This window comes from Hymenobacter sp. 5317J-9 (assembly GCF_022921075.1).
Taxonomy (GTDB): domain Bacteria; phylum Bacteroidota; class Bacteroidia; order Cytophagales; family Hymenobacteraceae; genus Hymenobacter.
Window position 1 is genome coordinate 1 of the sequence record NZ_CP095051.1, and the last position, 55,801, is coordinate 55,801.

At 60.4% G+C, this 55,801-nt stretch carries 61 protein-coding genes (1 of these 61 cut by a window edge); 37 read left to right on the forward strand and 24 right to left on the reverse strand.

Annotation, left to right across the window (positions count from 1 at the left end; genetic code table 11):
- Window positions 1–160: 160 nt before the first annotated feature.
- Window positions 161–343: a hypothetical protein gene (locus tag MUN81_RS22060; protein ID WP_044518383.1), complete on the forward strand. Its 183-nt coding sequence runs from the start codon at window positions 161–163 to the stop codon at window positions 341–343.
- Window positions 344–569: 226 nt separating this feature from the next.
- The gene (locus MUN81_RS22065) at window positions 570–1,295 is read left to right on the forward strand and encodes a hypothetical protein (RefSeq protein ID WP_245117523.1); all 726 of its coding nucleotides are present in this window, start codon (window positions 570–572) and stop codon (window positions 1,293–1,295) included.
- Window positions 1,296–1,382: 87 nt separating this feature from the next.
- On the opposite strand, the gene MUN81_RS22070 is transcribed toward MUN81_RS22065, so the two are convergent.
- The 10 genes from MUN81_RS22070 to MUN81_RS22115 form a co-directional block, all read right to left on the reverse strand.
- Window positions 1,383–2,579, reverse strand: a complete 1,197-nt coding sequence (locus MUN81_RS22070) for a restriction endonuclease (RefSeq protein ID WP_245117525.1) — start codon at window positions 2,577–2,579, stop codon at window positions 1,383–1,385.
- Between the two features lie 48 nt (window positions 2,580–2,627).
- Complete coding sequence (locus MUN81_RS22075; RefSeq protein ID WP_245117527.1) at window positions 2,628–3,875, reverse strand: hypothetical protein; 1,248 nt, start codon at window positions 3,873–3,875, stop codon at window positions 2,628–2,630.
- Window positions 3,876–3,973: 98 nt separating this feature from the next.
- Entirely contained in the window at window positions 3,974–4,942 is a 969-nt protein-coding gene (locus tag MUN81_RS22080; RefSeq protein ID WP_245117528.1) for a DUF4396 domain-containing protein, read from the reverse strand.
- 78 nt (window positions 4,943–5,020) lie between these two features.
- Entirely contained in the window at window positions 5,021–5,653 is a 633-nt protein-coding gene (locus tag MUN81_RS22085) for a DUF305 domain-containing protein (protein ID WP_245117530.1), read from the reverse strand.
- 195 nt (window positions 5,654–5,848) lie between these two features.
- A complete protein-coding gene (locus MUN81_RS22090; RefSeq protein ID WP_245117532.1) occupies window positions 5,849–6,457 on the reverse strand; it encodes a DUF305 domain-containing protein in 609 nt (202 codons plus the stop codon).
- Between the two features lie 97 nt (window positions 6,458–6,554).
- A complete protein-coding gene (locus MUN81_RS22095; RefSeq protein ID WP_245117534.1) occupies window positions 6,555–8,030 on the reverse strand; it encodes a hypothetical protein in 1,476 nt (491 codons plus the stop codon).
- Window positions 8,031–8,437: 407 nt separating this feature from the next.
- Window positions 8,438–9,061 carry an AraC family transcriptional regulator gene (locus MUN81_RS22100; RefSeq protein ID WP_245117535.1) on the reverse strand — a complete coding sequence of 208 codons (624 nt, stop codon included), beginning with the start codon at window positions 9,059–9,061 and terminating at the stop codon, window positions 8,438–8,440.
- Between the two features lie 11 nt (window positions 9,062–9,072).
- Window positions 9,073–9,450, reverse strand: a complete 378-nt coding sequence (locus MUN81_RS22105) for a cupredoxin domain-containing protein (protein ID WP_245117537.1) — start codon at window positions 9,448–9,450, stop codon at window positions 9,073–9,075.
- Window positions 9,451–9,462: 12 nt separating this feature from the next.
- Window positions 9,463–11,730, reverse strand: a complete 2,268-nt coding sequence (locus tag MUN81_RS22110) for a heavy metal translocating P-type ATPase (RefSeq protein WP_245117539.1) — start codon at window positions 11,728–11,730, stop codon at window positions 9,463–9,465.
- 133 nt (window positions 11,731–11,863) lie between these two features.
- Window positions 11,864–12,865 (reverse strand): serine protease, encoded by a 1,002-nt coding sequence (locus tag MUN81_RS22115; RefSeq protein WP_245117541.1) that lies wholly within the window; start codon window positions 12,863–12,865, stop codon window positions 11,864–11,866.
- 297 nt (window positions 12,866–13,162) lie between these two features.
- Here MUN81_RS22115 and MUN81_RS22120 point away from each other — a divergent pair, with 297 nt between their 5' ends.
- The 18 genes from MUN81_RS22120 (at window position 13,163) to MUN81_RS22195 (ending at window position 30,289) form a co-directional block, all read left to right on the forward strand.
- On the forward strand, window positions 13,163–13,636 hold the full coding sequence (locus MUN81_RS22120; protein ID WP_245117542.1) for a hypothetical protein: 474 nt from the start codon (window positions 13,163–13,165) through the stop codon (window positions 13,634–13,636).
- Window positions 13,637–13,765: 129 nt separating this feature from the next.
- Window positions 13,766–13,897: a hypothetical protein gene (locus tag MUN81_RS22775; protein ID WP_280638286.1), complete on the forward strand. Its 132-nt coding sequence runs from the start codon at window positions 13,766–13,768 to the stop codon at window positions 13,895–13,897.
- 46 nt (window positions 13,898–13,943) lie between these two features.
- On the forward strand, window positions 13,944–14,891 hold the full coding sequence (locus tag MUN81_RS22125; RefSeq protein WP_245117544.1) for a heavy metal-binding domain-containing protein: 948 nt from the start codon (window positions 13,944–13,946) through the stop codon (window positions 14,889–14,891).
- Between the two features lie 49 nt (window positions 14,892–14,940).
- Complete coding sequence (locus tag MUN81_RS22130; RefSeq protein WP_245117546.1) at window positions 14,941–15,759, forward strand: DUF305 domain-containing protein; 819 nt, start codon at window positions 14,941–14,943, stop codon at window positions 15,757–15,759.
- A 38-nt stretch (window positions 15,760–15,797) separates the two neighbouring features.
- Window positions 15,798–16,319 (forward strand): heavy metal-binding domain-containing protein, encoded by a 522-nt coding sequence (locus MUN81_RS22135; RefSeq protein WP_245117548.1) that lies wholly within the window; start codon window positions 15,798–15,800, stop codon window positions 16,317–16,319.
- A 92-nt stretch (window positions 16,320–16,411) separates the two neighbouring features.
- Entirely contained in the window at window positions 16,412–17,650 is a 1,239-nt protein-coding gene (locus MUN81_RS22140; protein ID WP_245117549.1) for a TolC family protein, read from the forward strand.
- Window positions 17,650–18,261, forward strand: coding sequence for a hypothetical protein (locus MUN81_RS22145; protein ID WP_245117551.1), 612 nt, complete (start codon window positions 17,650–17,652; stop codon window positions 18,259–18,261). The genes MUN81_RS22140 and MUN81_RS22145 overlap by 1 nt, the downstream gene beginning before the upstream one ends.
- Entirely contained in the window at window positions 18,245–19,393 is a 1,149-nt protein-coding gene (locus tag MUN81_RS22150) for an efflux RND transporter periplasmic adaptor subunit (protein WP_245117552.1), read from the forward strand. The genes MUN81_RS22145 and MUN81_RS22150 overlap by 17 nt, the downstream gene beginning before the upstream one ends.
- A 7-nt stretch (window positions 19,394–19,400) precedes the next feature.
- The gene (locus tag MUN81_RS22155; RefSeq protein ID WP_245117554.1) at window positions 19,401–20,099 is read left to right on the forward strand and encodes a hypothetical protein; all 699 of its coding nucleotides are present in this window, start codon (window positions 19,401–19,403) and stop codon (window positions 20,097–20,099) included.
- Window positions 20,100–20,105: 6 nt separating this feature from the next.
- A complete protein-coding gene (locus MUN81_RS22850; RefSeq protein WP_348533181.1) occupies window positions 20,106–20,246 on the forward strand; it encodes a hypothetical protein in 141 nt (46 codons plus the stop codon).
- Window positions 20,247–20,283: 37 nt separating this feature from the next.
- Window positions 20,284–23,325: an efflux RND transporter permease subunit gene (locus tag MUN81_RS22160; RefSeq protein WP_348533182.1), complete on the forward strand. Its 3,042-nt coding sequence runs from the start codon at window positions 20,284–20,286 to the stop codon at window positions 23,323–23,325.
- Window positions 23,326–23,335: 10 nt separating this feature from the next.
- On the forward strand, window positions 23,336–23,932 hold the full coding sequence (locus MUN81_RS22165; protein WP_245117555.1) for a helix-turn-helix transcriptional regulator: 597 nt from the start codon (window positions 23,336–23,338) through the stop codon (window positions 23,930–23,932).
- A gap of 107 nt (window positions 23,933–24,039) precedes the next feature.
- Window positions 24,040–25,104: an HNH endonuclease gene (locus MUN81_RS22170; protein WP_245117556.1), complete on the forward strand. Its 1,065-nt coding sequence runs from the start codon at window positions 24,040–24,042 to the stop codon at window positions 25,102–25,104.
- Between the two features lie 63 nt (window positions 25,105–25,167).
- Complete coding sequence (locus MUN81_RS22175; RefSeq protein WP_245117557.1) at window positions 25,168–25,509, forward strand: four-helix bundle copper-binding protein; 342 nt, start codon at window positions 25,168–25,170, stop codon at window positions 25,507–25,509.
- A 143-nt stretch (window positions 25,510–25,652) separates the two neighbouring features.
- Window positions 25,653–25,862, forward strand: coding sequence for a heavy-metal-associated domain-containing protein (locus MUN81_RS22180; protein ID WP_245117559.1), 210 nt, complete (start codon window positions 25,653–25,655; stop codon window positions 25,860–25,862).
- Window positions 25,863–26,017: 155 nt separating this feature from the next.
- Window positions 26,018–27,040 (forward strand): hypothetical protein, encoded by a 1,023-nt coding sequence (locus MUN81_RS22185; protein WP_245117561.1) that lies wholly within the window; start codon window positions 26,018–26,020, stop codon window positions 27,038–27,040.
- Between the two features lie 4 nt (window positions 27,041–27,044).
- On the forward strand, window positions 27,045–29,495 hold the full coding sequence (locus MUN81_RS22190) for a multicopper oxidase domain-containing protein (RefSeq protein ID WP_245117562.1): 2,451 nt from the start codon (window positions 27,045–27,047) through the stop codon (window positions 29,493–29,495).
- Between the two features lie 230 nt (window positions 29,496–29,725).
- Window positions 29,726–30,289 (forward strand): DUF6122 family protein, encoded by a 564-nt coding sequence (locus tag MUN81_RS22195; protein WP_245117564.1) that lies wholly within the window; start codon window positions 29,726–29,728, stop codon window positions 30,287–30,289.
- A gap of 1 nt (window position 30,290) precedes the next feature.
- On the opposite strand, the gene MUN81_RS22200 is transcribed toward MUN81_RS22195, so the two are convergent.
- The 4 genes from MUN81_RS22200 to MUN81_RS22215 all read right to left on the reverse strand — a co-directional run bounded on the left by MUN81_RS22200 (window position 30,291) and on the right by MUN81_RS22215 (window position 35,236).
- A complete protein-coding gene (locus MUN81_RS22200; RefSeq protein WP_245117566.1) occupies window positions 30,291–31,109 on the reverse strand; it encodes a hypothetical protein in 819 nt (272 codons plus the stop codon).
- 334 nt (window positions 31,110–31,443) lie between these two features.
- Window positions 31,444–33,405 (reverse strand): AAA family ATPase, encoded by a 1,962-nt coding sequence (locus tag MUN81_RS22205; RefSeq protein WP_245117568.1) that lies wholly within the window; start codon window positions 33,403–33,405, stop codon window positions 31,444–31,446.
- On the reverse strand, window positions 33,402–33,956 hold the full coding sequence (locus MUN81_RS22210; protein ID WP_245117569.1) for a hypothetical protein: 555 nt from the start codon (window positions 33,954–33,956) through the stop codon (window positions 33,402–33,404). Before MUN81_RS22210 ends, MUN81_RS22205 begins: the two co-directional genes overlap by 4 nt.
- Window positions 33,953–35,236, reverse strand: a complete 1,284-nt coding sequence (locus MUN81_RS22215) for a dsDNA nuclease domain-containing protein (protein ID WP_245117571.1) — start codon at window positions 35,234–35,236, stop codon at window positions 33,953–33,955. The genes MUN81_RS22210 and MUN81_RS22215 overlap by 4 nt, the downstream gene beginning before the upstream one ends.
- 209 nt (window positions 35,237–35,445) lie before the next feature.
- Between MUN81_RS22215 and MUN81_RS22220 the strand changes: the two genes are divergently transcribed.
- From MUN81_RS22220 to MUN81_RS22230, 3 genes are all read left to right on the forward strand, one after another.
- Window positions 35,446–36,405, forward strand: coding sequence for a tyrosine-type recombinase/integrase (locus MUN81_RS22220; RefSeq protein WP_245117572.1), 960 nt, complete (start codon window positions 35,446–35,448; stop codon window positions 36,403–36,405).
- A 257-nt stretch (window positions 36,406–36,662) separates the two neighbouring features.
- A complete protein-coding gene (locus tag MUN81_RS22225) occupies window positions 36,663–37,730 on the forward strand; it encodes a hypothetical protein (RefSeq protein WP_245117573.1) in 1,068 nt (355 codons plus the stop codon).
- 9 nt (window positions 37,731–37,739) lie between these two features.
- A complete protein-coding gene (locus MUN81_RS22230) occupies window positions 37,740–38,465 on the forward strand; it encodes a hypothetical protein (protein ID WP_245117575.1) in 726 nt (241 codons plus the stop codon).
- A 230-nt stretch (window positions 38,466–38,695) separates the two neighbouring features.
- On the opposite strand, the gene MUN81_RS22235 is transcribed toward MUN81_RS22230, so the two are convergent.
- Window positions 38,696–39,010: a hypothetical protein gene (locus tag MUN81_RS22235; protein WP_245117576.1), complete on the reverse strand. Its 315-nt coding sequence runs from the start codon at window positions 39,008–39,010 to the stop codon at window positions 38,696–38,698.
- A 136-nt stretch (window positions 39,011–39,146) separates the two neighbouring features.
- Between MUN81_RS22235 and MUN81_RS22240 the strand changes: the two genes are divergently transcribed.
- The 10 genes from MUN81_RS22240 (at window position 39,147) to MUN81_RS22285 (ending at window position 46,391) form a co-directional block, all read left to right on the forward strand.
- Entirely contained in the window at window positions 39,147–39,704 is a 558-nt protein-coding gene (locus MUN81_RS22240; protein ID WP_245117577.1) for a hypothetical protein, read from the forward strand.
- A 51-nt stretch (window positions 39,705–39,755) separates the two neighbouring features.
- Entirely contained in the window at window positions 39,756–40,169 is a 414-nt protein-coding gene (locus tag MUN81_RS22245) for a hypothetical protein (RefSeq protein WP_245117578.1), read from the forward strand.
- A 34-nt stretch (window positions 40,170–40,203) separates the two neighbouring features.
- Window positions 40,204–41,364, forward strand: a complete 1,161-nt coding sequence (locus MUN81_RS22250; RefSeq protein ID WP_245117579.1) for a hypothetical protein — start codon at window positions 40,204–40,206, stop codon at window positions 41,362–41,364.
- A gap of 214 nt (window positions 41,365–41,578) precedes the next feature.
- Window positions 41,579–42,247 (forward strand): DUF4113 domain-containing protein, encoded by a 669-nt coding sequence (locus MUN81_RS22255; protein ID WP_245117472.1) that lies wholly within the window; start codon window positions 41,579–41,581, stop codon window positions 42,245–42,247.
- Between the two features lie 17 nt (window positions 42,248–42,264).
- Window positions 42,265–42,441 carry a hypothetical protein gene (locus MUN81_RS22260; RefSeq protein ID WP_245117474.1) on the forward strand — a complete coding sequence of 59 codons (177 nt, stop codon included), beginning with the start codon at window positions 42,265–42,267 and terminating at the stop codon, window positions 42,439–42,441.
- 434 nt (window positions 42,442–42,875) lie between these two features.
- A complete protein-coding gene (locus tag MUN81_RS22265; RefSeq protein WP_179225616.1) occupies window positions 42,876–43,016 on the forward strand; it encodes a hypothetical protein in 141 nt (46 codons plus the stop codon).
- A gap of 88 nt (window positions 43,017–43,104) precedes the next feature.
- On the forward strand, window positions 43,105–44,016 hold the full coding sequence (locus MUN81_RS22270) for a LysR substrate-binding domain-containing protein (RefSeq protein WP_073285409.1): 912 nt from the start codon (window positions 43,105–43,107) through the stop codon (window positions 44,014–44,016).
- A 283-nt stretch (window positions 44,017–44,299) separates the two neighbouring features.
- Window positions 44,300–45,370 carry a putative sulfate exporter family transporter gene (locus MUN81_RS22275; RefSeq protein ID WP_230687945.1) on the forward strand — a complete coding sequence of 357 codons (1,071 nt, stop codon included), beginning with the start codon at window positions 44,300–44,302 and terminating at the stop codon, window positions 45,368–45,370.
- A gap of 62 nt (window positions 45,371–45,432) precedes the next feature.
- A complete protein-coding gene (locus MUN81_RS22280) occupies window positions 45,433–46,095 on the forward strand; it encodes an MBL fold metallo-hydrolase (protein WP_089334419.1) in 663 nt (220 codons plus the stop codon).
- Between the two features lie 11 nt (window positions 46,096–46,106).
- Window positions 46,107–46,391 (forward strand): DUF202 domain-containing protein, encoded by a 285-nt coding sequence (locus MUN81_RS22285; protein WP_245117476.1) that lies wholly within the window; start codon window positions 46,107–46,109, stop codon window positions 46,389–46,391.
- 102 nt (window positions 46,392–46,493) lie between these two features.
- On the opposite strand, the gene MUN81_RS22290 is transcribed toward MUN81_RS22285, so the two are convergent.
- The 9 genes from MUN81_RS22290 to MUN81_RS22330 all read right to left on the reverse strand — a co-directional run bounded on the left by MUN81_RS22290 (window position 46,494) and on the right by MUN81_RS22330 (window position 53,251).
- Window positions 46,494–47,966, reverse strand: a complete 1,473-nt coding sequence (locus tag MUN81_RS22290; protein ID WP_089334421.1) for a hypothetical protein — start codon at window positions 47,964–47,966, stop codon at window positions 46,494–46,496.
- 42 nt (window positions 47,967–48,008) lie between these two features.
- The gene (locus MUN81_RS22295) at window positions 48,009–48,521 is read right to left on the reverse strand and encodes a hypothetical protein (protein WP_245117478.1); all 513 of its coding nucleotides are present in this window, start codon (window positions 48,519–48,521) and stop codon (window positions 48,009–48,011) included.
- Window positions 48,446–49,414, reverse strand: a complete 969-nt coding sequence (locus MUN81_RS22300; RefSeq protein ID WP_245117479.1) for a YncE family protein — start codon at window positions 49,412–49,414, stop codon at window positions 48,446–48,448. Before MUN81_RS22300 ends, MUN81_RS22295 begins: the two co-directional genes overlap by 76 nt.
- Window positions 49,415–49,547: 133 nt before the next feature.
- Window positions 49,548–50,003 (reverse strand): DUF305 domain-containing protein, encoded by a 456-nt coding sequence (locus tag MUN81_RS22305; RefSeq protein WP_065814192.1) that lies wholly within the window; start codon window positions 50,001–50,003, stop codon window positions 49,548–49,550.
- A 129-nt stretch (window positions 50,004–50,132) separates the two neighbouring features.
- The gene (locus MUN81_RS22310) at window positions 50,133–50,912 is read right to left on the reverse strand and encodes a LytTR family DNA-binding domain-containing protein (protein ID WP_044518450.1); all 780 of its coding nucleotides are present in this window, start codon (window positions 50,910–50,912) and stop codon (window positions 50,133–50,135) included.
- Window positions 50,909–52,021 carry a histidine kinase gene (locus MUN81_RS22315; RefSeq protein WP_082017271.1) on the reverse strand — a complete coding sequence of 371 codons (1,113 nt, stop codon included), beginning with the start codon at window positions 52,019–52,021 and terminating at the stop codon, window positions 50,909–50,911. Before MUN81_RS22315 ends, MUN81_RS22310 begins: the two co-directional genes overlap by 4 nt.
- 5 nt (window positions 52,022–52,026) lie before the next feature.
- The gene (locus tag MUN81_RS22320; RefSeq protein WP_245117481.1) at window positions 52,027–52,578 is read right to left on the reverse strand and encodes a DUF4158 domain-containing protein; all 552 of its coding nucleotides are present in this window, start codon (window positions 52,576–52,578) and stop codon (window positions 52,027–52,029) included.
- 72 nt (window positions 52,579–52,650) lie between these two features.
- Window positions 52,651–52,950, reverse strand: coding sequence for a hypothetical protein (locus MUN81_RS22325; protein ID WP_245117483.1), 300 nt, complete (start codon window positions 52,948–52,950; stop codon window positions 52,651–52,653).
- Between the two features lie 43 nt (window positions 52,951–52,993).
- Window positions 52,994–53,251 carry an XRE family transcriptional regulator gene (locus MUN81_RS22330; protein ID WP_245117484.1) on the reverse strand — a complete coding sequence of 86 codons (258 nt, stop codon included), beginning with the start codon at window positions 53,249–53,251 and terminating at the stop codon, window positions 52,994–52,996.
- Window positions 53,252–53,445: 194 nt separating this feature from the next.
- Here MUN81_RS22330 and MUN81_RS22335 point away from each other — a divergent pair, with 194 nt between their 5' ends.
- The 4 genes from MUN81_RS22335 to MUN81_RS22350 form a co-directional block, all read left to right on the forward strand.
- On the forward strand, window positions 53,446–53,925 hold the full coding sequence (locus tag MUN81_RS22335; RefSeq protein ID WP_245117485.1) for a hypothetical protein: 480 nt from the start codon (window positions 53,446–53,448) through the stop codon (window positions 53,923–53,925).
- A 70-nt stretch (window positions 53,926–53,995) separates the two neighbouring features.
- Window positions 53,996–54,430, forward strand: coding sequence for a RepB family plasmid replication initiator protein (locus tag MUN81_RS22340; protein ID WP_245117489.1), 435 nt, complete (start codon window positions 53,996–53,998; stop codon window positions 54,428–54,430).
- Window positions 54,431–54,504: 74 nt separating this feature from the next.
- Window positions 54,505–55,242, forward strand: coding sequence for a hypothetical protein (locus tag MUN81_RS22345; protein WP_245117490.1), 738 nt, complete (start codon window positions 54,505–54,507; stop codon window positions 55,240–55,242).
- 190 nt (window positions 55,243–55,432) lie between these two features.
- Window positions 55,433–55,801, forward strand: partial view of a replication initiation protein gene (locus tag MUN81_RS22350; RefSeq protein ID WP_245117492.1) — the 5' portion only. 63 nt of this gene lie beyond the right edge of the window; 369 of the gene's 432 nt are visible here — the first part of the coding sequence; it begins with the start codon at window positions 55,433–55,435; the stop codon falls past the right edge of the window.

Consider the following 55,801-nt stretch of genomic DNA (forward strand, 5'->3'; position numbering starts at 1 on the left):
GACCAGGTGAAAGCCTATGCCCACGACTTCGTGCAGGCGCAGTTTCAAGCAACTCAAAGCAACTGAATAAAAGTTGCATAGGCTGGTGAAGTCTTAAGTGGAATTCTCCGCTCAAACTCACTGTTGAGGTAAAGAGAGTTTTTCCCTCTCGCCCTGCTATATGGCAACTAACAAACCGGCCGGCGACGGCCACCGTAACGGCGCAGTGCGCGACCGTTCGCAAGTTTTCAACCCCGTCACGGAGCAATACGTGAAGCGGAACACCACCAACGGCCAGTTCATGGACGTGAAGCAAGATGGTACGCCCTTCAAAGGCGTGCGAAAAGAGAAGGGAGGCAAATAGTACTACTTCTACTCTGTTTTTTATCAATAAAATGGCGGTTCCGAAATGGAGTCGCTTTTTTATTTTAATTGTTGCCCCCGCTAATGCAGGTATCGCGCCGACACCACTACATTCCCCAGTTCCTCATCAAGAATTTTGCGGATGCGGATGGACTGCTCTACTTGCTTGATAAGCAGACGGCAGAATAGCCAAGCAGCGGCAAAGCCCGAAGGCTATATTCTTTGAAATGGACCGGAATACAGTTCTCTTTCACGGCCAGCCTAAAGACCATCTGGAAGCCCTGTATGCAGCTTTGGATGACAAGGCCGCCGCCGATTTGCAAAACGTCCTACTCTCCCGAAAAGCTTCTCTCGAAGAAGTGGTGAGCATTGTTGCGCTGGCCAGCTCCCTTAAATGGCGCATACCGGCGAGCGACCCACAGTTTGGCCGACTGAAAGAGGAGTTGAGCCTGGCCGACTTAAAGGCAGAAATCCGGCCCATCGACCAAGCTAAACCAGTGGACCAGAACGCGCTGAGCCAGTTGGTAAATTCGGATGCTATCAAAGAGGCCAAGCGTATCTTATTGCCCCTGCTGCCGTTGTTTGACGAGAATAAGCTTACCGACATTCACGCCAGCTGGTTTATTCACTCGCAGCCCGATGAACGGTTTCCCTCCGTGATTGGAGACTGCCCCGTGCTGGAAAGGCCCGATGCGGACCATAGCAAGCTCGAAGACTTCATCTTTCCGCTAAGCGCTACCGACACTTTTATTTACAAGCACTGGGCCCAGAAGCGGATTAAAAGCCCAATTTTTACTATCCAAAAGGACTTGGCTACCCTTCACTATTCCACGCGTTACGTTGCGTGCAGGAGCAAAACACACTTGGAAACCATCGTGCAGATGTACAGCGCGATGCAAGCCCAAAACCAAGTAGGACAGCTAACGAAGCTCTTATTTGACTTTATCGCCTAATCCAATTAGCGAAGTTCGAAACCCCGAGCAACTACCAGCCAGGTTCACTCCCCACGTTTCGCGCACTCTTTAATAGGGTGCGGTTAACTACCCACGCCACCGCCAAGCTCTTCTAAAGCCCTTAGCCTCGGCATCCGCAACGGTTAAGGCGTAAAACTCACCTGCCTTATCCAGCTTGGTTCGGTCGTACATCTGGTCAAATGGCAAGTGATAAATACGCTCACCCGTTGCCGGACTGATGTGGCATTTTATCATCGGAAAAGCGCCCAGCTTCACCTGCTCCCGAACCTGGATGCGCAAAGCCTGGGCAAATTTGCGGGCCGTATCCGACAAATCCGTGGAGGTGCAAAACACCCCTACAATGTTACTGGCGGACAGTAATTGCGGAAAAAGATGTAGCTGCTGGTCGGCTAGTTTTTTCTGCGCTGAGTTCAGATAGAATTTGACGGTAGTACCAAACAGCTGGTTGATGTGCTTCTCGTGGATGAGCTTGTGCTTGCTCCAGTACTTGCATTGCACGATGAGGGTGTTGCCGTCTTTACGACAGATTAAGTCCCTCCCCAGGTCTTCCTTGCCATTCTCAATACCGAAATAGGTTACGGTATAACCTTCACATTCATACAAGTACCCCACGAATCGCTCGTAATCACGGCCCAGTTGGTAAGGACTTTTCCGGCCCTGCATGTACCGCTCCAAGGCCCGCTGGTTACGCTCGGTAGTGGAGAGACTGCTGTATTCACCGGCCGTCAGAAAAACACTCACCGGGTCGGCTTCCTGCGGTGCTTGCTCGCCAAACGTATCCTTTATTTCAAGCAGCGCCTCCTCCATTTCTCCTTCGCGGAACTCCGTCAGAAATGGAAACAGGCCTTCGTATTGGTTAATTACATACTGCAGGTGCTTCAACTGAGCAGCCAGAATGCGTTTCTCTTTGCCGACTTCACGCACTGCCTGGGCAGACGACTTAGCCGGCCGGGGCTTAAAGGCCAAATAGTCAGCAACCTGATTGTTGTTGAGCAAGACCAGGTCCGCAATTGCGCCGGCTAGCCAGGGAAAGCTTTTGCTTTTCTCGGTTAACACTTTTTCCAATCGAGCCACATCAGCGGTGCGCTTGTCGAGTGTTTTCTCCCGGACATTTAGCTCGGAATTTCTGGTTTGGTAATCCTTGTAAAGGGTGCTCTTTTCCTGCGCCAGCTGCTTATCAAGCCGGTTTTTTCGAATTGCTAGCAGCCCTAATCCGACCAGAAATCCGAGCAACACCAACCATAAATACAGATACTCGGCCATAAATAGTCAAGCTAACTAGTAGTCATACCAGAGAACAAACAGGGACACTTAAACCGAGCGCGCAATCTTAAGCATGGCCGCCGGCGAGTCGCCAAACTTGCACAGGGCCTCGCAGTGCTGGCGCAGCTCCGAAAACAGAATGTACCGGATGGTCGCGCCGGCGGCACGGATGGCCGGGCGAGAAAGCTGGGCCTGCACTTCCTTCTCGCGGGCGTCGGGCACCACTAGGTAGAGCGCCGTTTCGTGCTCGGGCATGGAGAAGGCCAAATCCGTCAGGCGCAGGATGCCCGAGTAGATGCTGGTGCTTTTCTCCACCTCGAAGGCTGCCACCACGCGGTTGGTACCGGGGGCAAACCACACGATGTCGATGAGGCGGATGGTGCTGGCCACGTCGGCCGGCACCGGCAGCTCGGGGTGCTGGTCGAGGCAGAGGAACGAGAGCTTCTGCCCGCCGCAGAGGCGGTTGCGGTCGTTAATGGCCGTGGTTACGTCGCAGCCCAGGGCCTTGCCCACGCGCAGCAGGTGATGCTGCATCTCGGTGTGCTGGTTTTCTTCCTGGGCTTCGGTTTGCACCTCTTTGTGGCGCTTCTGGGCCTGCTGCTGGTACTTGTCGCGGTCCTCGTCGGTGGCAAACTGCTGGTCGCCGGCAATCATCTTTTTCACGCCTACGTCAAAGAGCAGCCCGCTCAGCGCGCCGTAGTCGAGGCTCAGGTGCTGGCGGTGCTCCTGGTTAAGGTCGCGCAGCCGGTCGCGCATGCGCAGGTACTCGGACCAGGAGCCGAGCTTGATTTTCTCCCCGAACAGCGCGTTGAAGCCGTTGACGATGGCCGTATTGCAGGGCGGCATCAGCGTGGGGTGCAGGAAATACAGGATGCTGGCCACGGCCGGGCCGAGGCCCTTGATTTTGCGGCGGTCGAGGATGTCAATTTCGCGCAGCAGCTGCTGCTCGGTGGTGGCGGCCAGGCAGCTTTCCAGAAATTGCCCGAACGCCCGCTTGTTGTCCTCGTGCTCGTAGATGTCAGGAATGCGCAGCTTGGGCTTCCAGTAGAAGGGGTGGGCCGCGCCCTGGAACACCTGCTTCTGCTCGCTGATGACGCTGAGCACGAATTCGAGTGAAGTGCCTTTGAAGTCGTTGCCGAAGCTGCCCGCCTTTATATCCTTCACCACCTGCTGCACCCCGCGCCGGATGGAGCGGAAGGCCTTCAGGCGCTCCTCGTTGTTGATGAACCAGGTATTGTAAACGGACTCGGAATCAGCTTTGTATTGCTGGATAAGGGGAGGTAGCGCGGCGGACATAAATAGGGGTGGGCCAATGGAACCACTAAGATGCGCAGAACCCCGGGGTCTGCAAGGCGGGGCGTCCGAAATCCACCGTCAGGACTTCCCGTTGCGGCTTAGTGGGTCATCCCAGGCATGGCCATTTGCGGCATACTCATCTGCTGGCCGGGCCGCATGGAAAGGTCGCCGTAGCGCGCGGCCACGTAGTAGCCCGCGGCCAGCATCACCAAGGTGAGCACCGCTACTAGGGCCTTACGTCCAGCTGATACCTGGCCGTCGCCTTCCATGCGCATGCCTGGCATGGCGTGGCCGGCGTGCGCGCTGGGGGCCAGCGGGGCGGCGGCGGGTGTCATGCCGGCCATGGCCATGCCCGCGTGCTGGTGCTCGGCGGCAACCGGGGCCCCGCCCTTACCCAGGGCCCGCTCGGTACCCATGCCGTGCTTGAGCTTATGCTTAACGAGCCACCAGTTAACGGGATAGGCCACTGCCACGCCCACGAGCGTAGCGGCCGACATCGACGCCCAGAACCAGGGCGAGGTGGCTTCCATCGCCCGCATGTCGCGGCTCATGAGCAGCACCATGGTGGGCAGCATGCCGGCCATCATGGCGTTCATCGACATCCACTCCGGCAGAAACGAGCTGCGCACGGCCTCCCCGTAGCTCATGCCCATCATGTCCTTCATAAACAGGGCCTGAAAAATGAACAGCCCAAACAGGAAGCCTGCCGCGTACTCAACCCAGATATCGGTTCCCATGCGCAGGCCAAAGTAGCCGGTGATGGCGGCGGCCACAATAATGCCGGTGGCATCGCCGGCGGCGCAGTGAATCGTGGAGCCCACGGCCTGCTTCCAGAGTGGCGCTACGAACTGCTCGTGGGTACCCGGCGACGGCTCGCGGCACGAAAACCAGTACACCAGCAGCCCCACCGGCCCGGTGTAGAGCGTGACTAGCACCCAGCCCCACTTCATCACCTTCATTTCCGGCGTGCGGGTAAACAGGTCCCAGGCCACGTAGAGCACCGAGAGGAACGTGAGGCCGAACCAAGTCCAGAGAAGCCAGTCCGGCAGCCAGGGAGTGTTGTGCATTTCCATTGGGAAAAGGTGTAAATTAAAAAGCAGCGGGCTATGTAGCCCGCTGCTTTTCAGGTGAAAGGAAGCAGGCCATTAGTAGCCTTTGTTGGTCAGCAGCCACTCCTGCATCTCCTTTATTTCCATCATTTGCTCGTCGATTATCTGCCGCGCCAGGGCTTTGGTTTCGGTGTGGCGACCCAGGTCCAAATCGGCCTGCGACGTTTCGATGGCGCTCTGGTGGTGGTCCTGCATAAGTTGGGCAAAATCGCGGTCGGTATTGCCGGTGATAACGCGTAGGTCGTTGGCGCGCATCATCTTATCCATGGCCATCATCTGGCGCGTGTTAAAAGCTGGTACGAGGGGCGTCTCTACCCGATGCCCAGCCAAAAACGCGTTAAACTGCGTAATCTCGGCCTGTTGCGCGGCAATGATGCGGGTGGCCAGGTCCCGCATCTGGGTGTCCTTGCCATTTTTCAATTCCTCCTGGGCCATGGTAATGGCTCCTTGGTGGTGCATCACCATCATCATGGCGTAGTCCTGGTCGGGGTCCTGGGTTTTCATCATGGCATCCATCTTCTTCATCATGTCGTGCATGAGGGTCATCATGGTGTTCTGGTCATGGGCCTGCACTTTCAGGCTGTCAGCGTCGTCTTTGCTGCACGAGGAAACAAGCGTAACGGAGGCCAGCAGCAGGGCCAGCAGGGGAAGGCGAAATAGCTTTTTCATAATAGCAGGACGTGGTGAAGTTTTCCTGATTTCTAAAACGGCCTGCAGTACTACTGGATTTATACCGATGCATCCCCGGCTTGCATAATTTTCTACAAGCTCCCGCTGCCCATCATGCTGCCCGCTCCTGGTTACCAAAAAAAGGCAGCCCATTCAGAGCTGCCTTTTCGTGTACTTGAGCGGTATCGCTAGGCGCTACTTGTTGCGCGTGAGCCAGTCCTGCAGCGCCAGGATTTCCTGCCGCTGGTCGGCAATGATGGCTTGAGCCAGCGCCCGGGTGGTGTTCTCGCGGCCGTGCACGAGCAGCGCCTCCGAGTTGTCGATGGCGGCCTGATGGTGGTCCACCATCAGCTGGGCGAAGTCGTAATCGGGCCGGCCCGTGATGGTGCGCTTGTCGCTGCTGGCCATCATCTTGTCCATGTTCGTTTTCTGGAGCTGAGTGAACTGCGGCACCAGCGGCTGCCGCGCCTGGTGGCCGCTGAGGAAGGCGTTGAACTGCGTGATTTCGGCCTGCTGCTTGGTGATGATGGTCTGGGCCGTCGTCTTCATCTCCTGGTTGGTGCCGCTTTTCAACTCCTCCTGCGCCATTTTAATGGCCGCTTCGTGGTGCAGCACCATCTGCGCCGCGAAATCGTGGTCGGGGTCCTGGGTTTTGGCCTGCGCGTCCATTTTGGTCATCATGTCCATCATAATGGTCATGTACACGCTGTCGTGGGCGGGGTCCATGTCGTGGCTTTTGGAGCAGGAAGTCACGAAAAGGCCCAGCAGGGCCAGCAGGAGCAAGGGTAAACGAAGACGAGGCATAGAATTGATGAGGTTTTGATGAAACCCCATAACACTAAGGCCAGCCCGTTGGATTTTACAAATCCCCGCCATTTCCTTGCATAATTTCCGGGTTCATCTACTGCTCCGGCTGGTCGTCGGCACCACGGTTGATGATGGGCAGAATCTGGTACAGCATGTCCTTGGGAATACCCAGCATGTCGCGCTTTTCCGCGTAGTTCTCCAGAAACAGGGCAAAGGGATGGATGCTCTGCATCAGCCGCTGCTCGTCTTCGGCGTCGCTGATACCAGCCCAGGCCGGGGCCCGCAGGTAGGTCACGTATTCTTCCAGCACGTCCTCAAACACCAGCCGCCCGTCGCGGAAGTCTTCGTGGTAGGCCAGGAGCGTATCCGCGTCGATGATAATCAGCGGGCGCACGTTGTGCACCGGTAGCCCCTCTTTCTCCAGCTTGGCCAACTCCTCCTGAAACCAGTCGTTGACGACCACGTTCAGGCCGGGCTGGTTATAGAGCCGGTCATGCACCACCAGCACCGGGTAGATTAGCAGCTCGGCCGGGTCGAAGTCGGTATCGAAAGGCAGCTTGTGGCGCAGCAGTCGCTTCACGTTGTTGGCCAGCTGCCTCGCGGCTTTGGGGTGCTGGTCTTCGTCTTCGTAGAACTTCTTCTTTACCTCATCCAGGTACGTGGCGAAGTCGTGGCCGGCCTTGGCAACCTTGTTTACCCACACATCTTTCGACTCGAAAAGCACGGCCCGGTTAGCGTGGCGGAAATAGTAGTCGGGCTCGGACTGCCCTTTCAACTGCCAGCCGTCGAAAATGGCTCGACCGCTCAGGGCCAACCCCCGACCCCGAAAGGTGGCATCGAGCAGCAGATACATGAGGTACTGCTCCGAGAACAGGTCGCAGTACACCGAGCGCCAGTCGGGCTCCCGCTGGGTTTTCGGCAGGGACTGGTTGGCCTGATTAAACTGAAAATACAGCCCCTTGTGCATGGCTTCCACCACCAACACTGGGTAGGCCAGCACAAACGTGCCCGGCGTTTCCTCCACCAGTGGGGTAGCCCGCAGACTAGTGAAATCGGCTTTATCCAGCTTCTGGCCTTCGCGCAGCGCAAAGCGCTGCAGGAAGGCCCGGTCAGCTTCATAGTCCGGCTGGTTATCGGGTATCTCCACGGAGATGCGCCCCGGATTTTCCGCCTGCATGACGGGCTTCGTTACGCCGCTGAGCTTCCGGAAATACTCGGGCCAGTCCTGGCAGCCGAAGCGTTGCAGAAAAGCGTGCAGCAACGGGGCAAAACGCGCCTCCGCCTCCAAAAACTCAAATAGCCGGACCGATTTAATGAGCTGCAGGACGGCGATATTGAGCAGGCGCAGGTTCACCAGCTCAAAGTCGGAGAACGTCAGCGCCAACGCCATTGCCGCTAGCGGCTGGTTCGGGAGCAGCGCCTTCGCCGCGGCCGAAGCCTGGTCCTGCTCCGCGATGTACGGGCCGTTCAGCACCAGGCACGCTTTAAACAAGCTCTTCTCCAACTCGGCCGACGACTTGGTATCGGGCTCATCCGGCAGCTCGAAGCAGTAGTAGTAAAGCTGCAGCACCGTTTTGGGTGCAGAAAGCTCAGCCGGCCATGCCCCCGGTTCTGGAGCACCTTCGCCCGGTAATACACCTCGTCGGCAAACAGCTGGCTGTGGGTGCCAAAGAACTGCTGCATGTCCGTGATATGGTTCCGCTTAGGAGCCGGCACCTGGCTGAGGTAGCCGAGCAGGTGCGACACGCATTGTAAGCGCCGGAGCCGGCTGATGCCCGAGAGGCACTCCTCAATGGGCAGGGCGGGCTCGGAAAAAAGGTAGGTGAAATCGACAAGTAACCCTCTAGTCATAAGCAGAGCAGGAGCCGGAAAATTAGGTGAATGGCTCCTGAATTGATGAACAATAAAAAACAGCCCGGCGTTAATTACGCTGCTGCTTTTTTCCTGTGTATCGCTCCCCCACCCGCTTACCGGCCACTATATCAGCGAGTCAAGGCTGCGGCGGGCGTGGCTGGCGGGCCCCAGGCGCTGAAATTCGGTGGGCGTGAGGCCGGTCACCTGCCGAAACTGCCGCGAGAGGTGCGCCGGGCTGCTGTAGCCCAGCTGCTTGGCCACTTCGGCGATGGGCAGCTCCCCGTAGCCAATCAGCTCCTTGGCCCGCTCTACCTTCTGGCGAATGATGAATTTCTCAATCGTGAGGCCCTCGGAAGCAGAGAACAAGTGGGAAAGATAGTGGTAGTCCTTGCCCAGGTGCTCGACCAGATAGTCCGAGTAGTTGAGCAGGCGCGGCCCCGGCGGCGGGTAGTGAATCAGGGCCACCAGCAGGGTTTTGATGCGGTCCACAAGTTGGTCGCGGGGGTCTTCCAGCAACTCAAAACCGGCGTCCTGCAGGCTGGCCCGGATGGCCACCAAATCGGGAGCCGCCCCGTCGGGCGTGGACACGTCGGCCTCGCCCAGCGCCACGCGGTGCACCTGCAGGCCCAGGGCGGCCATCTCCTCGCCCACCACCCGGATGCACTGCGGGCACACCATGTTCTTAATCAGGAGCCGGTGCGAGCCGGGCGGGGGCAGGACATGGGTAATGCTAACGTCGGCGTGCATAGGGTGCGGCATTATTTCACGACCAGGCTACCCCGCAGCATGCCCATGCCGCAGGTAAACTCAAACTTGCCCGCCTGCTGGGGCAGCAGCTCGACCAGCGTGGTTTTGAAGGCCGGCAGGTCGCGGCGGATGCTGAAATCAGGCATCAGCAGCTCCTCCGAGCAGCTGTTTTCCTCGTCGCGGTAGAAGCTCAGCTGCACGGGCTTGCCGCGCTCCACCTCAATCACGTCGGGCGAATAGCCGCCCTTCACGGTGATGGCCACCTCCTGCACGCCGCCCGAGGAAGACACGGCGCTGGCCGTCTGGCGGGCCGAGAAAAAGAAGTACCAGAGCACAAACCCGGCGAGGGCTAGGCCGCCGACGGTGACAATAATGGCGGTCGTATCCATAACTGAGCGGAATTAATGATTGTCGAAGCTGCGCAGGCGCAGCGAGTTGGTCAGCACCGACACCGAGCTGAGCGCCATGGCCCCGGCCGCGAGCATGGGCGAGAGCAGGATGCCGAAGAAGGGGTACAGCAGCCCGGCCGCCACGGGAATGCCGAGCGTGTTGTAAATGAAGGCGAAAAACAGGTTCTGCTTGATGGTGCGGATGGTCTGGCGGCTCAGCTCAATGGCCGTCACCACCCCGTTCAGGTCGGAGCGCATCAGGGTGATGCCGGCGGCTTCCATCGCCACATCGGTACCCGAGCCGATGGCCAGCCCGATGTCGGCCTGAGCCAGCGCGGGCGCGTCGTTGATGCCGTCGCCCACCATGGCCACGGTGCGGCCCTCGCCTTGCAGCTCCTTCACCTTGCCGGCCTTGTCCTGGGGCAGCACCTCGGCGAAGTAGCGCGTGATGCCGACCTGCCCGGCCACCTGGGCCGCTGTTTCGGGGTTGTCGCCGGTCATCATCACCACCTCGATGCCCAGCGCCTGGAGCTTTCTGATGGCGGCAGCCGACGTGTCGCGCACGGTATCGGCCACGCCCACCAGGCCCACGGCCTGGCCCGCCACGGCAATGTAAAGCACGGTTTTGGCCTGGCTCAGCAGCTGCTCGGCCTGGGTTATCAGACTCGGGGAGAGGCTTACGTTTTCGTCGGCCAATAGGCGGCGGTTGCCAATCAGCACGGCCTGGCCATTTACCGTAGCGGCGGCTCCTTTGCCTTCCACGGCGCGGAAGCCGGTGGCCGTCAGGCTGGCCGCGCCCTGGGCGTCGGCGTGGCGCACCACGGCCTCGGCCAGCGGGTGCTCGCTCTGGCGCTCCACGGCGGCCGCCACCGGCAGCAGCTGGCTAGCCTGCTGGCCGGGCAGCGTCCAGAAATCCGTCACGGCGGGCTCGCCCTTGGTGATGGTGCCGGTTTTGTCGAGCAGCACGGTATTTACCTGGTAGGCTTTTTCCAGCGCCTCGGCGTTGCGCACCAGCACGCCGTGCTCCGCGCCCTTGCCGGTGCTCACCATGATGGCCGTGGGCGTGGCCAGCCCCAGCGCGCAGGGGCAGGCAATGATGAGCACGGCCACGAAGTTGACCAGCGCCAGCGGCAGGCGGGTGCCGGCCGGGGCTAAATCAAACCAGATGACGAACGTGAGAATGGCAATGACCACCACCGTGGGCACGAAAATGGCGCTGACCTTATCGGCCAGCCGCTGAATGGGAGCGCGGCTGCCCTGGGCCTCTTCCACCAGCTTCACAATCTGCGAGAGCATGGTATCGGCCCCCACTTTGGTCACGCGGAAGCGGAAGGAGCCGGTTTTGTTGAGCGTGGCCCCGAACACCGGGTCGCCCACCTGCTTCTGCACCGGCAGACTTTCGCCGGTGAGCAAGGCCTCGTCCAGGGCCGAGCTGCCTTCGGTGATGAGGCCGTCGGTGGCCACCTTCTCGCCGGGACGCACCACCACCAGGTCGCCCAGCTGCACCTGCTCGATGGGCACGTCGACTTCCGCGCCATCGGGCCGCACGACGCGGGCGGTTTTGGCTTGCAGGCCGATGAGGCTGCGCATGGCCGCCGAGGTCTGGGTTTTGGCCCGCAGCTCCAGCACCTTGCCCAGCAGAATCAGGGCAATGATGGTGGCCGTCGTATCGTAGTACACCTCGGGCATCAGGCCCCGGCTGGTGAAAAAGCCCGGCACCACCGTAGCGGCCAGGCTATACAGAAAGGCTGCCCCGGTGCCCACGGCAATCAGCGTATCCATGTTGGCGGCCCGGTGCTTGAAGCCGTTCCAGGCCGACACGTAGAATTCACGCCCGCTGTAGAGCAGCACGGGCAGCGTGAGCAGCAGCAGAGCGTAGTTGAGCCACTGCATGTTGACGCGCACCATCATCGCCGGCCAGAGCATGAGCATGCTCAGCGGCATGATGATGACGGCCAGCCCCACGGCCACCCAGAAGCGGCGCTTGAGCTTCTGGTAAGCCAGGGCTTTCTGGCGGTCGATTTCAGCGCTGCGCTCGGCGGCGCTGGTATCGGGGGCGCGCTCGACCACGCCGTAGCCGGCGTTGATAACCGCTTCCTTCAGCGTAGCCGGGGAGGCCTGGGTGGGCACGTAGTCCACGGTGGCCTTCTCGGTGGCAAAGTTGACCATCGCCCGCTGCACGCCGGGCGTGCGGCTGAGCGACTTCTCGACGAAGGACGCGCACGAGGCGCAGGTCATGCCTTCGATATCGAGGGTTTCGGTTTTCGTGGCAGGTTCCATAAAAAGCAGCGTAGTGAGTGATTATGGGCCGTTCGGCCAGTTGGCGAAAACCCATAATCACGCTACAAAGGAACGGCGACCCCATGGCGAAGTTGGTACTAAATATCGCCTCAGAATTGCATAATTTGACTGCCTATTCCGCCGTACCGGCATCCTTAACTGCCTGTTTTGCCTGCCACTCAGCGAGGCACCACCGGGCAGACCCCAAGTTGACTTTGACGGTCGTGGAAACAGGGATTTGCAAGCCAAAGCTCTGACGTAAAAACTCCAGTAGCACAGTAGTTCGGGTCACGAGCAGGTACTTCCTTCGGTTGAGCGTCAATTCTTCGGTTACAATGCCAACCAGCTTCTTTTCCAGGGAAGGGTCGTGTAGCAGATAATTGCCTGTATCCCAAAGGCCGCTGCCGCTGATGCCTTCCATTTTGGGGCGCTTGTGTGGCTGGGGATTGGTGGCCGACAGCACGTCACCCGTGAAGTCGAGCACGAGGTGAGTAGCCGGGTGGAGCTTGGCCCGGGCATAATCAAATTCACCCATCAATTGAGTCTGCAGTGGGTACGGTGCTGATTTCACCTGGCCATCAAAAGACCTGGTCTTCGCCGCCGGAAAGCCGACGGATAGGTAGACATCCGTTAGGTGCCTGGGACTCGTGGAGAGTTCCGAAAGGGTCAGGAAGTGGTAGGCTTCCTGCAGGCGGGCAAGTTGGGACTCGTCGGTCAGTTCCAACGCGGCCAAGTCAATTTTGTCGTCCTTCCGTTTGCCCGAGGCAGGCAGGGAGGTAATCCGTAGCTCACCAGCCAGGGTAACTTCGTGCGGAAGCAGAATCACGAACGTCTCGTGATACTTGCCGGCAATGACGTGCGCCGCCGTCACCACGAAATATCGACCATCGAGGGTCAGTAGCACCCCGCTGCCACATGCGGCGATGCGGCCCTTGTGCGTGTAAAAGAACTGGATGGTTGATTTAAGGATTGCCGCAGTGGCAATCCTTAGGGGTTGGGCTTTGACTTCTTGTAAAAGCGAAATGGGGGTAGGCGTGGAGGCCATGGGTGAAAAGGTAAAAATTAAGTTATTGGTTGGGGCATCCAGAAATGAAGCCTGAATGCCCTTCCCACTGATGAATACGTTTTCCAGCACCTCTTTTGGAAAAGGGGGCTGATTTTGTTTTCAAAACCATGGATATCATCAGGCAGTTAGCCTTGCCGAACTTATAAAATCACGCCGATAGCTTGCATAATTTTGCTTTTACCAGTCGTGTGCTAGTCACTCCGCTATTGCGCATAATGGGCTGACACGCTCATTAGCGACATTTTATCTTGGCTTACTTACTGCACGAAGCAGGCCACCGGAACCCTTTCGCGGCATTGCGGGTAAAGAAGCAGCTCTACTCTTCTGAGGAGATAAGTCTAATTTTGCGGTTGCTTCATGCCCGTTATGTTCCGTAGCCTGTACCCTTTCCGCCGTTTGCTGGCGACGAGCTTCCTGCTCGTCTTCGTCAACGTGTTCGTGGGGCAGTGCTGGTGCGCAACGATAAATCCGCTGCCGCCGGCTTCGCCGATGATGGCCATGGACCACCACCAGGCCGAGAAGCCGGCGCACGCGGGCTGCCACGGCCACGACGCGGTGGCGGAGCACCCGACCAAGCAGCACAGCCATTCGCCCAAGTCGGGCACCAGCCACGACTGCTGCAAGGACAAGTCGGCCTCGCTGCTGTCTTCGCTGACGACTCCCGCCCAGAAACACTTATTCACCCCTGCCCCGGCTATCCTGCCGGCGGCAATCGAGTTTCATTTCCGGCCGCTGGCTGGCAAGTGGGACCGCACGGCTACGGTGGCCCTGGTTCCGCCCCGGCACCTCAAGCCCAAAATACCCGACATCCGCATCTTCATCCAGTCGCTGACTGTCTGATTCTTCCGACGCGCTAAGGCTCGCGCCGGCATAGCTATGCTATGTCCGGGGCGGGCCTTTTCGTTTGCTCGTCTGCGTGGCACACCCGCGCCCCCTCCCCCCATTTTCCTGGTTTTTCCCCTCCCCGCAATGAAGAGTTGCTGTCAGGAGGCCGGTGCGCCGCCCCCTCGTGGGCCGGGCCATCGCTGGCTGTCCTACCTGCTCTACGCCGGGCTGGCTGCCGCGCTGGGCTTCGTGCTCTGGCAGCAGTGGCAGGCGTAGGCCCCCGGCCATTTCCGGCCAGACCTCTCATCTCATACCCGTTTTCATGAATCGCTTTCTTGTTCCGCTGCTGGCCGTTGTCAGCGTTTTCACCGTTGCCAGCTGCTCGTCGGATTCGTCCAGCAGCAGCGCCACCAATACCGTCACTACGCCCACCGGCACCGCGCCCGACAGCACCGCCGCGCACGCCGGGGGCCACACCTACGCCTGCCCCATGCACCCGGAGGTGACCAGCACCAAGCCCGGCGAGAAGTGCCCCAAGTGCGGCATGGAGCTGGTCCACAACGACCAGGTGAGCAACGGCAAAAGCTACCAGATGCAGTTCGAGCCCAAACCCATGCAGCTGGTGGCCGGCCAGCCCGCCACGCTCACCTATACCCCGCAGGAAGTCGGCAACGAGAAAGCGCCGGTGCCGCTGGCGGTGGTGCACGAGAAGAAAATCCACCTCATCATCGTCCGCAAGGACTTGTCGGTGTTCGACCACGAACACCCCGAGTTCACGGCCGATGGCAACTACAAGGTGCCCTTTACCTTCCCTAAAGGCGGTGATTACGTGCTGTTTCAGGACTACACGCCCGATGGCAGCGGCCACCAGCTGGGCCGCCAAGTGGTGAGCGTGCAGGGGCCGAAGTACACGCCCGTCAAGTTCAGCAAAGACCAGATGCAGTGGAGCCAGGATGGCTACCAGGCCACGCTTGCTTTTGACAAGGAGCTGAAAGTAGGGCAGCTGCTGGGCATGAAAATCACCCTCAGCAAGAATGGCCAGCCGGTGACGGACCTCGATAAGTACCTCGGGGCGCTGGGCCACGTCGTGGTCATCAGCGAGGACACCGAGCGCTACCTGCACGTGCACCCCAACGACCAGGCCGACAAGGGTCCGGTCATCGGCTTCAATACCAACTTCGAAAAGCCCGGCCTGTACCGCGTTTTCCTGCAATTCAACCACGGCGGGCAGATTCACACCGGCGACTTCACCATTAACGTGAAGGCCTAGCGCCTTCGCTACAACTCCATCTTTCACCGCTAACCCAATCTCAATCCCCATGAAAAAGTCCGCATTTTTCCTCGCCGCCCTCTGTTCGGGCACCCTGCTCCTCGGCAGCTGCAACTCCGACAAGAAGACCGACACCACGGCTACTGCAACGACTTCGGCCACGGCCGATACCACCGCCGCAGCCGGCAACATGGCCGGCATGGACCACTCGAAAATGGCCGCCGGCACCTCGCCCCTGATGGCCTCCATGAACGACATGATGGCCAAGATGAACGCCATGAAGATGAAGGGCAACACCGACCACGACTTCGCCCACATGATGCTGGAGCACCACAAGGGGGCGGTGGCCATGGCTGACATCGAGCTGCGCGACGGCAAGGACGCCACCATGCGCCAGATGGCCGAGAAAATCAAAGCCGACCAGCAGAAGGAAATCGGCGAGCTGGAGCCCATTGCCGAGCGCCTTGACTCGGCTCCCACCAACTACAAGCCCCAGGACCCGGCCGACCCCTTCACCGCCCAGATGAAGGCCTCGATGGACGGCATGATGAAAAATATGCCCGCGATGGTGGCCGATGCGGACATGAATTTCAACATGTTGATGACGGTGCACCACCAGAGCGCCGTGGATATGGCCAAAGCCGAGCTGGCCCACGGCAAGGACAGCAAGCTCAAGGAGATGGCGCAAATGATGATTGACGCCCAGCAGAAGGAAATCCAGCAGTTCAAGGACTGGCACACCAAGAACGAGGGCAAGATGAAAACCTCGGCCGCCGTGTACGAGTGCCCGATGGGCTGCGAGGGCAGCCGCAGCAGCAAGCCCGGCAAGTGCCCCACCTGCGAGATGGACCTGGTCAAAAAAGCTTAATCCTACCCCAATAATTGCCGCTACCGCCCTCCATGAAAATGCTCCGCTCCCTCCTCGCCGCGCTGGCCCTGCTGGCCGCCGCGCCCCTTGCCCACGCCCAGCACGCCGAAATGGCGGCGGGCGAAACCCACGCTCACGTAGCTCCTCACGGCGGCGTGGTGCGCTCGGCCAGCCCCTACCACCTGGAGCTGGTGGCCCAGCCCACCGAGATGGCTTTCTACCTGCTGGGAGCCAAGATGAGCGCCGTGCCCAACAAAGGCATGAGCGGTTCGGTGCTGGTGCAATTGAGCACCAACGCCACCGTGACCGTGCCGCTGGCCCTGGCCGGCGACGACCACCTCACGGCCAAGCTGCCCGCCGGGGCCAAGGTGCGCACGGCCATCGTGACGCTAAACACGGCCGACGGCAAGGCGCTGACCGTGCGCTTCGACAAGCTGGACGAGGCCCACGCCCACAAAGCCGTGGGCGCGGCTTTCACTTGCCCCATGCACCCCGAAGTGGCCGCCACCGAACCGGGCAAACGCCCGAAGTGCGGCATGGCGCTGGTCAAAAAATCCTAGCTGCCGGCGGTCTGCTTTCGGGCCGCCTTTCGTGTACCGCTCCCCTCCGCTGGCTGCTGCCGGCGGAGGGGCCAGCGGCCTAACCAATGCTTATGAACAATCTTCCCATTCGCCAGCGCCGGTTCGGGCTCTTGCTGCTGCTGGTGTTACTGGCCGGCCCGGCGGGGGCGCAGCAGGTTGTGGTGCGCCTCGATAGTGCCGAGCAGCAGGCCCTGCGCCGGCACCCGCGCCTGCGCCAGTCGGCCGAGGAAATCGCGGAGCAGCGCGCCCTGAAGCGCGGCAGCTTCTCGCCCACCAACCCGGACTTTCTGTTCTCCGCGCCCACGGGTGAGCGGTGGGCCCCGGGCGTAGTGCAAACCATCGACTTTCCCACGGTGTACCGCCGGCAGGCCCAGGCCGCGCAGGCCGGCATCACCCTGGCCGAACGGGGCCTGGACGTGAACCGCGCTACCGTGCGCCGCGACGTGCGTCAGGCCTACCTGAGCTTGCAATTTGCCGAAGCGCAGGTGCGCCAACTCACCTACCAGGACAGCCTGTTTCAAGCGCTGCAAGTGGCAACCGAGCGCCTGTTCAAGGCGGGCGAGGTGACGGCCCTGCAGCGCGTGAGCACCGAGGCTGAAGCCCGGCAGGTGCGCAACCAGCTCGACCAGGCCGTGGTGGACCAGCGCGCGGCGCAACGCCGCCTGGGTTTGCTGCTCGGGCAGCCGGAAGCCAACCTGACGGCTGACACCGACCTGCGCCAGACCGGCCCTGAGCTGGCCCGCGCCGGCGCGGAGCTGCTAGGCACGCTGCCCACCCAGGACAGCGCCGCCGTTGCCCTAAGTCCTACGCTGGCCTACTACGGCCAGAATGTGGCCCTGAGCCAGTCGGGCATCAGCCTGGTGCGGGCGCGGCGCACCCCGGCCCTCACGCTGGGCTATCAGAATCAGGCATATGGCGACTCGCCTTACCGCTACCGTTTCCAGTTCGGGGTGTCGGTGCCCATCTGGTTCTGGACCTACCGCTCGCAATTGCAAGCGGCCACGGCGCGCAGCAAGGCCGCCCAGGCCCAGCTGCAGGTGCAGCGCCTCGACCTGGGCACTCAGTACCAACAAGCGGTGGCCGACACGCGCAAGTTTGCCGCTTCGCTGACTTATTACGAGCAGACCGGGCTGCCCCAGTCGCGGGCCATCATCAGCCAGTCGCAGCGCCTGTTCAAGGCCGGCGAAATCAGCTATCTGGTGCTGATTCAGAGCCTGAACCAGGCCTTTACCATTCAGAATACCTACCTGACCACCATCCGGGACTACCGTCAGGCCATCGTTGCACTTAACTACCTGCGGGGACAATAATGAAGAACCTCCTCCTGCTTTTGCTGGCCCTGCTGCTGGCCACCGGGGCCCGCGCCCACGGCGGCGAAGACCACGGCGACGCGGCCAAGCCCTCGGCCGGGCCGGTGGCCACTACTTTCTCGGTGGCGGCCCTGTCCGAAAGCTTCGAGCTGCTGCTGCGCTTCGAGCCTTTGAAAAAAGGCGAAGACGCCGACATGCGGCTGTTCGTGTCGGACTACGCCACCAACGCGCCCATCAAGGGGGCCAAGCTGACGGTGACCTGCCCGGAAGCGGCCGAACTGAAATTCACGGTATCCGAAAAGTCGCCGGGGGCTTACCTGGTCGAGGGCACTTTTCCGGCCAATAAGAAATACAGCCTGGCCGTGAACATCGTGGCCGGCGACAAAGCCGATTTGATGCTGCTCTCCGGCATCGAAGTCGGCAAGCTGCTGCCCGTGGCGGCGGTTCCGGCCCCGGCCGCCGCGCCACTCATCGGCTCCTGGAAAACGGTGCTGCTGCTCTTCGGGGCCTTCGCGCTGGGCATTGCCCTCACTGCCCTGGTTATGCGCCGCCGTCGCCCGGTGGCCGCCGTTCCCACCTCAACGCCCGCTGTTTATGAAAACCACGCATAAGTTTCTCGCCACCACGGCCGCCCTCGGGCTGGCCTTTTCCGTGCTGCTGCCCCCGCCCGCCGCGCTGTGGGCGCACGGTGGCGAAGACCACGGCGGGGCCGCAACCGCCTCCACCGGCGTGGCCATGACCGATGCAGTGGCGTTGCCCAAGGAAAGCCAGTTTCTGTTCGGGGTGCGCACGGCCCTGGCCGGCTACTCCGACACGTATAATCGCCTCACGCTCTATGGTACCGTGGCCTCGGCCGCCGGAGGCGAAGGCCGGGTGGTGGTGCCCCAGACCGGGCGCATCGTGAGCCTCGCGGCCACGGTAGGCCAGCCGGTGCGCGCCGGGCAGGTGCTGGCCGTCATCGACCAGACCCTGGACGCGACCCAGCAAATCGGCCTCAGCACCGAGCGGGCCAACGCCCAGGCTGAGCTGCGGGCCGCCCAGCAGGACTACGCCCGCCTGCAAACTATCGCCGACATCGCCGCCCGCAAGGACGTGGTGGCCGCCGAGCTGCGCCTGCGCCAGGCCCGCCAGAACGCGGGCATTCTCAACGGGCAGGCCCGCAACCGCCGCGTCACCATCACTTCGCCCATCAGCGGCACGGTGGACGTGTTTACCCTCGCGGTGGGCCAGCAGGTGACCCAGGGCGACGAGCTGTTTCGGGTGCTCAATCCTGGCAAGCTGCGGGTGGAAGCCCAGGTGTTTGCGCAGGATTTGAACAAGATTCCGGCCGGGGCTCAGTTTCAGGTGGAAGGCCTGCAGGGGCAAACCGGCAGCGCCCCGGCCCGGCTGGTGGTGTTCAGCAACGTGGTGAACCCCGTGAACCAAGCCCGCCAGCTGGTGCTCGAACTCGACCCCACCGGCACCAACCTGTTCCGCGCCGGCCAGGCCGTGAACGTGCAGGTGCTGGGCCGCAGCGGCGGCGGCAAAAAGCAGCTGGTGGTGCCCACCTCGGCGCTGACCGACCTGAACGGCAAGCCCGTGGTCTTCGTGCACACCGACCCGGAAACCTTCAAAATCCGCTACGTGCAGCCGGGCTCGGCCAACGGCGAGCAGACGGTACTGCTGGCCGGCGACGTGAACGAAAACGACCGGGTGGTGAGCGTGGGCACCTACCAGCTCAAGTCCATCTACCTGAACCAATAGCCCGGCCATGCACCCCGCTCTCGTTCGCCGCCTGCCCTGGTTGTGCGCCGCGCTGCAACGCGGCGGGGCTGGCCTGCTGTTGCTGGTGTTGACGCTGCCCCTGGCCGCGCAGCATCGGTGGGCGGCCGGCGCGGTGGTGCTCGATACGCTCACGGCCCGGCCCCTGCTCTGCGCGGTGGGCGTGGCTGAGGGCGGCGGCGAGGTGCTGGTGTTCAACGGCCAGGCCCATACCACCCGCCACCGGCCCGATGGAGCCACCGAAACCACGGTCGGTTTCCGGGGCCGAGCGGCCTGGCTGCTGCGGAGCCGGGTCGCCTGCTGGAACGACGCGGGGGCCGTGCCGGCCACCGTGACCACGCCGGCGCAACTGGCGCACTTTATCCGCGAGGCGGCCCGGCGGGCCGGCCTCGATGCCCGCGCCGGGCAGCCCTTCCGGCTGTTGGGCCAGCCATCGGCCGTGTGGTGGCAGGTGGCGGCCTTCCCCACGGCCAGCCCCGCCGACGTGGTGGGTTCGGGCCTGGGTGCCCGCGGCCGCTTCGCCCCTGGGCCGGTAGACCTAGTGGGCTTTCTGCTGCCCGCTCTCAAACGCCGCCAGCCGGCGGGCCTACACCTGCACGCCCGCCCCGGGTCCCAGCCCTTCGTGGCGCACGTGGACAGCCTGCGCCCCGGCCCCGGCCTGCGCCTTCTCTTACCCGCTCTTCCCTAGATACTCATGCTTGACCGCATCATTCGATTTGCCCTGCAAAACCGCCTGCTCATGCTGGCCTTTGCCGTGGGCCTGCTCATTGCCGGCACCTACACGGCGCGCCAGCTGCCCGTGGACGTGCTGCCCGACCTGGACCGCCCCGCGTGACCGTGTTCCTCGAAGCAGCCGGCATGGCCCCGAAGAAGTGGAGGCCCTGGTGACGCTGCCCGTGGAAACGGCCCTGAACGGGGCTACCGGCGTGGCGGCCGTGCGCTCCAACTCGGCCATCGGCCTGGGCATGGTGTTCGTGGAGTTCGACTACGGCACCGACATTTTCACCGCCCGCCAGATTGTGGCCGAGAAGCTGCAAACCGTGAGCGGGCAGCTGCCCACCGGCATCACACCGGTGCTGGGGCCAATTTCCTCGGTTATGGGCCAGATTATGCTGGTAGGCCTCTCGGGCGGCCAGCAGACCAACGCCGCCGACCTGCGCACGCTGGCCAACTACACCGTGCGCCAGCGCCTGCTCTCCATTCCCGGCGTGGCCCAGGTCATTCCCATCGGCGGCGACAACCTGCAGTACCAGGTGCTGCTGGACATGCCCCGCCTGAACGCCACGGGCCTGACCGTGACGCAGGTGGAGGAGGCGTTGCGCCGCTCCAACCTCAACACCACCGGCAACTTCTTCGACCGCAACGGCTCGGAGGTGCTCATTCGCAACCTGGGCCGCCTGCGCTCAGTGGCCGATATCGAGAACATCATCGTCGGCTACCGGCAGGGCTCGCCCATCAGCGTGAAGCAGGTGGCCACCGTGGCTTTCGGGGCCCGCTTCAAGCGCGGCGACGGCAGCGTGAACGGCAAGCCCGCTGTCATTCTGAGCATCGAGAAGCAGCCGGGCACGGCCACCGTGGGCCTGACGCAGGCCGTGGAAAAGGCGCTGGTCGAGTTGAAGCCCTCGCTGCCGAAGGACGTGCAAGTGAACACGCGCCTGTTCAAGCAGGCCGATTTTATCGAGTCGTCGATTACCAACGTCGAGGAGGCGCTGCGCGACGGAGCTATTCTGGTGGTCATCGTGCTGTTTGCGTTCCTGCTGAACGTGCGCACCACCTTTATCTCGCTGGTAGCTATTCCACTCTCGCTGCTGGTGACGGCGCTGGTGTTCCGGGTAGCCGGCATTAGCATCAACACCATGACGCTGGGCGGGCTGGCCATTGCCATCGGCGAGCTGGTGGATGACGCCATCGTGGACGTGGAAAACGTGTTCCGGCGGCTGCGCGAAAACCAATACCTGCCCCAGCCCAAACCGGCCTTGCAGGTGATTTACGCCGCCTCCTCGGAGGTGCGCAACTCCATCGTGTACGCCACCATCATCGTGGTGCTGGTATTCCTGCCGCTCTTCGCGCTTGAAGGCATGGAAGGGCGCATTTTCGCCCCACTGGGCATTGCCTACATCACCAGCATCGTGGCCTCGCTGTTCGTGTCGCTCACCATTACGCCGGTGCTCTGCTACTACCTGCTGCCCAAGATGAAGCAGATTCGGGCGGCCGAGCAGGAAGGGGGCCTGGTGCGCTGGCTTAAGCGTAAGGACACTGGCCTGCTGGGCTGGGGCCTGGCCCACCCAAAAATGGTGCTTACGGTCACCGGGCTGCTGTTCGCGCTGGCGGCCTCACTGGTGCCTTTCTTCGGCACTGAGTTCCTGCCGCCCTTTAACGAGGGCTCGCTCACGGTCAATTTCTCGGCCCCGGCCGGCACCTCGCTCACCGAGTCCAACAAGCTGGGCACGCTGGGGGAGGAGCAGATTTTGCAGCTGCCCGAAGTGGCCTACACTGCCCGCCGCACCGGCCGCGCCGAACTGGACGAACACGCCGAGTCGGTCAATAACTCGGAAATCGAAGTGGCCTTCAAAACCGAGCAGGAGTTGGAACGAGAGGGAAAAAAGATGCGCAGCCGGGAGGAAATCCTGGCCGACCTGCGCCAGCGGCTGGGCCTGATTACCGGTGTGAACGTCAACATCGGCCAGCCCATCAGCCACCGCCTCGACCACCTGCTGAGCGGGGTGCGGGCGCAAGTAGCCATCAAAATCTTCGGCAACGACCTGCTGGAGCTACGCCGCTACGCCAACGAAATCCGCACCGCCGCCGGCGCGGTGCCCGGCGTAGTCGACTTGCAGGTGGAAAAGCAGGTGCAGATTCCGCAGCTGCTGGTGCGCCCCCGCGATGCCGCCCTGCGGGCCTACGGCCTGGAGCGCGGCCAGGTGGTGGCCACGCTGGAAACGCTGTTTCAGGGCGACGTGGTGTCGCAGATGCTCGACGGCCAGAAGCGCTTCGACCTCATTGTGAAGCTGCCCGAAGCCCAGCGCAACGACATCGCCACCATCGCCCAGACCCGCATCGAAACCCCGTCCGGGGCGCTGATTCCGGTGAGCCAGGTGGCCGACGTAAGCTACGAGCCCGGCCCCAACACCGTCAACCACGAAAACACCCAGCGCCGCATCACCGTCTCGATGAACGTGGCCGGGCGCGACCTGGGCAGCACCGTCAAGGAAGTGCAGGCCCGCATCAACCAGCAGGTGAAGCTGCCGGCGGGCTACTACCTGACCTACGGCGGCCAGTTTGAAAGCCAGCAGTCGGCCTCGCAGAAGATTCTCTGGCTGAGCCTGTTTTCGCTGGCCGGCATCTTCCTGGTGCTGTACTCGCACTTCAAGTCCGGGCTGATGGTGGGGCAGATTATGCTCAACATTCCGCTGGCCCTCATCGGCTCGGTGGTGGCCGTGCTGCTCACGGGCGGCACGTTTAGCATTGCCTCGCTGGTGGGCTTCATCACCCTCACCGGCATTGCCTCGCGCAACGGCATCATGATGATTTCGCACTACATCCACCTCGTGGAGCACGAGGGCGAGAAGTTCAGCAAGGAGATGATTATCCGGGGCTCGCTCGAACGCCTGGTGCCGGTGCTGATGACGGCCCTGGTGGCGGCGCTGGCCCTGGTGCCGCTCACGCTGGCTAAGGACGCGCCGGGCAAGGAAATCCTCTACCCGGTGGCCACCGTCATCCTCGGCGGGTTGCTCAGCTCCACCTTCCTCGACATCGTGGTGACGCCAGTGGTGTTCTGGCTCTTCGGCGAAAAGGCCCTGGCCCAGTACCTGCGCGGCCACCACGAAGTCAGTCTCGATGCCCACCCGCAGGAGCTGGATGCCCAGCCGCTCACGCCGCCTGCCGACCAGAACCCGGTGCAGCCCGCCGTCTAAGGTTCTCGCCATGTCTCTCACTTCACTCCCCACGCCCGACGATGCCGGCTGTGTGCTTTACATCAAGCACATGGTCTGCGCGCGCGGTATTCGGGTGGTGCGGCGGGAGCTGGAAAGCCTGGGGCTGCGGGTGCTGGAGGTGCGGCTCGGCGCGGCGACGGTGGCCGGTCACGCCGAGCAGTTGGACTGGGCCCGTATTCGCCAGGCACTGGCTGCGGCCGGCTTTGCCCTGCTGGAAAGCCCTGCGCAGGCGCTGGTAGACCGGGTGAAACAGGCCGTGGCCCAGCTGCTGCGGCGCTCCGGCAACACGCTGCGGCACCGCGAATTCATTCCCGCCCTGGCCCGGGAGGTGGGCCTGGACGGCCGCCGCCTGCACGCGGCCTTCGCCCAACTGCCCGGCCACGAAAGCCTTATCAGCTACATCACCCGCCAGCGGCTGGCCTACGCGCAGGAATTGCTACAGACCTCCCGGCTCGACATCGGGCGCATTGCCCGGCAGCTGGGCTACGGCAGCCTGGCGCACTTCTCCGGCCAGTTCCGACGGTTTGCGCAGTGCTCGCCCTCCGTCTATCGCCAACAGGTGGTTTTGGCGCAGAACATTGATTAGCAAGACTATTGCTGGTTGTCGAAGACAAATAAGACGAGTTAGAAACTTACCAGGCTTCGCCCCGCGTTTTGCTTCTCTTTCATCTTTCACAGCACCACGTCCTCTTCATGGCCAGAATTACCAGAACACTGCAACTACCCATGCCGGCCGATGCAGTAAATCAACAACGTGCCCAACAGTTCTTTGGGGCATATACTTGTCAAATGATGGTTGGTCCCTTGGACACGCCATTTTATTTAGGGACGCCCACGCCTAGGGCTTGCCGGTTTTGTGGCAGAACGGAACCGGAGGTGTCGTTCCGGAAGGATGCGCACGTAATGCCCGACTTTATGGGCAACCGCAATATTCTTTCCTACTTCGAGTGCGACACGTGCAACGCGTTGTTTGCGAAGTACGAAGACTCGTTCGCCAACTACCTGGGCGTGGCCCGAACCTTTAACCAGATTAAAGGCAAGAACAAGAAAGTCCCCAAATTCAAGGACAACAAGACCGGGCTGGAGGTGTCGATGGGCGCGGAAGGGCTGCACATCAAGACGATTCAGGGCCAGGACCCGCTCATCATTGATGAGGCTACAAACTCGGCGCAGCTGGTAACTACTCGCCCCAGCTACATTCCGATTCATCTGGTCAAGCTGTTGCTGAAAATGGCCCTTTGCTTACTTGATGAGCCGGAAGTGGCCGACTATGCGTGGGCCAGACGGTTCGTTACCTCGGAGGAGCATGATGAAGCGGCCCAGGGCATGGGCTTGCTAAGCGTAATGATGCACTCCATTCCCGGACCGCCGGTATTTCCGGCACCCTTCGCCCAACTCTACACCCGTAACGAGACAGCACCAGCCGACATCCCGGAAAAGGTGTTTGTGCTCTACTATGCCAACTACTATTTCCAGTTGGCATTGCCCTTCAGTCGGGTCGATAAGGTTCGATTCCTGGCGATTACGCCTCCTTTGAAGACCATTGACATACCCGTCTTCCCACTCTTAATCGGGGAAACGTGGCTGGCGGATTACGGCCCTGCCTCGTTTAAGCGGGTTGATTTCACTTCCAATCAGAAGCGCGTAGGAGAGGAGCATCGGTTTTCCCTATCCTTCGAGAAAATGGTGGAACTACCGCTTGACCCGGCAGCACCAAATGATGCAAGCCACGGGGCAATTGATGTAAAACCAGCCTAAGAACGGCGGGTATAAGCAGGAGTAACTCAGGCGCAACGCCGTTCACTCCTAATTCCATTACCCATGCACGCTCAGAATAAATCTCTCCTCGACGCCCTCAACGCCTGCATCGCCGCCTGCGAGCACTGCGCCACCGCCTGCCTGCAGGAAGATGATGTCAAAATGATGGCTCGCTGTATTAGCCTCGACCGCGATTGCGCCGATGTCTGTGCCCTGACGGCCCGGCTGCTGGCCCGTGGTTCGGAGCACGCCGCGCATTTGCTGCGCGAGTGCGCCGAAGTGTGCAAGGCCTGCGGCGACGAGTGCGAAAAGCACGGAGCCCACATGCAGCATTGCAAGGAGTGCGCCGAGGCCTGCCGCCGCTGTGAGGAAGCTTGCCGCGCCGGCCTGAGCACCGCTGCCTAAGCCCGCTTTGCCGCTGATGGCGGGGGGACGGGAAATCATGCAAGCCCCCTGCGCAATTCTGTACCCCGGTGGTGCCACCTTGGCCGCAGCTTTGCGTGTTGTATTTGCACGGGCCCGGTGTGGGTTCCTTAACTCAACTCGTCATGAAAACGCTTCAATTCAAAACCAACATCAACTGCGGCGGCTGCATCAAGGCCGTCACGCCCACCCTCAACGAGCAGGCCGGTGCCGGCAACTGGCAGGTCGATACGGCTAACCCCGATAAGATTCTGACCGTGAACTCGGACAAGCTTTCGCCGGAAGAAGTCGTGCAGGCCGTCGAGCAGGCCGGCTTTAAGATAGCCGCTGCGTAAACAGCCTTCGCTCTCTTCAAAACGCCCGGCTTCGTCGGGCGTTTTTGTTGGGGCCGGGGTTGCCGGGCGGCCCTCGCCAGCCCGCAACCGCCCTTATTTACCCTACCTAACCGCCTGACTATGTTTTCAGATTTCCCCAACTTACACCCCTGGTCGTGCACGTCCCCATCGTGCTCATCCTGTTGGGGGCAGCCCTGCAAGTGGTTCTGGTTTTCAAAGACTGGGAGCAGGTTCGCTGGGGCACCCTGCTGATACTGGCCGGCGGTTTTGCGGGGGCGCTGGCCGCCAGCACCACGTTTCACGCCATGCCCACGGGCCTGGCTCCCCGGGCGGCGGCCGTGTTTGCTGCCCACGAGAAGTTTGCGGGCTACACGCTGTGGCTCTCGGGCATCACGCTGCTGCTGCGCGGCATTGGGCAGTTCTTCCAGATTCAGCGCCGCGCCTATGAAATCCTGGTGCTCGGGTTTGCGTTGGCGGCGGCCGGCGTGCTGTCGGTGGCCGGCCACCGGGGCGCGCAACTGGTGTACGTGGAGGGAGTAGGGCCGCAGGGCCACCTGGTGTCGAAACATCACGGCCACGACGACGAGGCGGGCGCAATGCCCGGCATGGAGATGGAAGCCGGCGGCCACAACGACAAAGCAGGGGCGGATGAACATGCCGAAAAAGGGGCGTCCGGGCAGCAGCTCCCGGCTGAAAAGCCCCACTCGGCCGACATGCCGGGCATGGACATGAGCAGCCCGAAGCCAGCCAGCCCGGCGCGCCCGGCGGCCAAGCCGGGGGCCATGGCTGACATGACCGGTATGAAGATGCCCGCCGCCAACACGTCGCAAAAGATGCCGCCAGGCATGAAAATGAACCGTTCGGCCAGCCCGAACCAGCGGAAGGAAATGCCCGGCATGGCCCCTATGCCCGGCATGAAGAGCCAGTCGGCGGGGGCGAAAAAGCCCGGCAAGGCGCAAGCAGGAATGGAGGGAATGGCGGATATGCCAGGCATGAAAATGCCCGCCGCGCAGCCCGCGCCGGCCCCGGGCAACATGGCTGATATGCCCGGCATGGAAAAGGGCCAGGCCAAGCCCGCAATGGGCAATATGCCCGGCATGTCGATGCCCAACCCCCTAGACAAGTTCCGCTTCAAGGACAACAACCCGGCCCGGAACCAACCGACGCCCAAGCAATAGCGCCATGAGAGTTCTGATTTTACTTACCCTGCTACTTTCTACCCTCGGGGCCGGGGCGCAGTCGATGCCCGGCATGGCCATGCCCAAGCCGCAGGAACCCTACCTCACCCAATCGGCCCCGCCGGCGGAGCAGGCGCGGGGCACCATCGTCACGCCCCGGACGAGCTACGTCGGCAAGCGGGTTGAATACGACCTGTACGTGGAAGACCGTATGGTCAATTTCACCGGCAAAATGCGCCACGCCATTGGCATCAACGGCCAGATTCCGGCCCCTACCCTGCGCTTCAACGAGGGCGACACTGCCGTTATCCGGGTTCACAACCAGATGGCGATGGAAACCTCCGTGCACTGGCACGGCCTACTGGTGCCCAATCAATATGATGGGGTGCCTTATCTGACGACAGACCCCATCAAGGCCGGGGCCGTGCACACCTACACCTTCCCGCTGCGGCAGAGCGGCACCTACTGGTACCACTCCCACACCATGCTCCAGGAGCAGGCCGGGCTCTACGGCTCCATCGTGGTGCAGCCCCAGGAAATCCAGTATCAGCTAAAAGAGTACGTGCTGGTGCTCTCCGACTGGACCGACCACCGTCCCAAAGAAGTGCTGCGCTACCTCAAGCGGGCCGGCGAGTGGTTTGCCGTGCAGAAAGGCGCGACCCAGAGCTACGGCGAGGCCCTGGCCGCCGGCTACTTCAAGGACAAGCTCAAGCAGGAATGGCAGCGGATGCCGGCCATGGACGTGGCCGACGTGTTCTACAACAAGTTCCTGATGAACGGACAGGAGCTGAGCTACTTCAAAGATGCCCAGCCCGGCGAGGTGGTACGCCTGCGCATCATCAACGGCAGCGCCTCATCCTACTTCAAGATACAGTATGCCGGCGGGCCGATGCAGGTCATCGCCGCCGATGGCATCAACGTGGAGCCCTTCCCGACCAGCAAGCTCGAAATTGCCACCGCCGAAACCTACGACCTGCTCATCACCGTGCCCGCGATGGGCGCGGCCGAGCTGCGGGCCACCTCCTCCGACGTGACGGGCTACACCTCCGGCTACTTCGGGCAGGGCGAGCCCATGCGCACCCCTGACCTGCCCAAGCTCAACTACTTCCAGATGACGCGGGAGATGAACAGCATGGGCAACATGACCGGCATGAGCATGGGCGGGGCCGGCCAGATGAGCCCGAAAGGCGCTTCGTCTCCGGCCGGCGGTGCCATGAAAGGCATGGACATGAGCGGCGGCCAGGCCACGAAAACGCCCGCCCCGCAAGGTGCGGGCACTATGGCGGGCATGGACATGCAGCAGGGCACCGCGCCGGCCACCTCCACGGCCCCGCCCCGCAACCGCCCGATGAACCAGCAGGAAAAGGGCGGCATGGGCATGGGCAGCCTGCAGGATTCGGGCAGTATGGGCGGCATGGATATGGGCGGGATGGCCATGGGCGGAATGAGCGGCGACTTCAACTATAACCAGCTGCGCGCCCTGCACCCCACCACCCTGGACTCCACGAAGCAGTGGCGGGAAATCCACCTCACCCTGACCGGCAACATGCTGCGCTACGTCTGGTCGTTCGACAACAAAACCTTGTCCGAGTCCGACAACATTCCCATCCGCAGGGGCGAAAACGTGCGCATGGTCTTCCAGAATATGACCATGATGCGCCACCCGCTGCACCTGCACGGGCACTTCTTTCGCCTCGTTAACTCGCAGGGCGCGTACTCGCCCATGAAGCACACCTTTGACATTCAGTCGATGGGCAAGGTCACCATTGAGTTCGACGCCAACGAGGACCAGGACTGGTTTTTCCACTGCCACACCCTCTACCACATGATGTCGGGCATGGCCCGCGTCATCAGCTACGAGGGCAGCCCCCAGAACGAGTACGCCCGCACGGGCTACCGTCACCTCAAGCGCGAAGACAACAAGCTCTACCCCTGGGCCGACTTGGCGGTGCACTCGCAGGGCAGCTTTCTGGAAGCCAACCTCTCCAACAACAAGAACGCCCTCGAATTTGAGGGCCGGGTAAACTACCAGGGCAACTACGAAACCGAAACCCACCTGCTACGCTATCTCGACAAGCGGCAGTTCCTGGCCGCCTTCGTGGGCTACGACCTGCGCGACAACAAAACCCTGCGCTCGGCCTCCGACAGCGAGGGTGGCAACCGCCGCACCGAAGACAATAACCGCAACTTCCGCCGCCAGGCCGAGGTCGGGGTTTACTATATGTTGCCCCTGCTCGTGCGCGCCGAGCTGCGCACCGACCTCACCGGTCAGCTGCGGGCGCAGTTGGAGCGTCGCGACCTGCCCCTGAGCAACAACGTCTTCATGGACATCCGGGCCAATACGGACCGGGAGTTTACCCTCGGCTTCCGCTACATGGTCAGCAAGTACGCCTCGCTCAGCACCAATTACGACAACCAGTACGGTTGGGGCGCGGGCCTCACCTTCCACTACTAACGGCAGCTTGAAGGTAAGTAATGCCCCTATTGCCTGTTTTTCGCGTTATTCTATCCACTGCCGCCAGTTTGGCCCTGGTATTGGCCGGTTGCCGCTCGTCTGTTGTAGTCCCGAAGTTTCCCGCTACCGCCGGATACCGTCTCCCGCTACCAGCACAGCATTTCGATACGGCAACGACCGTCACCGCCCACGCTTGGCTCACCACCCCGCAGCAGCCGGTAGCTACGAAAGTGCGGCCCCGGGTCGTGGGCACCCGGGACCACGCGCCCGGAGCGAAACAGGAGCCAGCGGGGAAGCTGAGCAGCAGGTATGCCAAAGCAATAGCCCACGATACCACAGCCCGCTTTACCCAGCCCACTGCCCCGCGCCAGCCACGCAAGCCGTTCAAATTATTTAGCGCCCAAACGCTGGTGCACTACAGCCTGCACTTTGCTTTCCCGGCCGTGCTGGCGCTGGTGTTTTTTCCCTTGATGTGGCAAACGGCTTACCTGATAATGGTGGCCACGATGCTCATTGACCTGGACCACCTGCTGGCCAAACCCATCTTCGAACCACGGCGCTGCAGCATCGGGTATCATCCGCTGCACTCATTCTACGTCCTACCGGTGTACGTCTTGCTGCTCCTGCTGCCAGCGACGCAAATTGTCGCCGTGGGCATCCTGTTTCACCTGCTCACGGATACGGTGGATTGCCTATGGAGCTTCCGCCACTGCCATGAGTGCTACCTCAACTCCCGTATTTACGCCCTGCGCAATTGGCTGCGGAAGCCCCTGAGCCGCGAGGGAATCGATTAACCTACTTACAGGCTTTCACCAGGGCCGTCACACTGAGGGTGGCCGTGGCATCAGCCCGAAAATTGTCATTGTTTACGCACACGTAAAGTCGGCGAGTTCCCGGCGGCAGGGTAATCGGCCGGGTTTCCTGGGGCGTATTACTGGCCGAACGCAGGCAGGCATTGGGAATGGTAATCGAGCCCTGCGAGGCTAGGAACTGCTGCACCGCCGCCGGGTCGAGGGTGATGTACCACCGGCATTTGGTGCTAACGGTGGGCGCGGGGCCGGTGTTCTGCTTGGAAAGAGTCGAAGCCACCATGGACAGCAACGCCACAGTGCCCGTGGCAGGGTTACTGAAGGCGCTGGCCAGCCCGATGGCCGTTGACCAGGAGGGCGGTGTTTCCCCGTCCCGGATATCCAGCTTATACACAATGCCGGCCGTTCCTTCCGGCACATCTACTTCAAACACCTTGCGACTTAAGTGCACACAGGTGCTGCAATGAATAGTGGCGTTGCTGAGTGGGAGAGCATCCACCGTTTTATACGTGCATTTTATCTCCCGGCCGTTGGGCTGCCAGCTCCGAAAGTCAGCTTGCTGCTCTCCATTTATATACGTGCCGCGAAAGCTCAACTGGCCGTTCTCGTGCCAGCCGCAGCAGAGGCCCATCGGTCTGTCGGGCCTTTCGCTGGCCATCTTGCCCTCCCACTGCTTTTTCCAGGAAGGATAGAAGTAGTCGCGCACGGTGCCCACCGTCTTGCCAGCTGCATCATGTCGGGCAATGCGGGCGTAGGAAACCTCCTCCAGCGTTTCGGTCCGTTCCCAGTCCCGGTCAAAGTACACGGTATCGGCGGGGGCAAGCTTACGGCCGCCGGCTTGAGCCGCTGGGCCAGCAAGGGTAGACTTATTAAGAGGAGGAGTACGCAAAAGGAGTAGCGTTTTACCATAAAGGGAAAGAAAGTGTGATAAGCAGAAGTGCGGATGGTAAATATAACTAGATGCTGACAATTGCCTGATTCCCAAACAGAAGGAAGCTACTCAACCAAGTAGTCCCTTTTCTGGATACATCGGACTTCGCTACCTGAAATTCTTAGTCCGTAGCGCCGGACCGTGACCATGCTAACGTGACCATGCTGATAAGAAAAGCATATATGCCCAGTGCTCTCTATCATACATGTTACAAACCTTTGTAATAAGGAATCAACGGCGGATTTTCATCACTACCCGGCATCATGTGCCGCACGGAGAAAGCTAGAGGTGACGTCTCATCACGAACGATAAATTCTTTGTCAATTAGTATGGCCTGCGTGCCTTGCAGTTCTGCTTCCAGCAGGTCATACACCAACGCGTGAAAACCCTCAAACTGCGCCTTATTTTCACGTTCACTGATGTTCTTCATTGGCGAATCAATGATGAGCAGCGACGGCAGCATAGCACCCACTTCGGTGGCTAGGCGGTGAATAGCCAAAGCAAAACACGCCTTGAAAAGCGTTTTTTTTCCGCCGCTGCTTAGGTTGGCAAACGACATGACGGTTACATCACCGGTAGAAGCTTCCGTCACTTCCGGCAAAAAGGTCTTGGTATTGATTTTAACAGTGTTTTCAACCGAAACACCCGGCATCTGGGCCCGAACCAAGCAGTCAAGAAAGTAGGCTTCCAGCTTGTGCAAATTGCCCATGTCTGCTTCGGCACCGATGCGAGCCGCTTCTAGTCGGCGTCGCAACGTGATTTCTTGCCCTTGTAGCTCGTCAGCCTGCCGAAATAGCTCTTGCACTTTTCGCGGCAACAACACCAACCGGCGCAAATCATTAATTTGCTGAACTATTTCAGCGGCCCGCCGCTCCAGCACCAACGCGGTGGATAAGTAGGCCGAGTCGTAGTTGCGCATGAGTTGCGTCAGAGAATTGTCGACCGCCTCCCGGTCGCGGGCCAACTCCCTCGCCCGGCGACGCAGGCGTGCTAGTTGGTCTTCGTGCCGCGCAATGGAATCGTCCAGCTCGCCGATGCGCGCTTTGCTGTCGCTGGCTATGACAGCCGGGTCCAAGTTGGCGCCGCCCTCTGTGGGCTCTTCTTGGCCACACACCGGGCAGTCATGGGCGGGACGCTCGGGCAAGGTTTGCGTGCACCGCGGACACGCTTCGAAGGCCACGCCACCAAGAACCGCCCTAGCGGCGGCTACCCGCTGCACTTTTAGGCCGAGCGTCAAAATCTCGTTTTTGTGGCGGCGGTCCTGGTCTATGGTGCGCAAAATCTGTGGTTCGGCTTCTTCGAGGGCCACCATTTCTTCCGTCAGGGCGCGGGCCTTCTGCCGCAAGCTGTCGGTGCCGTGCGGAATTTGCAGGTGCTGGGCCCGCAAATCGGTCAGCTTTTGTGAGACGTCGGCTGCTTCGGCCTCAAACACGCCCACCTTGGCTTGAATCTCTTCTTCAGAAGCCACATCGGCTTCGATTAAGCTTTCTTTAAGGGACTTAGCAGCCCCTTGCAATTGTTGCCGGCGGGCGTAGAGTTCCTGCAGTTCAGATTCGAGTTCAGCTACCTGTTCCTGATGGAACCCAAGGATAAAGCGCAGAACATCTAAGCTTTTGAGGCGCTTGAACGGGTCGCCGCCGTCGAGTTGAAAGAAATTGCTGTCAAACCCGTCCTGGTCCAAGTAGCAAAACCACAGCAGGTCCCGCAAACTCAGGCGTGACAACTCCGAATCTTCTTTCAGCTTGCTGCGGCGCACCCGCGGTGGCCGAATGCCCGCTAAGTAGAACAGCAGGTCGGACAGTACTTCCACTTCCGTTCCGGGAATCAACGGCCCGCCTGTGCCTGCTTTTCGCGCGGGCAGAATCAGGTCGAAGTTTCCTTGCTCATCGCGCCAGCTGCACACCACGTATTCACTGTCTCGTTGCCTTTCCAGCGCCAGTGGCTTTTCATTAACAAACAGGCTAAGCGTGGCCGTAGTAAACTCGCTTTGCAAAGCCGGAGACAAATCGAATTTCCCTCCTAAGCAGTAATCAATCAGGCGCGCGATGCTGGATTTACCTGCTCCCATCTGCCCATAAAAATACGTCACGTCCTCAAAGGGCAGCTCTTCCGTGGCGGCGGTGAAAACCAGCGTCAACTTCGCCAAGCGAATGTGCATCGGGTAGCTCATAGGGCTATGTTTTCTCCCCACTTCATGTCAATGATTTCGGGGAATACTTCGTAAATCAGGTTTTTCAGCGCCGTCGCGGGCATGGAGCCGACAGTACGATAAATCAAGCTGCTGCGCTCCTGCATATCCGCAAAAGCGGGCGATTCGCTTAGGGTGGCGACCACCCGGCGGCCGGCATCGGTTAAATCGATGTGCACGGTGTGTCCTTTTACATAGGAAACCACTAATCCTTTGGCTACCAGTAATCCTATCCAGCGTCGATAGCGGGTGTCCCACGGGCCGTAGCGGAAGCGCACCATTTTTGACTCAATCGACGTGCGCTCGTGTGGTTGAATGTTGGCTTTGGTTGCGTTTTTGTTTTTGAATTTCAGCAATCGCTCAAGGCAGTTCGGGTACCGCAGCAGAAAGTCCAGCTTGGCCAGTTTCATGATGCCGGCCATGGTGCTGCCGCTGCGCTGGTCCGACTGGCCCAGCAGCAAGAGCAGCCGCGCCAAGTGCAGCTCATCGGCGTTTTCGGTGGCCGCCACCGCCTTGATTAATCGGAAGCTCATGCCACGTGAAGGTTAAATTTATCACTCCACCACACGGTGCACTGTTCAGTCAGCAAACCGGCAATGCCCACTAAGCACTCATACGGCTCGTTGTCCACTTTACGCGGCGTGTTTTCGGCAATTGCTTTCAACCGCTGAAAAACGCTCACCAACATGGCTGGCCCATAGGGTGCGGTGGGAGAGACGCGGCTGATTTGGGCCACGAGTTGGGCCTCCGTGCATTCCGCTTGAACGACGCCCTCCAACTGTTTCAGGAATCCGTCGAAGGTATCCGGACCGGCGTGCGCCAGCGCCATGAGCCGTGCTTCGGTGTCCAGCGTTCGGCGTTCCATCAGGGGCAGTTGGTCAACTAGGCCTCCTTGCACAAATTTCTTTCGCAGGATGTCGCGCTGTGTTCCAGACTCCCCAATGGCCAAGGTAACGTCTCCTGTCTGATACCGGAAGACCATGCCTGACGATTGCCCCACGCAGGCGGCCACTACGGATACGGACACGCGCTTGGCCAGCAGCCGCGGGTTCGCTTGCCCTGCCACGTGGGGAAGGTGCTGGCGTGGGTCCTCAATCAGCAACGAAGAAGCACCGTAAACCTTTTGAATCAGTTCGTCCCGCACTGCGTTCAGCTCGGCCGCTGGCATGAGTTTGCAATCTTTTAGTTTCGGTAGGTGAATGTGCGCCACCTCCGAATCAAAGTGGTCCCGGTTGGGGCCCTTCACCAGTTCCATTCGCTTCAGGACCGCAAACAGTACTTCGACATCACAGCCGAAGTCGGCAGCCATTGCAGTCAGCACCTCCGCAAAGGCTCCCCCGACTTCACCCGCATTGTTGTAACCTACTATCACCTTTAGAAAGGTGCGGGGGCTAGTTTTCAGCTTCTTAATATCGCTCACACCAAGCCCTACCGTCAAAAACTCGGCATTAGATACGATGACGAACCGATTAATATTGGCCCCAAACTGATTGTGTAAATCCACAAACCGCTTTAAGCTGTGACGTATGGGCTCTTCGGTAAGCGTCCAGTCGCCTATCTCTGGGCGACGGGTTTTGACCTGATAAGCATCGTAAGTGCCGTCTGAGCGCTCGGCCAGCAAGTCCTCGTGGTGCTCGCACCAGATGGCTTCATAAGGATTGAGGCCAGTAGCAGCAGCTATCAGCAGAATGGAACCGTAAGCGTGCTGGTACCGAAAATTGCGCTGCGTTTCATCGCCGGGGTCGCCGATAGCCGCCACGTCGGCTGGATTTGGTAGCGCAGGGGTAGAAGTAGGTTGTAGTTTTTTCCCCATAAGCGGGAATGATGCACTATTAGGGTATCAAGTAACGGCTGAAATACGGATAAATTTTTTAATGCTGGGGTTAACTCCATTGCGTCGCTAGTTCAGGCTCGTTGCAAAGCCAGTGTATAAGGCCTGATAAGCTTTACTTATCGTTCCTTATCTTGCAAGCGCAAAGCTGGCCGGTTTCGAGCGTTTTACTCCTTACTATATAGGTTGCCGTGAGCGAGCATCTCGTCGTCCCCCAAATCTCCGGTGCCCAGGTGCCGGCTCACCTGGTCGAGTCGACCTCGCGCTACGTCGAGTCCGGCCTGCGCGGGGCAGCCAACACCATCCGCGCCTACGCCGGCGACTGGAAGCGGTTCACAAGTTGGTGCACCGTGCACGAGTTGGAATCCCTGCCGGCGCCGGTCGAAGCCTTGGCCGGATTTCTGACCGAGTTGGCCGATGCCGGCAAGAAGGTGGCCACCATCCAGCGTCACGGGGCGGCCATTGCCAAAGCCCACGAGCTGGCCGGGCTGGACTCGCCCACGGCTGATAAAAAAATCAAGGTGCTGCTCAAGGGCATCGCCCGGGAAAAGAAAACGCGCATCAAGCAAGCCGCCGCCTTTTCGCTCGACAATTTCAAGCGGACCATTCGGAACATCGACGTCTCGACGCCCACCGGACTGCGCAACCGGGCGCTGCTCTTGCTGGGCTTCACCGGCGCCTTTCGCCGCTCCGAGCTCGAAGCCCTCAACATCGAGGACCTGGCCTTTGACGCGGAAGGCTTGGTCGTCTCGCTCACCAGGAGCAAGACCAACCAGCTGGGGCAGGCCGAAGAAAAGGCCATCTTCTACTCCCCCGACCCGCAACTGTGCCCCATCCGTTCGCTGCAAGCCTGGCTGCGCGTGCTGGACAGGAACGAGGGGTGCGTGTTTGTGTCGCTGCGCAAAAACCAGCAACTCACTGCCCGCCGGATGACGACCAAATACATCAACCTCATCACCCAGCAATACTTGGGCTCCGGCTACACGGCTCACTCGCTGCGGGCCTCGTTTGTAACGGTCTCTAAGCTCAACGGGGCCGACGACTCCAAGGTCATGAACCAGACCAAGCACAAGACCTCAGCGATGATTCGGCGCTATACCCGACTGGATAATGTGCGCCAGCACAACTCGGCTAAGGAGTTAGGTTTATAATGTGTTGAAAATGCGCGTTTGCAATATGCAAAATGGTGCATCAGCAAGGTTTTCAAACTACCGAATTACTCTTAACAATCATTTCCCGAGGAGAAAGTGCTAATAGAATTTGGCAAAATGCCAATGGCACACAGCAATATAACAGCCCTATTCAAAATATACATTTGATAAATAAAATATCAATATTTTATTCTCATTCAGATTAACCAAGCAATCGGATATATTTTCGCATAATACTCCGGAGGAACGATTTTCGAATGATAAGCAAATTCTATTCTTTGGCAGAATCTGCCGAAGCACGAAAGACATTTGATTTGGCTGATTTAGGGAAAACAAAATCCCAAATGACTCCTTTTGGCTTTTTGGGAGATGATGGTACGCTGCACGGGTTCGAAACTTTTGAAGTGGCGGTCAGGCCTGGTGACTACGATGAAGCCTTTACTAAGAAGCTGCTGGGATGCAATCCTCCTTACCGAATAATGGACTTCCTGACTCATCATTTCGATTATTTTCTTGGCAGGGGTAACGAGGGGGGCGAATTCCTGCACCACATTGAGTACGTAATCTTTCCTAGGCTCAAGAATTTACACAACGGCGTGCCTTCCTCCTTGGTTGAAGAATGGCTCAGAATCCAAAAGCAGCTCATGTTTAGTCAGCACAAACAACAAAGAATCAACTTTTTAGAGGCTGCCTATAAAGCTGCCTGCGAGTATGCTCCTGGTCAACCTTTGTCCGTGAGCATTAATCCAGTCGCGTTAGGAGAGCATCTGGGCCTGGACCGCTCAACCGTGACCCGCATCGTCAATGAGTTGGTGCAGGATGGCCACGCAACTTCAACCCTCGGCATGAAAGCGATGTTTGTAACCCGGCAAGGCACCAAGGAGCTTGAAGGGGAAGCCGGCGCCCCAGTCCCCCTACAGCAAAATTTTCATTTTGCCCAAGGCAGCACGAGCACGGTCGCCACCGGTGCCAATTCCGTTCAAGTTACAAGCACCGGCCAGGGCGCGGTACTCAACGTCGCGAGCGGCAGCCAGATAACGCAATCCGTTACCGGAGCAGAGACGACTTCGTTAATCGACTTAGTGGCACAGCTTAAACAAGCGCTGGGCGCAGAGCCGAAACTCGAACCTCACAAAGAGGATATCGATGATGAATTGCATCGAATCGATGCACAACTGCAAAAATCTGAACCTAAAAAGAGCATCCTGGCTCGCTCATTCGAGTCGCTGCACGACTTGGCAAAAGATGGTTTGGGAAGCGCCACTGGGCATTTGGTATTCGAACTGCTACAACAAGTCCCACACCTGCTGGGCAGTGCTTCGTAGCTACCAATAATGACTGCTCCTGAACTGATAAGCGCGGCAATTGACGAGGTACTTCAACCGGCAACTAGACTGGTGGATGTGCTGCTAAAAGTCAAAGCGTTGGCCTATTTGCTAAAAGAGGACCGGCTGAAGGGATGGGTTAACTTGGAGATAGAAGGTTACGAGGGGAGTAGCCAAGAGGCGCCCGCTTACCGGAAGGTCGGTGTTGTACCCCGAGTCCACTTGATTCACAAGGTCAACGGCCAGCAACTCATCAATCAGCCCATGGCGGTGGAATACCTCAATGAGGACTTAAAAGCGATTCTGGTCAGCAAATACGTTGGAAACAGCGTAGCTGAGATTGAGCACATGGCCAGTCAGACAACTGATGGCACCATTGACTTGCCACACCCTCTCAACGCCATCATTGCCGAGAAAGCCTACCGCAAGGACTGGCATATTCACCGAAGTTGGCAAGTGCTGCCAACAAATCAATTAGTTGGGGTCCTGACCTGCATCCGCTCCAAGGTGATTGACTTATTGTTTGAACTGAAAGATTTAGGAAGCGACATCACGCTGCGTTCTTTCCAAGCCAAAGTACAGGAGACGGTTTCAAAGGTATTACCACCCATCCACGTTGGCGAGGGAGGGGTCGTGAACATTGCCCACGGTGCCAACTCGGTTCAGGCAACCAATACGGGACAGGACAGCCGTTTGAACGCGGCGAGTGGGACTTCCGTCAATCAAGGTGGGTAACACGGGAGTCCTGCCCTGCGAAAATAGCCGCGATGAGCCTGCCCAATGACGTAGCCCCGAACTTCAATGTTTGCATGGGGACGGCAAGTTACGCATCGTGGTGCAGCAGGAAAGCCCGGCTTACTTAAAAAAGGTGCCACCTGCCAAACCCGCGTCGTGGCCAGTGAAAATAGAACACTCGGTCCTCCCAAAATTTTCGACTGCGGCCATAATGCTGCCGTTAGCAGCAGTTATTTTAGCAACTGTTGTCGCGCCCACGTCCGAGCCGCTGCCAGTTGCATTTCGTGCCAATTTGGGAAATCGGTATTGTGGCGTACATGCTCATCAAAGGCCGCGTCGGGAATAGCTTTAAAATCTTCTGCGCTATCAAAAACAAATCCCCCGGCTCTAACGAATTCTGTGAAGCTTGTGGATTGGGTGTGTTGGGCAATGAACTCGGCATTAAAAAGCTCCTCACTTGATACCTCGGAGCGTTGGCTAAGCTGTTCAATGTTCTGTGCTAATTCATTTAGGCGTCCAAGCCCGCTTGACTTAATGGTAATCATAGCTATCAAGATGTTAGTTGCTACTCAAATATAAGCTGCAGCAAGTTGCTGCTAAAATTATTTGCAGCAACTTTTGTCTTTCACGTGCCCTTAGCCTTAGTGCTCTGACCGAGGCATTTCTTTAGCCCTCACCTTTATGTTTGGCGATTTAGATACTAGCTTTCCGTTACATACCTGTCCTCTAACAGGACTCGCACTGAATGGCCGGGCTTCTTTTCAGCCTAATGCCATGCCTCCTAGTGTTCTGTATACATTCGAACCCATTGGCAGGGCTGTGATGGGCTTGGAACTGTACTTGTTGTTCTCAGCGAACGAACAACGGGGCTGGTTGCAACCTCGCCCTGATTTGGCTGGTGCGTGTCGCGCAGCCAAAGAGCGCGGCCTGGGCCCTTATATTATTACTGAAAGCGTTATTAAGGAGCCCGACAACTCTTGGCCGCGCACATTTGATGAGAAATTGCTTCATTTTCTGCGCCTCTTTTACGAATCGGGTGGCAAGGAGCGAAAGAAGCGCACAATCAACGTGCTGGAAGACTTTCCAATGGCCTTCGCTCAAGACGCAGAAGAATTTCATCGCATCTTAGAAGCCTTGCTGGATGAAGCGTTGCTTCGTTACGACAAATCCAGCCGTGTGCAGGGCGATTGGGTAAACGGCATCCAAGCCTGGTACCACGAGGTACTGCTTACTCCCTAAGGCAAAAGCACCGTACTTACAGCTATCTCACCGCCTTCAAACGCCCCTACAATGGCATCCAATTCTTTTCACTTCGGCTCCAACGCAAATGTTAATCTCGTGCAGGGCGATGGCGCGATACAAACCAACCTATCAGGGGATAACGCGAACGTGAACGTGGCCCGTGGGAATAATATCACCCAGACCAATCAGTCTGGGCAGCCTGCTACTTTGGCAGAATTAACCGAGGCGCTAAAGCAGGCCCTATCGCCTGCCTCGTTTGATTCCCGTCGAGATGAGATTGACCACGAACTGGAGGTGATTGAATCACAGTTACAAAAACCCGCGCCGAAGAAGTCCATTCTTGAACGGTCTTTTGATTACGTAAAAGAGCTAGCCATCAAGAGTGCAGGGCCCGCAGCGGCGGCTACCGTTGTGGAGCTAGTAAAACATGCCCCTGAGTTGCTTGCTGCTCATCTGGGATAAAGAACCATTTGTACCTATAGTCTGATTCTGCTGTATGGAAAGGTGTGTCACTATTTACGAGAGCAACATCGCACAACTGGCCAAACACAACTTTGATAAGACCCCTTTTTTTAAACTGGAAGGGGAAATAGTTGACAGCGGTTTTGACGCACAGCCAGCCGGCGAGTACGAACTACCCAAAAAATTTCCCAATTGCTGCAGTTGGCACACCGGTTTGCTGACCAACCATTTTGAATGGTTTAACCGATTTCCCAATTGCTGCAAGTGGCATCAGGAGATTGGCCAAAAGAAGTGGTTCAAGAAAGAGAATTTCTATGGGCTGCCGTTGAAGATTGTGCGAAACATCATCTTCACCACGCACCACATTGATGAGCAAGCTCGCAAAGAGCATGGCTTAGCGGACATTCTTCATTACATCGAGTACATCCTGGAAAGCTTCGGTTCTCCTGGCATCGGAGCCAACCTGTACGTTTCCAACCTGAAGCACTACCTGAAGAACACCAAATCACCGCTCACCAAAGCGGATAAGGACGCGGTGCTGAGCTATCTGACGCAGCAGCAATCCAGTGAGGCGTTATCGTCCGTTGACCCCAATTTGGTGCACGAAGTGTTTCAGAAATGGCTTCGAGCGATTCCCGACTTAAGCATTTTTAGCGCGTTCAAGCAGTCCTACAGCGGCAAAGTGGCCGCAAATTTTCTGTTTTACAACGCCCAGTATAACCCCTACCTGAACCAGACAAAGTTTAGAGTAAGAACGCGCAAGCAGCTCACCAAATATTTATTAGACTTTACAAAAGAGGCATTAGTGAATGTCGATTCCATTCTGATGCTTGAGAACGGCACCATATCGGATGTCGCGAAACATCAGCTGGATATTGCAGGAAGTAAGCGGAAGCTAAAGCAAGAGACCCTGCTAGGTAAGCACTCGAAGGGCGAGTTGAAGTATCTAGAGGTGATGCAACGATGGCTAGCAACTGAAGAAGAATACTTCGCCGATGTTTCTTCCCTACTGGGGAAAAGTAATTTGCTTCCGCATGTAAAACGCCCAAGCAAATTGGCGGATAAAACCACTGCGCAAAATATCCAAAACAACATTTCACTAGGTGATAACGCTCATGTCTACCTAGCACAAGGGAACAATGCCACTCAACATAATGCATCAACGGGAACTGCTACCGCTGATTGCACTTCATGAAATGGCATAGTTAAAGAGTTATTAATAGCATTAATGCCTGAAACAACCTGATTATTCACCCCCGTCAAGGTAGAACCCGCCGATTCCGCGCAGGTCCCTTTTATCTGCGGCACGCTGACGGAACAAAGAACGGCAGTTGGATGGGACCGGCCGGCAGCAGGAGCCGTGTCTCGATTAAAGCTAAGCGGTCGGCCCGTTTTCCACCTGGGCTTCGATGGCATCGACGCTGGTACGCGAGCTGCGGGGCTACCCCTGCCTGGGCCTGGCCCCGAGCGAAGACGGCACGCTGGCACGCCGCAGCCTGTGCTGCTCGCGCACGTTCGTCCGGCCCTTGAGCGCCTTTCTCGACGTAACCGGGGCCGTGAGCGCGTTTGCGGCGCGGGCAGCGGAGAAGCTGCGCTGCCAAGGCGACGCGGCCCACCTGCTGACCGTGTTCCTGGGCAAGAGCCGCTACGGCCTAGAGCCCCCGCCCTACTCCTGTTCCACGACCCTCACGCTGCCGGGGAACACCAGTGACTCCATTGAGTTGGTATGCTACGCCCGGGCCGCGCTTAAAAAGCTCTGGCAGCCGGGGCATCGCTACACTGACGCCGGGGTCGTGCTTGACGGCCTGGAGACGGCTGGCCAGACCCAGCTCGGCTTGTTCGAAGCCGCGCCCGTCTCGGAGAAGCGCACCCACCTCATTGCTGAGCTCGACGCGCTGAACCGCCGCCTGAACCGCCGCCTGAACCGCCGCCTGAACCGCCGCTTCGGCCATGGCTCGGTACGCTTGGCCGCCACGGTGCGGGCCACCGGGCAGGTGGTGGCCCCCTGGGAGGGCCAGGCCCAGTGGTGCACGCCCCAATACACGACCCAACTGGAGGATTTGCTCCTCGTGGGCTGAACAGTCCTCTGCGCACCATGCCCCCGATTGTTGCCCACCTGACCGAAGAAGAACAGTTGCTGGCAGACGCTATCCTGCGGCATCGCCCGCTGGCGCTCGCCCCAGCCTTACAAGCGGACCTGCGCGTCGCCGGGCAGTACGTGCCCGAAGGGCAAGCCGCTTTGCTGCATAAATGGCCTTGGTTAAAAGTTTAGTACAAAGGTTAAACGCCCTTTGCCAAATTAGAACGGACGTTGGGCAGTAAGCTGTGCTAATGCTGCTGCGTCAGCGTCACGCTCTGGTTACCCTATACCTGCTTACTACACTCATTTGGTTGGCCGTAACTTGAGCCGTTGCTGGTACTGCGCCAGCGTACGCCGTACCTCGCCGACGGAGTGTAGACCATTGAGGGAGAGATAAGGAGTTTGGTCTGGATGGTAAGGGAGGCGGCCGGCACGGCTCCGCCCGGCGCACCGAAACACCTGTGTCTGCCACTCCGAAATGCGTCCGACCAATTTCTCGCCTACTTCGTGTCTATCAACCTGCTGCACCTCGGCGTAAACCAGCGCCTTGGGAAGGTAGTATCCGCTTCGTCAGGCTTTCGCTGGGCCTCGCCTCGCTGTACTATATCGGCCTCTGAAAAGCCGAAGTGCCTGCCCCATTCGATTCCAACTCCATTCTTGCCACCGTCATCATCGGCCCCGACGGCCAGGTGGTCACCTGCCACGACGGCATGGCCGCGTACTACACCCCCGAGTTCAAGGCCGCGCTGGAGAAGCTGGTTCGGTAAGCGGCGTTGGCAGGGTGGGCGGATGAGTGCCCGAAATGAGCGGGGAGGGTCCGCCCCGAGGTTATAGCAAACTGCCTACCTTGCCGCCATGTCCGATTTTCGTCTGCGCGTATTTGCCACCGTGGCCCGGCATCTGAGCTTTACCAAGGCCGGGCAGGAGCTGTTTGTGAGCCAGCCGGCCGTCACCAAGCACATTCGTGAGCTGGAAGCCCAGTACGGCCAGCGCCTGTTGGAGCGGCGCGGCAACCGCGTGAGCCTCACCGAGGCCGGCCGCCTGCTGCACGCCCACGCCGATGCCGCCGCCGCCGCCCAGCAGCAGCTCGAAGACCAGCTCCTGGCCCTGCGTGACCCCGAAGAGGCCGCCGGCCGCCTGCGCCTGGGGGCCAGCACCACCTTGGCCCAGTACGTGCTGCCGGGGTTGCTGCCCGCCTTTCAGGCCCGCTACCCGCAGGTGCAGCTCTCGTTCCTGAACGCCAATTCCGAGCGCATTGCCGATGCCCTACTACGCGGCGAGCTGGATTTGGGCTTTGTAGAAGGCCGCACCAAAAGCCACGACCTGCACTACGAGCCGTTGCTGCCCGACGAGTTGGTGGCCGTGCGCCGCGTCGCGCCCGGTTCCCCGCTCGCCACGCCGCTGTCCTTGGCCGAGGCCCTGGCCCACCCGCTGGTGTTGCGCGAGCGGGGCTCGGGCACGCTGGAAATTCTCGAATTTGCTCTGCGGGCGCAGCACATTAAGCTCAGCAGCCTTTCCGTAGCCCTTTACCTGGACAATACGGAAGCCATCAAGCGCTACCTCGAAGCCGCGCCGGCGGCCCTGGGATTCGTGTCGCGCCGGGCCCTGGACCGCGAGCTGGCGGCTGGACTGCTCGAAATCGTGCCCATCAAAGGGCTGCACCTGGCCCGGCAGTTCGAGGCACTCTGGGTGCAGGGACAGGTGCTGGCCCGGCCGGCCCAGCGGTTTCTGAGCTTCGTGCAGGGGCAATTCAAGGGGGCCAAATAAAGGCTGGCGATGCCGGATAACCATTCGGTGTCAGCTGGCAGCGGCTGTACTTATACAGCAGGAGGTGAACCGGGTGGTTCGTCCAACGGCAGATTGGCGATGGCACAGGTCTGCCGGTGCCGTAACAACTGCTGCCACGGCCATCCGGGCGGCTCAAGACTGGCGGGAATGCAAAAATCAGCTATTCTATAAATAACTTTTGGTTATGCAGGATAACACGATTGGATAATCCTTTGCGTAGGGGTCGCCGTATATTTGCCTCAGAAACAACCCCCTCCCGCTCATGGCACTCCCGGTTCATTCCGCAACTCCGCAAGCCCCTGATTCGCCGCTCGCTCCCGCTCCGGCGCAGGAACCGGCCGCTCCTGAATTCAACGAAACCACCGGCTTCTTCCGCCACCTGCACACGCCCCGCGTGCTGTTCGGGCAGGATTTCACCCTGAAGCAGGTGGTGTTCGTGCTGTTCTTCGTGTTCTGCCTCACGCCCTGGGCCTCGCCGCCCATTGCCCTGGCCCTGGGCTTGGTGCTGGCCCAGACCATCGGCAACCCCTTCACTACCCAAACCAAAAAGGCCACGGCCAAGCTGCTGCAGTTCTCGGTTATCGGGCTGGGCTTCGGCATGAACGCCCACGCGGCGGTGCAGGCCGGCAAGGAGGGCATCCTGTTCACGGTGGTGTCCATCTTCGGCACGCTGCTGCTGGGCCTGGTGGTGGGCCGGTGGTTGGGGCTGGGCCGGCACGTGGTGCATCTGATTTCGTGCGGCACCGCCATTTGCGGCGGCTCGGCCATCGCGGCCATCGGGCCGGTGCTGCGGGCCAAGGACGAGGAGATGTCGGTGGCCCTGGGCACGGTGTTCGTGCTCAACGCGCTGGCCCTGTTTGCCTTCCCGCCCATCGGCCACGCGCTGGCCATGACTCAGAACCAGTTCGGCCTTTGGTGCGCCATTGCCATCCACGACACCAGTTCGGTGGTGGGCGCGGCGGCCGCCTACGGCAATAAAGCCCTGGAAGTAGCCACCACCGTGAAGCTGGCCCGGGCCCTGTGGATTATCCCGATTTCCATTGGCACGGCCATGATTTTCAAGCAGAAGGGCGTCAAGGTGAAAATTCCCTATTTCATCTTCGGCTTCATCGCCGCCATGCTGCTCAACACCTTCGTGCCCGCCGCCAAGCCCCTGGGCCCGGTGATGGTGAACCTGGCCAAAATCGGCCTCACGGTGACGCTGTTTTTCATCGGCGCGGGCCTGTCGGCCAAGGTGGTGCGCTCGGTGGGCATCAAGCCCTACGTGCTGGGCATCCTGCTCTGGTTGGTGATTTCGACTGGCTCGCTCTACGTGATTCTGCACACGGTATAGCGCAAAGCGCACGGAGGAAGTTGGACTACCGAAGCAGCTAGAACAACCTCATTTTCAATGCCATGCGCATCACCAAATACATTCATTCCTGTTTGCTGTTCGAACTCGACGGCCAACAGATTCTTTTCGACCCGGGCAAGTTTTCCTTCATCGAAGGCTTGGTGCACCCCGAGGTTTTCAAAGACGTATCGGTCATCATCATCACCCACAACCACCCCGACCACCTCGACGTGGCGGCGCTGCAGAAAATCGTGGCCCTGCGTCAGGTCATTATCATCTCTAACCGCGAGGTGGCAACCGAACTGCAAGCGCACGGCCTCACGGTGCAAATCCACGAGGAAGGTCGCCTAGACTTGGGCGTGTTTCAGCTGCTGGCCCTTCCGGTGCAGCACGAGGCCATTCTCGACAGCCCCTTGCCGCAAATGACCGCCTGGCTGGTGAATGGCAAGGTGCTAAATCCCGCCGACTCTTTTGCTAACAATTTGTTGCCCTTCGCGGGGGTGGAAATGCTCCTGCTGCCCGTCACCGCGCCTTTTCTCACGGAGCTGGTGGTGGCCGATTTCGCCCTGAAAATGCGTCCCAGGCAAATTTTGCCCGTACACGACGGCTACCTCAAGCCCTTCTTCATCCAGCAGCGCTACGAGAACTACGGGCCGTATTTTGAGAAGCACGGCATCGTGTTTCACCGGCTGGCCGAACCGGGCGATGCCATTACCCTCCCGTAGCCTACTCCCTTATGCCGTTACCCCCCCCCACCAACCCACTCGCCCTCTCGGACCGGCTGGCCCTGCAACGGACCCGGCTGGCCAATGAGCGCACTTTGCTCACCTACGTGCGCACCAGCCTGGCGCTGGTGGGCTTCGGGCTGGCGCTCCTTCAGTTTCACCCCGAGCGGGGCGGCCGGTTGGGTTACTCCGCGCTGGCCGTGGCGGGGCTGGTGCTGACGGTCGGGCTGCTGCGCTTTCGGGCGCACCGCCGGGAATTGGCGGCCTGCCAGCTAGTGGCTGGCGGCGGTAGTTGAGCAACCCCCCCCCCCGGTGCTACCCGAAGCAAAAGCGTTTGCACCCCTAAAAAAGGCCCCTGATGCGTCATGCACCAGGGGCCTTTTTGGTCAGCAGCCGGCTTACGGCTGCGTGAGCGTGACCGCGCCGGCCGGGTTTTTGTCGCCGAGCACCACCACGGCGAACCGGCCCGCCAGCCGCAGCCGAATCTGGTAGTAGGCGTTGACTTCGACTGCGCCACCATCATCGGTTTTGAAGGAAATGACCGGCTCCGGGGCCACCAATGCGGTTTTGCTGTCCGACAGGTACAGGGTGTAGGTGGTGTTGGCGGCCAGCTGCTTGAGGGCCAGTACCATTTCGTCGAGGTCTTCGGTGGGGCGGATGGTGGCCCCGCCGCCCACGCCGGGCACCGGCTGCGTACCCACGGGCACCAGGCGGATGTTCACCGGCGTCACCGGCGTGAAGGCTTCCAGCCCACTGGCGCCGGGGCTGCCACCGCCGGCTTTCACCACGTAGAGCAGGGCCTGCGGGGCCTGGCCGCTGCCGGTTTCGGTGAGCTTGGTGTTGGTTTTGGTGTCGATGCTGACCAGCGCGTCGCCGTTTTCCAGGCCCACGTAGAGCTTGCTGCCGTCGCCGTTGGGCCACACGCCGTGCGGGTTGGCCCCCACCGGGATAGTGGCCAGCAGCTGGCGCTGGCGCGAATACACCTTCACCGCGTTTTCGCCGCCCACGGTTACGTAAGCGAAGTCGCCGGCGCTGGCCCCGCTGAAGCGGGTGCCGCCGCCGGTGCCGGCCATGTTCACATGGTTGGTGCCGGGGCCGGTGTCAATCACGCCTTCCACGGCGTAGGTCTGGGCGTTCACCACGGTCACCTTGCCCACGTCTTTGTGGGTCATCCAGACCTGCTGGCCGTCCTCGGTCACCACCAGGTTGGGCGAGAACTTGCTCACCACCGGCACCCGGGCAATGACCTCGCGCTTCTTCACATCAATTACGTCGAGCGTAGCGGTTTCGGAGTGGTCCACGAAGGCCACTTTGCCATCGGGCCGGAACACGACCATGCTCGGCTCGTGCTCGGTGGCAATGTTTTTCACCACCTGCATTTTCTCCACGTCAATCACCGTCACGTAATCCTTGCCGCGCACCGCCACCCAGAACTGTCTGCCGTCGGGCGTGAAAAAGCCCTCGTGGGGGTTGCGGTCCACGTATACCTTGCCCTTGACGGTGTTGGTGGCTAGGTCGATAAAAATCACCGCGTTGGTGAGGGTGGCAATCACGCCCAGCGTCTTGCCATCGGGCGACACCCCCAGCCCGTGCACGTTGGACTCCATGTCGTAGAGCGGGCTCAGAAACTCGGGCCGGCCCTTGCCCAAGCGAATCACGCCCAGCAGCCGGTTGGTGCTCGGGTCGTGCACCGACACCGTGTTCGATGACTGGTCGGCCAGGTACACCCGGTCGGCGGCGCTGGCTGCGATGGGGCCGGGGTCGGGCGGAATGACCATGTCGGGCTCGGTTTCCTCGCTGTTCTTTTTCGAGCAGGCCCCGAGCAACAGCGTGGCTGCCAGGGCCCAGGTGGATAAGGTAGTGATGCGCATGGAGGGATGAAATGCTGGTTTTGCCGCCCAGTCTAAGCCGGACTATTCGGCCAGTAAAGCGGGTTCACCGTCAGTGGTTTTGGGTGCGACGATTACCCGCGAAAACTTTTTGCCCGCTGGGTTCAACTCGCCGCCCGCGATGCGCTGCACCGGCCCCAGGGCCTGGCCCATGGCCCCGCCTTTGGCATCGGTGCGCACGGTGGTCAGGGCGTAGTCGCGCGCGTAGGGCGCTTTGGTGCCGCTGGTCAGGAAGATGTCGTAGTCGGTGTTCGGCGTCAGGCCGCGCAGGGCGAAGGTGGCCAAATCCACCAGCCCTTCCGAGCGCAGCGTCATGGTGCCGGTGGCGGGGCCAGCGGTGGGCGGCTTGAGCGTCCGCACCACGGCGGGCTGGTCAACCAGCTGCCGGCCGAGGCCGGTGTTTGTGGCCGCGCCGGCAGGCACGGCGTTGGGCACGTACATCAGCGCCATTGGGGCCTGGCCTACCTTGATTTTGGCCAGCACCCGGTTGCTGGCCGTGCTGATGGCCACGGCGGAGTCGCCGTTTTCCAGGCCCACGTACATCCGGCTGCCGTCGCCCGAGGGCCAGATGCCGTGCGGATTAGCCCCACCGGAATGGTGGCCAGCTGCTTGAAGCCCGGGGCGCGGCTGTACACCTTCACTACGTCCTCGCCGCCTACGGTCACGTAGGCCAGCTTGCCGGCCGCCACATCCACCGTGGCCACGTGGTTGGTGACGGGGCCGGTTGTCAGCACGCCGCTGATGGTGAGCGTCTTGGTATCCAGTACCGATACCTTGCCCACATCCTTGTGGGTGAACCAGATTTGCTGGCCGTCTTTGGTGGGGAAGATGTTGGGCGAGAAGGGGCTCACCACCGGCACCTTTTTGATGACTTTGTAAGTGGCCACGTCCACCACGGCCAGCTCGGGCGAGAAGCTGGAGCACACAAAGGCGCGCTTGCCGTCGGGGCTGAAGGCAATCTGGCCGGGGCCGTTGGGCACGGGCACACGGCGGGTTTCGCGCATCGTGGCCACGTCAATCACCGATAGGTAGTCCTCGCCGCGCACCGTTATCCAGGCCTCCTTGCCATCGGGCCGGAAGGTGGCCTCGTGCGGGGCCCGCCCCACGTACACGCTGCCTTTGATGACGTTAGTGGCCGTTTCGATGAAGGTCACGTTGTTGGAGCCCACCGACACCACGGCCAGCAGCTTATGGTCGGACGAAGCACCCAGGCCGTGTACCAGCGCCTGCCCCTTGTAGAGCGCCGAGAGCAAGTCGGGCTGCGGCTTACCCAGAATAATCTGGCCCAGCAGCTTGTTATCCATGGGGTCGATAACCGAGACGGTGTTGGAAATCTGGTCGGCGGTGTACACCCGGTCGCGGTGGCTGACGACCTGAGCCGCCGCCACGCTGGAAATGAGCAGCAGGCCGGGGAGGAGAGGGAATTTCATGGGATAGGGAAAAAAGAACGTCATGCTGAACGAAGTCGCAGCATCGCTACCTCTTTACTAATCAACACTTCTTCAACGAAGCGGTAGCGATGCTGCGACAAGCTCAGCATGACGGTTTAAACGGAATTAGGTACTATTTGCCAGGATTCTGCGTGCCCACGGGGTGCTGTTTCAGCCAGGCAGCCATCTGCTGAATCTCGACCTGCTGCTCGGCGATGATGCTTTGGGCCAGGCGGCGCAGGGCGGGGTCCTTGCCGTACAGCAACTGCAGACGGGCCATGTCCACGGCCCCCTGGTGGTGGGGCAGCATCATGGCCGCGAAGCTGGCGTCGATGTCGTCGGGGCGGGCCCCCTCCATGCGGCGCATGCCCTCGTCCATCACCACCATCACCGAATCCATGCCGTGCTGGAAGGCGGCGACCGGGGTGCCGGGCGCGGCTGTGTGGTCCATCTTCAGGCCGGTCATGCCCGTCATGGAGTGGGTCGTGCCCGGCATTGATGTAGTACCAGCCGGGGTATGGTGTTGGGCGCGGGCCGTCGCGACTCCGCCGAAGGTGAAGGCCAGCAAAAAGAGGAAGGGTTTGGTCATGTCGTGCGCTGTTGCCGTCCCATGAGTGGGGGGCTGGTGCACTAACGGGCAACTTCCAAAAATGAACGCCCGACACGGGCCAACTGGACCTATCCCGGGGTGAACTGGCCTTCCAGGTTCCGGGCCGGCTCAGGCAAATCGCTTGAGCAGCTGCTGTACGCCGGCGCTGTAGCTGCGCGAGGAGGTGACGTGCTGGCCGTTGGCCATGCGAAACAGGTACTCGCCGTGCGACCAGTGCCTGAAGTCCACGATGTGGGCCGGGTTGACGATGCACGAGCGGTGGATGCGCAGGAACACGGCCGGGTCGAGCCGCTCGGCCAGCTGGCCCAGGGCCGTGCGCAGCGGGTAGTGCCGGCCGGCCGCGTGTAGCTGCACGCCGTTGCCGCTGGCCTCGAAGTAGCACACCTCGGCGGCCGGCACGAAGAAGCTGCGCTCCGGCAGCTTCACCAGGAACTGGTCCTGGTAGTCAGCTGCCGGGGCGGTCCAGCTGTGCAGCAGGGCCTCCAGCTCGGGGACGCGGGCCTGGTACTGGCGCAGGCGTAGCTGCTGCTGCACCCGGCGTACGCAGTCGGCAAACCGGTCGGGGTCCAGCGGTTTGAGCAGGTAATCGACAGCGTGGAGCGCGAAGGCCTGCACCGCGTACTGGTCGTAGGCCGTCACGAACACCACCAGCGGGAGCGGCTGGCCGGCTTCCCGCAGCCGGCCCAGCACCTGCACGCCATCGAGGTCGGGCATTTGCACATCGAGAAAGACGACGTCGTACGCGCCGGTTTGCAGGGCGGCCAAGGCTTCGGTGCCGTTCGCGGCTTCGCCCGTCACGGTCAGCGCCGGAAAATCGGCCAGCAGCTCCCGCAGCAGGCTGCGCGCCAGCGGCTCGTCGTCGACCAGCAGCGTGCGGATGGGCCTCATGCGGATAGATGCGTAACCCCGGCCGCTGCCAGCCGGAACGGGATGGACAGGCGCAGGCAGTAGCCGCACGCCGGGGCCGACTCCACCGCCAGGGCGTAGTCTGGGCCGTAGAGCGTAGTCAGGCGGCTTTCCAGGTTGCGCAGGCCGATGCCCCGGGCGGCGGTATCGGCCGCGCCCTGGCCGTTGTCGTGCACTTGCAGCACGAGTCGGTCGCCCTGTTTTTCGGCCCGCACGGCCAGCTCGCCGGCCCCGGCGCGGGGCGCCAGGCCGTGGCGCACGGCGTTTTCCACCACCGGCTGCAGCAGCAGGGCAGGCAGCAGCGCGCCCTCGGTATCGGGGGCGATGTCGTAGCGCACGGCTAGCCGGTCGGGGAAGCGGGTTTGCTCGATTTCGAGGTAGAGGCGCGTGAGGCGCAGCTCCTGTTCCAGGGTCACCTCCTGCTCGTCGGTGCCTTCCAGCACCAGCCGCAGAAACTGGCTGAGCTGGGCCAACATGCGCCGGGCGGCCTTCACGTCCTGGGTCATCAGGGCTGAGACGGCGTTCATCGAGTTGAAGAGAAAGTGCGGCTGAAGCTGCATTTTCAGGGCCTGCAGCTGGGCCTGCACCAGCTGGGTTTCGAGCTGGGCGGCCCGCACCCGGCCTTCGCGGTACCGCTCGCGGTACTGCACGGCGTAGGCGATGCACAGCAGCATCCAGTAGATGGGCACCCAGTTGTTGGCATTGGCCACAACGGTATGCAGGGAGAAGCCGCCCGGCGTGGCCCCGCTGCCGTGCATCACGGCGGCGTAGCCCAGGCGGTACACCAGGGTCAGGACGTAGCTAGCCGCCGCGTGGGCCAGCAGGTGCCAGAGGCGGTGCCGGCGTTCGGTGAGGTTGAAGCGGGCCGCCAGGGCGAACACCACTGGCGTGAGCAGGCCCCAAATCAGGCCGTGCAACAGCCGCCCGCCCAGGGCCTCGCGCCAGTCAGTGGGCGTGCCGGCCGAGAGGTTCTGCACAAAAATCAGCAGCACCATGAACCCGCTGAACAGCAGCCACGCCAGGGCAATGGTGGAGCCGCTCACCAGGGGCGGAGATAGTTGCCGTTCCAGGGGCCGTGCGGTCGTACTCATGCGCTTTAAAGGTAGCGAAACCCGCCGCCGCCGCGCTGGCCTGGCCTCCAGGATGGCCTTTTTAGCGGGTCAACGGGCCTTCGGGTCAGCATCGGAGAAAATGATTTCAGCCAAAGCAGGCAGGACAGTGCCTGAATAGATACGGAAAAAGGCGGTCCTAATAGGCGGGCGAAATGCGTCACTTGCTGGCGCACGGCGGCTTCGACCTGCTCGAAGGGCGGAATCCCGAATTGCTGCAGAATCTGCTGCTGGTGGTTAAAGCGGGTGACCTTGCCGTAGCGCGTCCACTCCACCGCTCCCAAGTGGTAACGCTGCTGCACGTACGCCTGGTCAGTCGCCAGGAACCGGTCCACGGGAAAGAAGCACCCCGTCGTCTTGAAGTAGCCGACCTGCAGTACGAAGCCGCCCCGGCTGTGCGGGGCCAGCAGCGTAGCCAGAGACCGGGTGGCCCAGTCGGGCAACGCAAAGAAGAGCTGCCGCTGGGGCGGATTGAAAACAGGGGGCTGGTCGAAGGCACGGCGCTGGGTCGCGTCGAGTAAAAACAAGTAGCGGGCCATGGAGCAGGAAGGAAATCCTAAAAATAGCCAGCTGGCTTGTTCACTAAAACGAAGGTTACCCTTTATAAGTACTTACGCCACCGTAAAGTGGTCATCCACGCCCACCGAAAGCCAGCCGCTGCCAAGGCCGCCGATTAACTTTTGTACCAAACTTTTAACCAAGGCCATAAATACGCCGACGCCATCGCCATCGACAACATGGTGCCAGATGGCTACCGCTACGTGAGTCGAGACGGGATACTGCTTTCGGGGCTCGGACCACTGGAACTCTTCACCGAGTCGGGCAATCCGCAGTTGCTCACGCGCTGTGCCGTCTGATACGGGGCCGAAGCGCGGTCCGAGTGGTACCGCCGCGGCGGCAAATAGCTTCACGGTGAGCAGACAAAGCTCAGTGGATGCCCACTGCCGTTCTCAGTTATATCGCATCCGCCGACGCAACCGCTTGGTGCGCCGGCATATCGGCAAAAAAGTCCGCCAGACTTATCTGGTGGATATCCAGCAACCGCAACAAGCTTTTCAGGGTGAGGTTGCTGCCTTTTTCGTGGCGACCGTACCCGACGCGGGGCAATTCGTGGTCGAACGCAAACGCTTCATACGAAGAATAGCCTTTATCCAACCGCAGTTGCTTCAGCTTCTGGGCAATCTGTTTTAGGCGCGGGTCAGCAGCTACCATTAGCACGGGTCTCGGAAAAGCCGAAATGTGCGATACCCGTTTAATATAAGTTACCTAACGTAATAAACACCGTTAATTAAACATAATATATTATGTTTGTGAACGGCCAGTCCGAGGTTCTTCTGGCCTCGCTTTCGCTTTGCTCTTGCTTTAGCTTCCTCGCCGGCCCGTGCTCCCCATTACTGATTCGCCGTATGCCCCCCCCGCCCCGTCGGCTTCCTTTCTCGACTCCTTTTGTGTTGCGCCTGGCCTACGAACAGGCCGATTTTAAGATGGTGCGCACGCACTGGAATAAAAATTTCGTGCGCAAATTTCCGCCCGGCGAGCCCGTGCACTTCCTTATGGCCCGGGTGCTGCACCAAATCCGCACCGATGGCTACGTGATTCGCGACCATTACGTCTTCCCCTTGGAGGAGGTCACCACGCCGGGTGAAAACACGCCGGATGAGCAAATTTACTGCGCGCTGCACCAGCTGGACGCGGTGAGGTTTTCGTTCGAGATGGCCGCCCTTAAGCAATACTACGTGCACCGGCTGCTCGACGACACCCAGGAACGCCGGATTGGGTGCGTGGAGGGCCTGGTTACCATGCTATTCAATCCCGAGCTACACAACTACCTGCTTAACGTGGCCCAGCTCGACGAGATGTTGCCCGCATCGGGGCCGTTGTCTTAACCAGCCGACCCAAACATGGCACCCGGTTGCCGCCATAACTGGCCGACGCACTTAATAGCCCGTTTTCCCCATGCCCGCTAAAAAAGCCATTACCCTCAATGCCGAGCCCCCGGCGCTTCCGAGCGACTTGTTCATTGGCTGCTCATTAGACTTCGAGCAGGTGGAGGCCCGCCTCTTCACCGTTGCCTTGGGTCAACTGACCAACAATTCCCAACGGCTTGCTTTTCAGCTGAGCTTCGGGGACGTTCTGCCGGACGGGAACGTGGATGACCAGTTCAACCGGCTGGATAAGGCCCAGAAGCGTCTCATGCAGCCCTTGAAATACGAGGGCCTGCGGCTAGGCAAGCGCTTTAGCCACCGCATTCCCCTGTTCACTGAGATGAACATCGACCAGGACACCGGGCTGGTGACCGGCGTGTTCAACGACTACCTGAGAGAACAGTTGCTGGACCTGGCCGCCGGGTACGCCCCCGCCCAGTTGGAGTCGCTGTTCCTGCGCCGCTAGGTTCACCATCCTTGCTTGCACGCCTGAGTCGGGGGCGCGCAAGATTTACCGTTTCGCGTTTCCTCCTTTATCTTATGAGTTCAGCCCATATTGGCGAGCGCCTCGCCCAACTCCGGGCGATGCTGGCGGCCGAGTCCCTGGTACCCAACGATTGGCCGCCGGCCCTGCTGGCCCGCAAGGCCGGAGTCTCGCGCGCGGCTTACATCCGGCTCGAGAGCACGGGCCGCGGGAGCACGGACGTCCTGACGGCAGTGCTGCACTTTTACCAAAGCATGGGCTTTAACTTGGCCTGGGTACTAACCCCGGATAACGCGGATATTCCCGTGGAAGGGTTCCGCGATATATTCCAGGACGAAAAGCTGCCCCGAGCCAGAGAGCCGCTGACCAACTTACACCGGCTCCTGCAGCCGGTAATGGCCGGACTGGACGCAAACCAGTCGCTCCCGCCCGATGCGCTGCGCCAGTTGCTGACGCAGGTCCGCCAGGGAGTCCTCCACGCCCTGAACCATTTGCTGCCTCCCCGGCGGCTGGTGCTGAGCGAAGCGGACTTGCGCGCGTTTCAGCGGCAATTGCCTCCGGTATGCGCCCAGTCGGCAGGTTGGCGCTCGGCGTCGCTCTACACGGTGCCCTACCACTACTACGAAGCGGGCGAGTCGCTGCCCCGCTGTGGCGACCCTGTTTCCTACCTGGCGTATGACCCGGGCCCGGGAGACGTTTCCAATAGCAGCAAATGCGGTGCCTGTCAGCGCTTGCTAAGTACGGCTTCTCCCGCTTTTGCGCCACTGGACACCTCCGTGGCCGCGCCGCTTTAGCCCACTGCCCCGGCCGCGTGGCCTCCACGGACTTTCGCTAACGCTCGCCCGGCCGGCCCGATGCCCGGCGCTGACTTCCCCTCGTCTCTGGGCCGGCCTTGTGGGGCTGCAACCGGGCGTTCCCCGCGGGCTCGAAAGCCGAAACCCAAGCGCACGAGTTTATTGAACCACCCATCTTCCCGTTGCTGCCATGGACGCGGTTACCCCCAACGACCCGGAGGTTGATATTCTGAGCAAATTGTTTGTTCGCTCCCCGCAGGCTTTCAGCCCAGAGGAAGCCCGCCTCTTTGCCCTGGCCCTGAACAGCCTGGCCCGGAACGCGCAACAAGCGACTTTCCAGCTGGCATTCAGCGACATCATCCCGGGCGGGAACGAGGATGGGAAGCAGTACTCGAAGCTGGTGGTGGCCACTAAGCGGCTCATGCAGGCCGTTCGGTTCACCACCTTCCAACAAGGGAACAGTTGCAGTGAATACTTGCTGTTGTTTTCCACCCTGGGGATGAACACGGACACCGGGCTGATAACGGGCAAGTTCAACCCCGACCTGAAAGCGCATCTG

Coding starts and splice junctions, on each gene's coding strand:
- MUN81_RS22060 (WP_044518383.1), top strand. CDS start 161: ATGGCAACTAACAAACCGGCCGGCGACGGCCACCGTAACGGCGCAGTG.
- MUN81_RS22065 (WP_245117523.1), top strand. CDS start 570: ATGGACCGGAATACAGTTCTCTTTCACGGCCAGCCTAAAGACCATCTG.
- MUN81_RS22070 (WP_245117525.1), bottom strand. CDS start 2,579: ATGGCCGAGTATCTGTATTTATGGTTGGTGTTGCTCGGATTTCTGGTC.
- MUN81_RS22075 (WP_245117527.1), bottom strand. CDS start 3,875: ATGTCCGCCGCGCTACCTCCCCTTATCCAGCAATACAAAGCTGATTCC.
- MUN81_RS22080 (WP_245117528.1), bottom strand. CDS start 4,942: ATGCACAACACTCCCTGGCTGCCGGACTGGCTTCTCTGGACTTGGTTC.
- MUN81_RS22085 (WP_245117530.1), bottom strand. CDS start 5,653: ATGAAAAAGCTATTTCGCCTTCCCCTGCTGGCCCTGCTGCTGGCCTCC.
- MUN81_RS22090 (WP_245117532.1), bottom strand. CDS start 6,457: ATGCCTCGTCTTCGTTTACCCTTGCTCCTGCTGGCCCTGCTGGGCCTT.
- MUN81_RS22100 (WP_245117535.1), bottom strand. CDS start 9,061: ATGCACGCCGACGTTAGCATTACCCATGTCCTGCCCCCGCCCGGCTCG.
- MUN81_RS22105 (WP_245117537.1), bottom strand. CDS start 9,450: ATGGATACGACCGCCATTATTGTCACCGTCGGCGGCCTAGCCCTCGCC.
- MUN81_RS22110 (WP_245117539.1), bottom strand. CDS start 11,730: ATGGAACCTGCCACGAAAACCGAAACCCTCGATATCGAAGGCATGACC.
- MUN81_RS22120 (WP_245117542.1), top strand. CDS start 13,163: ATGTTCCGTAGCCTGTACCCTTTCCGCCGTTTGCTGGCGACGAGCTTC.
- MUN81_RS22775 (WP_280638286.1), top strand. CDS start 13,766: ATGAAGAGTTGCTGTCAGGAGGCCGGTGCGCCGCCCCCTCGTGGGCCG.
- MUN81_RS22125 (WP_245117544.1), top strand. CDS start 13,944: ATGAATCGCTTTCTTGTTCCGCTGCTGGCCGTTGTCAGCGTTTTCACC.
- MUN81_RS22130 (WP_245117546.1), top strand. CDS start 14,941: ATGAAAAAGTCCGCATTTTTCCTCGCCGCCCTCTGTTCGGGCACCCTG.
- MUN81_RS22135 (WP_245117548.1), top strand. CDS start 15,798: ATGCTCCGCTCCCTCCTCGCCGCGCTGGCCCTGCTGGCCGCCGCGCCC.
- MUN81_RS22140 (WP_245117549.1), top strand. CDS start 16,412: ATGAACAATCTTCCCATTCGCCAGCGCCGGTTCGGGCTCTTGCTGCTG.
- MUN81_RS22145 (WP_245117551.1), top strand. CDS start 17,650: ATGAAGAACCTCCTCCTGCTTTTGCTGGCCCTGCTGCTGGCCACCGGG.
- MUN81_RS22150 (WP_245117552.1), top strand. CDS start 18,245: ATGAAAACCACGCATAAGTTTCTCGCCACCACGGCCGCCCTCGGGCTG.
- MUN81_RS22155 (WP_245117554.1), top strand. CDS start 19,401: ATGCACCCCGCTCTCGTTCGCCGCCTGCCCTGGTTGTGCGCCGCGCTG.
- MUN81_RS22850 (WP_348533181.1), top strand. CDS start 20,106: ATGCTTGACCGCATCATTCGATTTGCCCTGCAAAACCGCCTGCTCATG.
- MUN81_RS22165 (WP_245117555.1), top strand. CDS start 23,336: ATGTCTCTCACTTCACTCCCCACGCCCGACGATGCCGGCTGTGTGCTT.
- MUN81_RS22170 (WP_245117556.1), top strand. CDS start 24,040: ATGGCCAGAATTACCAGAACACTGCAACTACCCATGCCGGCCGATGCA.
- MUN81_RS22175 (WP_245117557.1), top strand. CDS start 25,168: ATGCACGCTCAGAATAAATCTCTCCTCGACGCCCTCAACGCCTGCATC.
- MUN81_RS22180 (WP_245117559.1), top strand. CDS start 25,653: ATGAAAACGCTTCAATTCAAAACCAACATCAACTGCGGCGGCTGCATC.
- MUN81_RS22190 (WP_245117562.1), top strand. CDS start 27,045: ATGAGAGTTCTGATTTTACTTACCCTGCTACTTTCTACCCTCGGGGCC.
- MUN81_RS22205 (WP_245117568.1), bottom strand. CDS start 33,405: ATGAGCTACCCGATGCACATTCGCTTGGCGAAGTTGACGCTGGTTTTC.
- MUN81_RS22210 (WP_245117569.1), bottom strand. CDS start 33,956: ATGAGCTTCCGATTAATCAAGGCGGTGGCGGCCACCGAAAACGCCGAT.
- MUN81_RS22215 (WP_245117571.1), bottom strand. CDS start 35,236: ATGGGGAAAAAACTACAACCTACTTCTACCCCTGCGCTACCAAATCCA.
- MUN81_RS22225 (WP_245117573.1), top strand. CDS start 36,663: ATGATAAGCAAATTCTATTCTTTGGCAGAATCTGCCGAAGCACGAAAG.
- MUN81_RS22230 (WP_245117575.1), top strand. CDS start 37,740: ATGACTGCTCCTGAACTGATAAGCGCGGCAATTGACGAGGTACTTCAA.
- MUN81_RS22235 (WP_245117576.1), bottom strand. CDS start 39,010: ATGATTACCATTAAGTCAAGCGGGCTTGGACGCCTAAATGAATTAGCA.
- MUN81_RS22240 (WP_245117577.1), top strand. CDS start 39,147: ATGTTTGGCGATTTAGATACTAGCTTTCCGTTACATACCTGTCCTCTA.
- MUN81_RS22245 (WP_245117578.1), top strand. CDS start 39,756: ATGGCATCCAATTCTTTTCACTTCGGCTCCAACGCAAATGTTAATCTC.
- MUN81_RS22250 (WP_245117579.1), top strand. CDS start 40,204: ATGGAAAGGTGTGTCACTATTTACGAGAGCAACATCGCACAACTGGCC.
- MUN81_RS22255 (WP_245117472.1), top strand. CDS start 41,579: ATGGCATCGACGCTGGTACGCGAGCTGCGGGGCTACCCCTGCCTGGGC.
- MUN81_RS22260 (WP_245117474.1), top strand. CDS start 42,265: ATGCCCCCGATTGTTGCCCACCTGACCGAAGAAGAACAGTTGCTGGCA.
- MUN81_RS22270 (WP_073285409.1), top strand. CDS start 43,105: ATGTCCGATTTTCGTCTGCGCGTATTTGCCACCGTGGCCCGGCATCTG.
- MUN81_RS22275 (WP_230687945.1), top strand. CDS start 44,300: ATGGCACTCCCGGTTCATTCCGCAACTCCGCAAGCCCCTGATTCGCCG.
- MUN81_RS22280 (WP_089334419.1), top strand. CDS start 45,433: ATGCGCATCACCAAATACATTCATTCCTGTTTGCTGTTCGAACTCGAC.
- MUN81_RS22285 (WP_245117476.1), top strand. CDS start 46,107: ATGCCGTTACCCCCCCCCACCAACCCACTCGCCCTCTCGGACCGGCTG.
- MUN81_RS22290 (WP_089334421.1), bottom strand. CDS start 47,966: ATGCGCATCACTACCTTATCCACCTGGGCCCTGGCAGCCACGCTGTTG.
- MUN81_RS22300 (WP_245117479.1), bottom strand. CDS start 49,414: ATGAAATTCCCTCTCCTCCCCGGCCTGCTGCTCATTTCCAGCGTGGCG.
- MUN81_RS22305 (WP_065814192.1), bottom strand. CDS start 50,003: ATGACCAAACCCTTCCTCTTTTTGCTGGCCTTCACCTTCGGCGGAGTC.
- MUN81_RS22310 (WP_044518450.1), bottom strand. CDS start 50,912: ATGAGGCCCATCCGCACGCTGCTGGTCGACGACGAGCCGCTGGCGCGC.
- MUN81_RS22315 (WP_082017271.1), bottom strand. CDS start 52,021: ATGAGTACGACCGCACGGCCCCTGGAACGGCAACTATCTCCGCCCCTG.
- MUN81_RS22320 (WP_245117481.1), bottom strand. CDS start 52,578: ATGGCCCGCTACTTGTTTTTACTCGACGCGACCCAGCGCCGTGCCTTC.
- MUN81_RS22330 (WP_245117484.1), bottom strand. CDS start 53,251: ATGGTAGCTGCTGACCCGCGCCTAAAACAGATTGCCCAGAAGCTGAAG.
- MUN81_RS22335 (WP_245117485.1), top strand. CDS start 53,446: ATGCCCCCCCCGCCCCGTCGGCTTCCTTTCTCGACTCCTTTTGTGTTG.
- MUN81_RS22340 (WP_245117489.1), top strand. CDS start 53,996: ATGCCCGCTAAAAAAGCCATTACCCTCAATGCCGAGCCCCCGGCGCTT.
- MUN81_RS22345 (WP_245117490.1), top strand. CDS start 54,505: ATGAGTTCAGCCCATATTGGCGAGCGCCTCGCCCAACTCCGGGCGATG.